Source organism: Saccharospirillum salsuginis, assembly GCF_014651855.1.
Taxonomy (GTDB): domain Bacteria; phylum Pseudomonadota; class Gammaproteobacteria; order Pseudomonadales; family Natronospirillaceae; genus Saccharospirillum; species Saccharospirillum salsuginis.
The window spans coordinates 186,813-244,483 of record NZ_BMXR01000005.1 but is presented as its reverse complement, the minus strand read 5'-3'; the positions used below and the strand labels follow the sequence as shown (position 1 = coordinate 244,483).

At 57.3% G+C, this 57,671-nt stretch carries 44 protein-coding genes (1 of these 44 only partly in view); 27 read left to right on the top strand and 17 right to left on the bottom strand.

From position 1 onward, the window contains the following. The 4 genes in view from IE111_RS11610 to IE111_RS24630 are tightly spaced (at most 18 nt apart) and all read left to right on the top strand, a layout consistent with a single transcriptional unit that may run on beyond the window. Positions 1–534, top strand: the 3' end of a protein-coding gene (locus IE111_RS11610; RefSeq protein ID WP_189609088.1) for a PilW family protein. Its footprint begins 549 nt before the window's first position; the window shows 534 of its 1,083 coding nt (coding positions 550–1,083); the start codon falls outside the window, past its left edge; it ends in the stop codon at positions 532–534. Between the two features lies 1 nt (position 535). After that, complete coding sequence (locus tag IE111_RS11605; RefSeq protein WP_189608758.1) at positions 536–1,192, top strand: pilus assembly PilX family protein; 657 nt, start codon at positions 536–538, stop codon at positions 1,190–1,192. Positions 1,193–1,210: 18 nt separating this feature from the next. Next, entirely contained in the window at positions 1,211–6,382 is a 5,172-nt protein-coding gene (locus IE111_RS11600; RefSeq protein WP_189608756.1) for a pilus assembly protein, read from the top strand. 10 nt (positions 6,383–6,392) lie between these two features. After that, a complete protein-coding gene (locus tag IE111_RS24630) occupies positions 6,393–6,923 on the top strand; it encodes a type IV pilin protein (protein WP_308427537.1) in 531 nt (176 codons plus the stop codon). Between the two features lie 9 nt (positions 6,924–6,932). Here the strand turns inward: IE111_RS24630 and IE111_RS11590 are convergent, their stop codons facing one another. Both IE111_RS11590 and IE111_RS11585 read right to left on the bottom strand, forming a co-directional pair. After that, a complete protein-coding gene (locus IE111_RS11590) occupies positions 6,933–8,306 on the bottom strand; it encodes a sigma-54-dependent transcriptional regulator (RefSeq protein WP_189608754.1) in 1,374 nt (457 codons plus the stop codon). A 20-nt stretch (positions 8,307–8,326) separates the two neighbouring features. Further along, positions 8,327–9,901 (bottom strand): sensor histidine kinase, encoded by a 1,575-nt coding sequence (locus tag IE111_RS11585; protein ID WP_189608751.1) that lies wholly within the window; start codon positions 9,899–9,901, stop codon positions 8,327–8,329. A 470-nt stretch (positions 9,902–10,371) separates the two neighbouring features. Here IE111_RS11585 and IE111_RS11580 point away from each other — a divergent pair, with 470 nt between their 5' ends. From IE111_RS11580 to IE111_RS11565, 4 genes are all read left to right on the top strand, one after another. Then, on the top strand, positions 10,372–17,271 hold the full coding sequence (locus tag IE111_RS11580) for an RHS repeat-associated core domain-containing protein (RefSeq protein ID WP_189608749.1): 6,900 nt from the start codon (positions 10,372–10,374) through the stop codon (positions 17,269–17,271). Positions 17,272–18,214: 943 nt separating this feature from the next. Then, positions 18,215–18,952, top strand: coding sequence for a hypothetical protein (locus tag IE111_RS11575; protein WP_189608747.1), 738 nt, complete (start codon positions 18,215–18,217; stop codon positions 18,950–18,952). Positions 18,953–19,213: 261 nt separating this feature from the next. Further along, positions 19,214–20,836 carry an NAD+ synthase gene (locus tag IE111_RS11570; RefSeq protein WP_189608745.1) on the top strand — a complete coding sequence of 541 codons (1,623 nt, stop codon included), beginning with the start codon at positions 19,214–19,216 and terminating at the stop codon, positions 20,834–20,836. Beyond that, a complete protein-coding gene (locus tag IE111_RS11565; protein WP_189608743.1) occupies positions 20,833–21,489 on the top strand; it encodes an HAD hydrolase-like protein in 657 nt (218 codons plus the stop codon). The genes IE111_RS11570 and IE111_RS11565 overlap by 4 nt, the downstream gene beginning before the upstream one ends. A gap of 75 nt (positions 21,490–21,564) precedes the next feature. Here the strand turns inward: IE111_RS11565 and IE111_RS11560 are convergent, their stop codons facing one another. Further along, positions 21,565–22,404: an outer membrane protein assembly factor BamD gene (locus IE111_RS11560; RefSeq protein ID WP_189608741.1), complete on the bottom strand. Its 840-nt coding sequence runs from the start codon at positions 22,402–22,404 to the stop codon at positions 21,565–21,567. A gap of 65 nt (positions 22,405–22,469) precedes the next feature. Between IE111_RS11560 and rluD the strand changes: the two genes are divergently transcribed. The 3 genes from rluD to clpB all read left to right on the top strand — a co-directional run bounded on the left by rluD (position 22,470) and on the right by clpB (position 27,054). Further along, entirely contained in the window at positions 22,470–23,450 is a 981-nt protein-coding gene (gene rluD / locus IE111_RS11555; protein ID WP_189608739.1) for a 23S rRNA pseudouridine(1911/1915/1917) synthase RluD, read from the top strand. Next, the gene (gene pgeF, locus IE111_RS11550; protein WP_189608737.1) at positions 23,447–24,175 is read left to right on the top strand and encodes a peptidoglycan editing factor PgeF; all 729 of its coding nucleotides are present in this window, start codon (positions 23,447–23,449) and stop codon (positions 24,173–24,175) included. The genes rluD and pgeF overlap by 4 nt, the downstream gene beginning before the upstream one ends. Positions 24,176–24,474: 299 nt before the next feature. Then, entirely contained in the window at positions 24,475–27,054 is a 2,580-nt protein-coding gene (gene clpB, locus IE111_RS11545; protein ID WP_189608736.1) for an ATP-dependent chaperone ClpB, read from the top strand. A 98-nt stretch (positions 27,055–27,152) separates the two neighbouring features. On the opposite strand, the gene gcvA is transcribed toward clpB, so the two are convergent. After that, positions 27,153–28,058, bottom strand: coding sequence for a transcriptional regulator GcvA (gene gcvA / locus IE111_RS11540; RefSeq protein WP_308427539.1), 906 nt, complete (start codon positions 28,056–28,058; stop codon positions 27,153–27,155). Positions 28,059–28,220: 162 nt separating this feature from the next. On the opposite strand from gcvA, the gene IE111_RS11535 reads away from it, so the two are divergent. Together IE111_RS11535 and IE111_RS11530 are read left to right on the top strand one after the other, a co-directional pair. Continuing rightward, positions 28,221–28,409 (top strand): RSP_7527 family protein, encoded by a 189-nt coding sequence (locus tag IE111_RS11535; protein WP_189608734.1) that lies wholly within the window; start codon positions 28,221–28,223, stop codon positions 28,407–28,409. Between the two features lie 206 nt (positions 28,410–28,615). Continuing rightward, positions 28,616–29,176: an Hsp20/alpha crystallin family protein gene (locus IE111_RS11530; protein WP_189608732.1), complete on the top strand. Its 561-nt coding sequence runs from the start codon at positions 28,616–28,618 to the stop codon at positions 29,174–29,176. A 40-nt stretch (positions 29,177–29,216) separates the two neighbouring features. On the opposite strand, the gene IE111_RS11525 is transcribed toward IE111_RS11530, so the two are convergent. The 4 genes from IE111_RS11525 to IE111_RS11510 form a co-directional block, all read right to left on the bottom strand. Beyond that, a complete protein-coding gene (locus tag IE111_RS11525; protein ID WP_189608730.1) occupies positions 29,217–29,693 on the bottom strand; it encodes a transcriptional repressor in 477 nt (158 codons plus the stop codon). A gap of 91 nt (positions 29,694–29,784) precedes the next feature. Then, complete coding sequence (locus IE111_RS11520; protein ID WP_189608728.1) at positions 29,785–31,065, bottom strand: NAD(P)/FAD-dependent oxidoreductase; 1,281 nt, start codon at positions 31,063–31,065, stop codon at positions 29,785–29,787. A 188-nt stretch (positions 31,066–31,253) separates the two neighbouring features. Beyond that, positions 31,254–32,807, bottom strand: coding sequence for a glycerol-3-phosphate dehydrogenase/oxidase (locus tag IE111_RS11515; RefSeq protein ID WP_189608726.1), 1,554 nt, complete (start codon positions 32,805–32,807; stop codon positions 31,254–31,256). 347 nt (positions 32,808–33,154) lie between these two features. Continuing rightward, complete coding sequence (locus IE111_RS11510; protein WP_189608724.1) at positions 33,155–33,637, bottom strand: Hsp20 family protein; 483 nt, start codon at positions 33,635–33,637, stop codon at positions 33,155–33,157. A 262-nt stretch (positions 33,638–33,899) separates the two neighbouring features. Between IE111_RS11510 and IE111_RS11505 the strand changes: the two genes are divergently transcribed. From IE111_RS11505 to IE111_RS11495, 3 genes are all read left to right on the top strand, one after another. Continuing rightward, positions 33,900–34,313: a COG4315 family predicted lipoprotein gene (locus tag IE111_RS11505; protein WP_189608723.1), complete on the top strand. Its 414-nt coding sequence runs from the start codon at positions 33,900–33,902 to the stop codon at positions 34,311–34,313. 165 nt (positions 34,314–34,478) lie between these two features. Then, on the top strand, positions 34,479–34,994 hold the full coding sequence (locus tag IE111_RS11500; RefSeq protein WP_229805331.1) for an RNA polymerase sigma factor: 516 nt from the start codon (positions 34,479–34,481) through the stop codon (positions 34,992–34,994). Continuing rightward, positions 34,979–35,728, top strand: a complete 750-nt coding sequence (locus tag IE111_RS11495) for an anti-sigma factor (RefSeq protein WP_189608718.1) — start codon at positions 34,979–34,981, stop codon at positions 35,726–35,728. The genes IE111_RS11500 and IE111_RS11495 overlap by 16 nt, the downstream gene beginning before the upstream one ends. A gap of 1 nt (position 35,729) precedes the next feature. Here IE111_RS11495 and IE111_RS11490 read toward each other — a convergent pair whose 3' ends face one another. Then, positions 35,730–36,395 carry a tRNA (adenine(22)-N(1))-methyltransferase TrmK gene (locus IE111_RS11490; RefSeq protein ID WP_189608716.1) on the bottom strand — a complete coding sequence of 222 codons (666 nt, stop codon included), beginning with the start codon at positions 36,393–36,395 and terminating at the stop codon, positions 35,730–35,732. 55 nt (positions 36,396–36,450) lie between these two features. Continuing rightward, a complete protein-coding gene (locus IE111_RS11485; protein ID WP_229805330.1) occupies positions 36,451–36,876 on the bottom strand; it encodes an MFS transporter in 426 nt (141 codons plus the stop codon). 390 nt (positions 36,877–37,266) lie between these two features. Here IE111_RS11485 and IE111_RS11480 point away from each other — a divergent pair, with 390 nt between their 5' ends. Together IE111_RS11480 and IE111_RS11475 are read left to right on the top strand one after the other, a co-directional pair. Further along, positions 37,267–38,142 (top strand): leukocidin family pore-forming toxin, encoded by an 876-nt coding sequence (locus tag IE111_RS11480; RefSeq protein ID WP_229805329.1) that lies wholly within the window; start codon positions 37,267–37,269, stop codon positions 38,140–38,142. A gap of 95 nt (positions 38,143–38,237) precedes the next feature. Further along, positions 38,238–38,891 carry a hypothetical protein gene (locus IE111_RS11475; RefSeq protein ID WP_189608710.1) on the top strand — a complete coding sequence of 218 codons (654 nt, stop codon included), beginning with the start codon at positions 38,238–38,240 and terminating at the stop codon, positions 38,889–38,891. Between the two features lie 71 nt (positions 38,892–38,962). On the opposite strand, the gene IE111_RS11470 is transcribed toward IE111_RS11475, so the two are convergent. After that, positions 38,963–39,928: a zinc-binding metallopeptidase family protein gene (locus IE111_RS11470; RefSeq protein WP_189608708.1), complete on the bottom strand. Its 966-nt coding sequence runs from the start codon at positions 39,926–39,928 to the stop codon at positions 38,963–38,965. A gap of 283 nt (positions 39,929–40,211) precedes the next feature. Beyond that, positions 40,212–40,988 carry a substrate-binding periplasmic protein gene (locus tag IE111_RS11465; protein WP_189608706.1) on the bottom strand — a complete coding sequence of 259 codons (777 nt, stop codon included), beginning with the start codon at positions 40,986–40,988 and terminating at the stop codon, positions 40,212–40,214. Positions 40,989–41,281: 293 nt separating this feature from the next. On the opposite strand from IE111_RS11465, the gene IE111_RS11460 reads away from it, so the two are divergent. The 7 genes from IE111_RS11460 (at position 41,282) to IE111_RS11430 (ending at position 48,312) form a co-directional block, all read left to right on the top strand. Then, complete coding sequence (locus IE111_RS11460; protein WP_189608704.1) at positions 41,282–42,133, top strand: ABC transporter ATP-binding protein; 852 nt, start codon at positions 41,282–41,284, stop codon at positions 42,131–42,133. Further along, a complete protein-coding gene (locus IE111_RS11455) occupies positions 42,130–43,170 on the top strand; it encodes a FecCD family ABC transporter permease (protein WP_229805328.1) in 1,041 nt (346 codons plus the stop codon). Before IE111_RS11460 ends, IE111_RS11455 begins: the two co-directional genes overlap by 4 nt. A 7-nt stretch (positions 43,171–43,177) precedes the next feature. Continuing rightward, positions 43,178–44,245, top strand: a complete 1,068-nt coding sequence (locus IE111_RS11450) for a FecCD family ABC transporter permease (protein ID WP_189608702.1) — start codon at positions 43,178–43,180, stop codon at positions 44,243–44,245. Between the two features lie 28 nt (positions 44,246–44,273). Next, positions 44,274–45,224: a ferredoxin family protein gene (locus IE111_RS11445; protein WP_189608700.1), complete on the top strand. Its 951-nt coding sequence runs from the start codon at positions 44,274–44,276 to the stop codon at positions 45,222–45,224. Positions 45,225–45,332: 108 nt separating this feature from the next. Then, positions 45,333–46,331: an iron-siderophore ABC transporter substrate-binding protein gene (locus tag IE111_RS11440; protein ID WP_189608698.1), complete on the top strand. Its 999-nt coding sequence runs from the start codon at positions 45,333–45,335 to the stop codon at positions 46,329–46,331. Between the two features lie 30 nt (positions 46,332–46,361). Next, positions 46,362–47,312, top strand: coding sequence for an ABC transporter substrate-binding protein (locus tag IE111_RS11435; protein WP_189608696.1), 951 nt, complete (start codon positions 46,362–46,364; stop codon positions 47,310–47,312). Between the two features lie 64 nt (positions 47,313–47,376). Further along, on the top strand, positions 47,377–48,312 hold the full coding sequence (locus tag IE111_RS11430) for an iron-siderophore ABC transporter substrate-binding protein (RefSeq protein ID WP_189608694.1): 936 nt from the start codon (positions 47,377–47,379) through the stop codon (positions 48,310–48,312). A 43-nt stretch (positions 48,313–48,355) separates the two neighbouring features. Here the strand turns inward: IE111_RS11430 and IE111_RS11425 are convergent, their stop codons facing one another. Together IE111_RS11425 and IE111_RS11420 are read right to left on the bottom strand one after the other, a co-directional pair. After that, positions 48,356–49,552 (bottom strand): multidrug effflux MFS transporter, encoded by a 1,197-nt coding sequence (locus tag IE111_RS11425; protein ID WP_229805327.1) that lies wholly within the window; start codon positions 49,550–49,552, stop codon positions 48,356–48,358. Positions 49,553–49,899: 347 nt separating this feature from the next. Next, positions 49,900–51,171 carry an O-acetylhomoserine aminocarboxypropyltransferase/cysteine synthase family protein gene (locus IE111_RS11420; protein WP_189608693.1) on the bottom strand — a complete coding sequence of 424 codons (1,272 nt, stop codon included), beginning with the start codon at positions 51,169–51,171 and terminating at the stop codon, positions 49,900–49,902. Between the two features lie 253 nt (positions 51,172–51,424). Between IE111_RS11420 and IE111_RS11415 the strand changes: the two genes are divergently transcribed. Both IE111_RS11415 and IE111_RS11410 read left to right on the top strand, forming a co-directional pair. Then, positions 51,425–52,825, top strand: coding sequence for a DUF4856 domain-containing protein (locus IE111_RS11415; RefSeq protein ID WP_189608692.1), 1,401 nt, complete (start codon positions 51,425–51,427; stop codon positions 52,823–52,825). 58 nt (positions 52,826–52,883) lie between these two features. Continuing rightward, positions 52,884–53,888, top strand: a complete 1,005-nt coding sequence (locus tag IE111_RS11410) for a sterol desaturase family protein (RefSeq protein ID WP_189608691.1) — start codon at positions 52,884–52,886, stop codon at positions 53,886–53,888. On the opposite strand, the gene IE111_RS11405 is transcribed toward IE111_RS11410, so the two are convergent. The 3 genes from IE111_RS11405 to IE111_RS11395 all read right to left on the bottom strand — a co-directional run bounded on the left by IE111_RS11405 (position 53,832) and on the right by IE111_RS11395 (position 57,061). Beyond that, the gene (locus IE111_RS11405) at positions 53,832–54,872 is read right to left on the bottom strand and encodes a FecCD family ABC transporter permease (protein ID WP_189608690.1); all 1,041 of its coding nucleotides are present in this window, start codon (positions 54,870–54,872) and stop codon (positions 53,832–53,834) included. The two genes, IE111_RS11410 and IE111_RS11405, sit on opposite strands and share 57 nt — an antisense overlap. Then, on the bottom strand, positions 54,869–55,873 hold the full coding sequence (locus IE111_RS11400) for a FecCD family ABC transporter permease (RefSeq protein WP_189608689.1): 1,005 nt from the start codon (positions 55,871–55,873) through the stop codon (positions 54,869–54,871). The genes IE111_RS11405 and IE111_RS11400 overlap by 4 nt, the downstream gene beginning before the upstream one ends. Before the next feature lie 267 nt (positions 55,874–56,140). Further along, positions 56,141–57,061, bottom strand: coding sequence for an ABC transporter substrate-binding protein (locus IE111_RS11395; protein ID WP_189608688.1), 921 nt, complete (start codon positions 57,059–57,061; stop codon positions 56,141–56,143). Between the last annotated feature and the right edge of the window lie 610 nt (positions 57,062–57,671).

The following is a 57,671-nucleotide window of genomic DNA, read 5'->3' as shown; positions in this document are numbered from 1 at the left end:
GATTCGGATTGTTCCAATGTTGGTATATTCGCTCAGAACAATGCCAATATTAACGACACTTTAAGCATTATTGCTCACAACCCCGGTAGCGGGCAGGATGTCACCAATTGTACCAAGGCACTTAAAGGCAATTTCGACTGTGACGATGAATCCGGCGCCTTGTACCAACCTTATTCCGTTGGTTCGCATGTTTATGCGGTCCGTTCCATTGCTTTTGTACTCAAGCCAGTGAGTTCAGGGTCATCGATCAATGCGCTTCATTTGGTTGATTTGGAAGCTACAAGTGGCACCAACACTCAACTGGTGGAAGGGGTTAAGTCTCTGTCGATTAAGTACGGTTTGGATACGGATTCTGATGGGAATGTCGACCTTTATGTATCAGATGAAAAACTCAATGCCGATTCCAATCTCGATTGGACGATGGCTATCGCAATGCAGGTGGATGTGACAACTCAGGGGTTGGAGTCTGTTGGAACCCTGACGTTTGAAGAAGACTTTTCTACGGTAATTCGCTTGCGGAATCGGGGAATTTAATATGCAGTTGGTGTTGAATGGCATAGACAGGCCAAAACCACTGGAACGTCAGAGCGGCGTTGTCTTGCTGGTGGCTATGGTATTTCTGCTGGTTCTTACGGTGGCCGGTTTATCAGCGATGAAGCTGGCCAATGTTGAAGAGCGAATGACAGGTAATGCGACGGACCGCAATGTCGCTTTCCAGGCGGCGGAAGCGGCCCTTTCCGAGGCGGAGTCGTTCTTGTTTACAGAAAATTTCTCTCAACCTAATTTTTATACAAACAATTGCAGCGAAACGCATTGTTTTGTCCAGGATGGGGAAGATGGTCTTTTCTTTAAGGGTGAATTCCTGGAGGGTGGCGACTGTACACTGGATTCAGTCGCTTCGCCTGACGATGAGATATATCAGGACTCCAGCATATGGACTACCGGTTCCGGAAAGTATCGTCAGGCAGATATTGAGTTGAATAATATGAATCTGGATGTCCAGGCCCGATACATCATTGAATTTCGATGTTTCGCCGTTAAGACGCCGGATAATATCCCGGCTGAACAGTATGATGACGAAAATAGATATGACGAGACTTATTGGGAGCCCTTCTATCGCATCACTGCGTATGCAACGGGTAGAACACCATCCGCACGTGTCATGCTGCAATCTACATACAGACGCGATTGATCAATCGAGGGTAATGCAATGAACATTTCTGTAAAAAAAGCAGTGCCTCTTCTTGCCTTGTTGCTATCCACGACGGCATTGGGCGCAGATTACACATCGGCCAGCTTCGCTGCGACACCATTGTCCTTGACCAAGCAAAATACACCCCTGGTAATGCTGGGGTTGTCGGTGGATCATCAGCTTTACTATAAAGCCTATTCAGACTACACGGATCTGAATGGCGATGGAATCATCGATACAACTTATCTCGATGATTTTGAGTATCGAGGCTATTTCAACCCCGAGCTGTGTTATAAGTACGATTCGACTGATAAAAATTTTCAAGCGACCTCTGAAAGTGATCCTCGTATGGATGAGGATCTAGGGAAAACTGTAACATACAGTTGTCACGGTGATGAATGGAGTGGAAACTTTCTGAACTGGGCGACAATGACTCGTATTGATATGCTTCGGTCGGTACTATACGGAGGTATGCGTTCAACAGATACCGACTCATCGACGGTATTGGAAAGGTCTCATTTACCGAAAGATGTTCACTCGTTTGCAAAAGTAGTCCATCAATGGGATTCGACAACCCATACGGACTCTATTCCTTGGTATCACATTTTACCCGACGGCTATTCTAGTGGAAGTATAACTATGTGTAATACTTCCGATAGCAATGATGTTCCTGAAATCCGGATTGTAAGTGGTGTATATGAAACCTGGGCATCCAAGGAAGGTACTCAGTGCCAGTACGAAAGTGACAGTGCATCTGCCCCATCGACCGATGAGCGAGTTGAGGATTTAGTCGCCCGAGTGGAAGTTTGTGAGTATTCAAGTGAGAAAAGTGATGAAACCCGGTGCCGTTTGTATAAAGACAGCAATGATGTGAGCTATTACAAACCCTATGGCCTTTTGCAGCGGTATGGTGAAGACGGCCGGATCGAGTTTGGGTTGATCACAGGAAGCTACCATCAAAACCTTGACGGTGGCGTAATTAGAAAAACGATCTCAAAGATAGGTGGGAACGAGACAGCTGCGGATGATGAAATTGATTTGTCCACTGGTCAACTAACTGCCGTAGAAGGAGTTATTTCTACACTTGATACCCTCAAGATTGCCAAGTACCCAGTCAATAATAAATATGGCGATTGTAATAGCCCGGGTATTACTCTGGATGAAATAAAAGGAAATACAGCCCAGAATCACTGTAGTAATTGGGGTAATCCGGTAGCTGAAATATATTATGAAGCACTACGCTATTTTTCCGGGCAGAGCAACGCATTGGGGGAGTTTTCGGATAATAATAGTAATGGTGAGAATTATAACGAAGATACGGACTTTATTAGTGGGTTGGTGAGTCAATTCAGTTGGGAGGATCCGTTCGATTCGTCAAATTATTGTTCTCGTTGCTCCATCATTATGTTGTCTTCGGGAACTCCATCATTTGATGGGCTTGAGGAAGAATGGAGTTCACGATTGTCATTCAATGGTTCCGACCCGGACGTCATTGGTCTCGATAGTGGTACTGCTTTGTTTGCGAAGACTAAACAAGTCGGTGATGTTGAATACGACAACTTGAATGGTCAGTTTATTTCCGCGAGTAATGGGAACTGTGTTCCAACAACTGTAGATGATTTATCGGAAGTAACCGGGTTATGCCCCGATTCCCCTCAGGTAGAGGGTGGTTATCAAATAGCTGGACTTGCATTTCATGCCAAAACCACGGATTTGAGAACCGATTTCGAAGGAATGCAAACAGTCAATACCTATGCCATCGAGCTAGGTGAGAGTGTGCCGGCGATCGAATTCAATGCTGACGGCAAACTCATCCGGCTGGTTCCAACGTGTCAGTCCAAGAATGGCGGTGATGCGGAAACAGACGAAGGTTATCTAGGATGCTCCCTATACAACATGATCGTTCGATCTGCCAGTTATGCTGAAGACGGTGACTTGTTGGAAGCAAGTTACATTATCTTCTGGGAAGACTCATTGTGGGGAAATGACTATGACTTGGATGGAGCGCAGCGTTTATACGTTTGCACCGGTGCGCTTAACAGCTGTGATGTAGATTCAGATCAATTCAAGATTACCCAGCAGTGGGTGTACACGGCGGCCGGTTTCCGGTTGAGGTCTAGCTATGCTGTTTCTGGTTCGACAGAGGACGGCTTGAACACGGAATGGACCATCAAAGACGGTACTGATGTGGATTCAGGCAATAACCCGAATGCAACAGTATACGGATTTGACGAGGATGATACGCCGATAGCTAGAAAAACACGCACCTATTCGGTAAACAAGAGTGGTACTGCGGTTACCCTGTTGAGAAAGCCACTTTATTTGGCAGCGAAGTTTGGTGGTTTCACAGACATTAATCAAACCGGGACACCTGACAAAGTAGAGGAATGGGACCGGTTGAACAACGAAACCGGAGCCGCTGGAGCAGACGGAATTCCGGATCAGTATTACCAGGTCCGGAATCCGACAAACCTGACGAGGCAATTGGGCCGAGTGTTCGCCTCCATTATTGAACGGGTAGCCTCCGGTTCCAATGCGGCGGTGGTCGCAAACCGTTCCACCGGTAACGGGGCCATTTACCAGGCTTTGTATTATCCCAGCGTCTCAAAAGGTGAAAATACGGTTACCTGGGTCGGGCAGGTGCATTCCCTGTTCGTTGATGAAGCCGGTCTGGTTCGGGAGGACACGAACGGAAATGGTATTCTGGACGATTACCCGACTACGGCACAGGGTGACAACCCTCAAGGCGACTTCATCGTAGACATCTATTACGACGAAGACTCGGATGACACTTATTTTCAACGTTACGTCCGGTTCGATGCCAGCTCGGTTACCCAACCAGATGGCTCCAGTGGCGACCTGACAGACTTCGCCTTTCCGTATGGATCACCAGAGCTGGTCAATAAACTCAAAACTGTATGGAATGTGGCTGAAGAACTGGCTGAGATCAGTGATGCGAACATAATCGACCAGAGGGATCTCAACCTGGACGGAGAGTTCAGCGAGTCGGCGGGTAGTTATCGGTATCTTTTCACAACGACGGAGCAAGCCTGCCCGAATGATGCAACCGCCACATGTACGGTTGAAACGGATCTGGTGAGTACCAATGCCTCGACTCTGAGTCGATATATGGGGTTCGATCCGTCCGATTCAGATCAGCTTGCTGAAACCGTTGGCATCATCAATTATGTCAGGGGGCTCGAGATTTCGGGCTTGCGTTCACGATCCATCGATATGGACGACGACGGATCGGCGGAAACCTGGCGGATGGGGGATGTGGTCCACAGCACACCAGTGGTCGTGGAGCGCCCCAACAGTCGTTACGATACCCGCTTGGGTGATCACACCTATGCTGTATATCGAGAACAGTACAAGGAACGGCGGCGGATGATCTATGTCGGTGCCAACGACGGCACCATTAGAGGGATCAATGGTGGTTATTGGAATGCGGTTTGCAATGGCTTTTTCAAGACATCCCTTCAACCGGATGCGACAACCGGAGAGATCACCTGCCAGGACCCAACACCGACTGGAAGTGAAGTCCAGCATCCGTTGGGCAGTGAAATGTTTGCCTATGTTCCTCAAAACCTGCTTCCCCACCTGAAATGGCAAGCGGAGGTCGATTATCCACACGTCTATTACATGGACGGTGAACCACTGGTTTTCGACGCAAGGATATTCGATGACGACGACGACCATCCCAATGGTTGGGGTACGGTTCTGGTGATGGGTATGCGTCAGGGTGGTGGCCCGATGTCTCTCGATCATGATGGCGATACGAATACACCGGATAAGACTTTCAGATCCTCCTACGTAGTTCTGGATGTGACCAATCCCGAAAAGCCACCCAAGGTTCTGGATGAGATCAGTCATGCCAATCTCGGTTATACATTCAGTAAGCCTGCATTGGTAAAACGCTATGTTCGCGATGCGGAAACTTTGGATAATGACGGTAATCTCGTTTCGGGCGGCTTCAAGGATCCCTTGTACAATCAATGGAGTCTGATCTTCGGCAATGGGCCGACTGATATGAACGCTGGCACTTCAAACCAGAATGCATCGGCCTTTGCATTTGAACTCGATGGAACCAGTGATGCCCCCAGTACCGCCAGTCGGTTGCAGAGGTTGGAACTGTCGAACGCAACCAACGGCATGGCTCTCGGTTTCACCGTGACAGATTGGGATCGGGACGGCATTGATGACGCTGCTTATTTCGGGACAACTCGAGGTACTATCGCCAATCAGACAGGGGAGGTGTACCGAATGCGTACATCCGACTCCGCCAATACTGATGTAATGGCTGATATTTCGACAGCGGATACAACATTGATGCTGGAGTCCCAGAAACCAGTTGTGGTGACACCGTCCACCAGTCGAAGTTCAACCGGCGAAAGATGGATACACTTTGGCACCGGTCGATTCTATGCCAATGACGATCGAACCACACAGGACCAGCAAAGCATGTACGGAGTCGTTGAACCGATTCTTAATGGAAGCTTTACCTGGGGTTCAGTGGCGGTCTCCGATCTGGTAGAAACTTCGGGTATCAAGGTGTATGACAACGGTTCGGTCAAGAATTCCGCTGGCGGTACTCTTCAGATCGATAGTGAGGACGTTACAGATTATGAAGCCTTGAAATCTGCGATCCTCGGCCAGGGTGGCTGGAAGCGTCAATTGACCTCGTCTAATGGAACTTCACCGTCAGGACGCGTCATTAGAGAAGCGACACAGTATCTGGACCAGTTGATATTCACCGAATATCTTCCTTCCGCCGATCAATGTGATGTCAATGGGCGTTCAAACCTGTATGTGTTGGGTTGGGAGTCCGGTACCCCGTTGCCATATGACCCACTCAATACATCGGGTACCGCCGATACCGACACAGATGGTGATGGTAATGCCGATGCAAGTGAAGTTTCAGGCGCCGTTGATGCTGGTGTGGGCGAATTCACCGGTGGCAATGTATTCGAAACCATTACCGACATCACACTGGTGAACGATCAGACCACTATCGATGGGCTGGAAGATGGCACTATATCGGTCGATGACTATTCGGATCAGCAATTGACCGGTGATAACTGTGTGTTTGTTCAGTCCAGTACCGGTGCTATGGTCTGCATTAGAGTCGGTGCTCCCGAAGTAGCGGGTACAGGGCGTCAAAGTTGGCGCGAACTAAGAATTTTATTTTGAGGTTTGAGTGATGCCTGCAATGTTGGGAAAGTATAGTACTAATACACCCGGACCTATCCGGTCCGGGTCTCAAGGGTTTACCCTGATCGAGCTAATGATGGTGGTTGCTATTGCGGGCATTATTTTTGCCGTAGCGCTGCCCAGCTATCAGAACTATGCGCGGGAGTCAAAACGCTCGGAAGCTCACGTAATGCTGACTACAGCGGCTAATTATCAAGAGCGGGTGTTAACTCGTACAGGTAACTACACGACAAACGCTTCACAGCTGGGCGGTGCCACATCAGAAAGTGGGTATTACGCGTTGTCGATAGCGACCAATTCAGCTTCGGGCGCCACTCCAACTGCCAATGGGTTCACAGCGGTCACCCTGAGTTGTAATCGGCCAAGGTGCTTTGTACTAGCCGCTACGGCGTCAGGTGGACAAGTAGGAGACACAAATTGCGCCGTGCTAACGCTGGATAATGTAGGGAGAAAACGGTCTTACCAATCCGATGGGTCTCAAAATACAGCCGGTTCGGGAGACGAGTGCTGGGAGAGCTAGTCCGATTGTTCAATCGATACCCAGTTTTTTCAGTCGATACCGCAGTGCCCTAAAAGTTATTCCCAACTTTTTCGCCGCTGCGGTTCGGTTCCACCGAGTTTCTTCCAAGGCTTGTTCTACGGCCTCTCTTTCAATTTCCATCAAGTATTCTTCAAGGTTCATATCCGCAGGGCGTTGTGGTCTGGTATCTGAAAGACTGGGCATTCCGTTCGCAATGACGTTGGTCGAATCCGAGTTTAGGTTTAAGTCACGCAACCCGATTCGATCATCCTCACACAACGTATACGCCCGCTCGAGAATGTTCTCCAACTCCCGCACATTCCCCGGAAACGGATATTCCTTAAGCGCTTCTTCAGCACCTCGATCCAGGCGTGCCGGCGGCAATTCATAGGACTCCGCAATCCGCGCCAAAATCCTCTGGCACAGCAACGGAATGTCTTCCGTTCGTTCGCGCAGCGCCGGCACTTCCAGGTTAATCACATTGATCCGATAAAACAGGTCCTGCCGGAAGTCGCCGTTGGCGACCAGGGCTTCCAGATTCTTGTGCGTGGCGCTCAGTATGCGCACATCCACGGACACTTCGTTCTGGCTGCCAATCGGCCGTACCTTCTTTTCCTGAATCGACCGCAGCAGTTTCACCTGCATGGCCAGCGGCAGGTCGGCCACTTCGTCAAGGAAAAGAGTGCCGCCGTTCGCGGCCTGGAAGAACCCAGCTTTGTCTTCATTGGCGCCGGTGAAGGACCCCTTTTTGTGACCGAAGAATTCGCTTTCCATCAATTCGCTGGGAATGGCGCCACAGTTGACGGGTACGAAGGGGGCTTCGGCCCGTGGGCCCAGTGCGTGAATCTGACGGGCGACGAGTTCCTTGCCGGTACCAGACTCGCCCTGGATGAATACCGGCGCCTGACTGCGCGCGACCTTGCGAATCTTGTTCTGCAAGGAATGCATCGCCTGGGATTCGCCGACCATGACGGGCGGCTCCGGGCCATTGCCATTACCGTTGGCTTTGGGTTGCTGGCTGATTTTAAGCGCTTGGTTGACCAGGCTGCGTAACCGGTCGATCTCGACCGGTTTGGAGACGAAATCGAAAGCGCCCGCTTTCAGGGATTCAATGGCCAGTTCCATATTGCCATAGGCCGTAATGACGGCTACTGGGGTATCCGGACGCTTATGCTGGATGTATTTGACCAGCTCAAGTCCTTTGCCATCGGGCAGGCGCATGTCGGTCAGGCAGAGGTCGTAGGCTTCCTGGTCGATCTGGCGAATGGCCGATTTCAAGTCCGGTACACTGAATGTGTCTAGACCCATGCGCATCAGCGTCAGTTCGAGCAGTTCCCGAATGTCCGGTTCGTCATCGACAATGAGTACGCGTTGATAGGCCATGGTCCTCATGCTCTCCATTGTTATTCCTGTACAGCAGCGTGAGCGAAAACGATTCTGAAACAGGCCCCTTCGGGGCGATCGATATAAAACAGTCGTGCCCGGTTGGCTTCCGACAGCTCTTTGGCAATATACAACCCCAGTCCGGTGCCGGTCGACTCGGTCGTGTAGAAGGGTTCAAACAGATGCTTGGCCTGCTCGGGGGGGATGCCCGGCCCCTTGTCCTGTACATCAAGGTAGGGTTGTTCGGTATCCGGTAGTGTACCCCATTCCAGGCGCAGAAACCGTGATCCGGTTTGGAGTTCACTGTATCGCAGGCCGTTGTCGATGAGGTTGTGCAGCACCTGTTTCATGCGATTGGCATCGATGCGAATCCGTACCTCCTCGTTGCCCTGTGCATCAATGGTGTCTGACTGGGTTCGTCCCTGGCGATATTCGGTCACACATTGATCGACGAAGTCTTTCAGAGTCCATTCGGCTGTCTCGATACCCTCGCGTCGGGACAGCCGGAGAATGTTGTTGATGATCTCGTTGATGCGATGACTGTGGTTGTTGATGATCTCCAGCAGTCGACGATCGCCGTCTTCCAACCCGGGAGCCTCATCCAATAGCTGAGCGGCATGGCTGATGGCACCCAACGGATTGCGTATTTCATGCGCAATGGACGCCGTCAGTCGTCCCAGCGAGGCCAGTTTCAAGTGTTGTGCCTGTTGCTGCATGCGCCCGGTGTCCTCAATGAACAGGATCAGGTCGCACTGGGGGGAGTCCTGCAACGGCGCGAAGTTGATCTGCACCTCGGGGTGGTCGCTGTCCATTTGCAGCGGTTCCGGCCGTAGGGATGGTTCGGCCTGCCACGTTTCCAGCCGTTGCTGGATCGGATGGGGCAGCCAGAACGCCCGTTGTTCGGTCATGCCCAGCATGTCACGGGCGGCATCGTTCATCAGCCGTATGGCGCCTTCCCAGGTCGTGACGATGATGCCGGTCCGCATGCGCTGGACGATCAATTCGTTCAGATGCCGCAAATCCAGAATGGTATCGGCCTGGGCTTTGGCCAGTTGTTCCGTGGACCGGACCCGGGATGTCAGGTATTGCAATAATAAGGTGATGGCGAAAAATGCCACACCGAGCAACGCAGCCTGGAACAAGGCGCGGTCGCCTTCGCCTCCGGCGGCCAGTATCTCGGTATAGACCGCACCGGAAGCCGCGACCGCCGCGACCAGCAGGCTTTGCTGCAACGGCAACAGCAAACTGCCGATGGCCACACTGACAATCATCAGGTTGCCGAAACCCGTTCCGACACCGCCCCAATAATGCAGAATCAACGACTGCATCATCAGGTCGGTCAGCAGCAACACCAACGTCGGCGTGCCGCTCAACTGGCCTCGCACTGTAACAACCAGGCCGATGATGCAAATAGTGACGTACGACAGTGAGGCATACAGGAAGGATTCCGGGTTCAGCCCGGGCAGGGCAGGCATGATCTGATCCGGTAACAGGGCCAGCACCGACAGGGCACTGGCCAGCATTAACCGATAAATGCCGTAGAAAAAGAGGATCTGTTGTCGCCGGTAGCTCGGGTATTGGGGCGAGAATATCATGCCTGGGCCGTGTCGGATTTTACCGACAGTATATACAGCCAGCCCCCCGGCTTGATAGAGGCGACGCCCTCACCTGTAGGAGCGCAGGCCCTGCGCAACCGGAGGCGACGGACCCATCACGGCCGCCCACCAAAACAAACATGACACCCTGTCTTTTCTTACCCAGTTACTGTGATGCATTTCACATTAATCCAGTGCCACCCTTGCTAGACCCTTCATTCACCTAATAAGGTCGCGCCGACGTAAGCAAAACGTCAATTAAAGGACAGTCAACTCCCCAGCGATATCGGGACAGTGGCACAGGGACGGACCCGGTATCCCTCCCCTCAAGACCCCCCTGAGCAAAGCAGGTTGATCGTTCAGCCATCCATCGAAGCCTACAGGGCGATGGAACGGTGTATGGCGCTCATCGCCGGTTTCCGAAAGCGTTCCGGCCCCTTCGATTGGACAGCAGTGCGAGACATCACGACATGAAAAGGATTCTAGCCCCCGCAACCCCACGTTGGATGCATGCCCTTACCCTGGCAACCGCTTTACCTATACTGGCGGCCTGTATCCCCGATCTGGACACATCGACTCCGGCCTGTGAAGACCTGACCGATTTGTCCGCCAGAGCAAAAATGGTGAAGGCCAGCCTGACCTGGACGGATATAGGTGCTTCTGAGTACGGCGTCTACCGAAGCTCAGTAGGCGGCGGCCCTTATGAACCCGTGGGCGTGACTGACAGCGATTATTCCACTTATTTGGACAAAGGGCTCGAAACCGGTACTCGCTACTACTGGGTTGTAACCGAACGGGATAAGCAAGGCCAAAACCTGTGCCAGTCCAACGAAGCCACGGCGGCCACCTACGACCGGGCCACTGGCAACCATGTACCACAGATTCTCACCACTGGCTTGCCTGATGCCACCGCCAACCAGGCCTATACCGCTGCCATCGAAGCGGAAGACAGTAACGCCGAAGACACCCTCACCTTCCGACTGATCGACGCTCCGGATGGCCTGACCATCGACGCGAACGCCGGCCTTCTGAGCTGGACCCCGGCCGAACCGGGTACTTCCGAATTCATTGTTCACGTTAGCGATGGCAGAGGCGCCTTTGATGAGCGACGCTTCCATCTAACCGTCGATAAGGCGGATGTTCCCCCGGCGGACACCACCCCACCCACGTTGACGGCCCCGGCCGACCTGGAAGTGGAGGCCACCGCCGAACTGACCCCCGTCGACCTGGGCGAGGCCACTGCCACGGACGACCGCGATGGCGCACTCACACCGACGGCCGACACGATCGGTCCCTTCGCCCTGGGCGACCACACTGTCACCTGGAGTGCGACGGACAGCGCCGGCAACACGGGTACTGATACTCAGGCTATCACCGTTCAGGACACCACGCCGCCAAGCCTGACCGTACCGGACAACATCATCACCGTCAGCGACGAACCCGTCACCGTCGACCTGGGCCAGCCCACAACTTCCGATCTGTTCGAGCCGGTGTCGCTCACCAACGACGCCCCGGACCTGTTTCCGGTTGGCGAAACCGAAGTAACCTGGATCGCCACCGACGCCAACGGTAACGCCACCATCGGTATTCAGGTGGTCATCGTCGAAAAACCCGACCCCGGTGGTGATTTACCGCCGGATCCGGCCGATGTTGCCCCGCTGCTGGACAACCCGAGCACCAGCTTGCTGGACGCCACCGCCTTCCTCTACACCAGCGCCAACCCGATCCAGACCGGCGTGGCCGAAGGCACCATCGAAGAACGCCGCGCCGCTGTCATCCGCGGCCGGGTTCTGGACCGCGACAACAACCCCTTGCCGGGCGTGACCGTCACCATAAAGGGCCACGACGAGTTCGGCCAGACACTGAGTCGGGCTGATGGTGAGTTCGACTTGGTAGTGAATGGTGGTGGATCGCTGTTTATTAACTATGACAAGCCGGGTTATCTCCCCGTACAGCGTAAAGTCGAAACTCCCTGGGACGATTATGTGATCGCTGACGACATCGTCATGATTCCGCTCGATCCAGAAGTAACTATGGTGGATCTGACCAGCGATGCGCCTCTACAAGCCGCTCAGGGCAGCGTGCAAACCGACATAGACGGTAGCCGACAGGCTACCGTCCTGTTCCCGCGAGGTACTGAAGCCACAGTGACGTTGCCGGACGGCAGTACCCAGGCATTGACCAACTTGAATGTACGCGCCACCGAATACACCGTCGGTGACAACGGTCCTCAGGCTATGCCAGGCGAATTGCCGCCAACCTCAGCCTACACCTATGCGGTTGAATTGAGCGTGGATGAAGCCCTGACCCTCGGCGCCAGTCGGGTGGATTTTAACCAAAAGCTGCCGTTTTACGTAGACAACTTCCTAGGCTTCCCTACCGGAGAGGTAGTGCCGGTTGGCTGGTTCGACCGCGAAAGTAGCGCGTGGATACCGGCTGAGAACGGAAGGGTTATTGAGATCATAGGCATTCAAAACGGCCAAGCCGTATTGGATGTATATGGAGAAGGCAATGCCGCTACTGCAAATGAACTGGCGGAATTGCATGTCAGTGAAGCTGAATTAACATACCTGGCTGAGACATACGAGGTTGGCAAATCGCTATGGCGAACCCCGATTGATCATTTTACACCATGGGATTGTAATTGGCCTTATGGCCCGCCAGCGGGTGCGGAACCTCCTCCTGGAGAGTTGCCAGGGGACTCGACCCCTGATTCAAAAGACTGTGACAAAGAATGTGGCAGTGTCATCGAAGTGCAAAGCGGAGTTCTCGGAGAAAGCATCCCCATTTCGGGTACACCTTTTACGCTCAACTACAGAACCAATAGAGCTGAAGGGTATCAGGTGAATCGTCGACTGATAGTACCTATCACTGGCAGTGAAGTACCTAATGTACTGGCACAGGCCACAGTAACAATCAGAATTGCCGGCCAGGAACATGAATGGGTATTTGAAAACTTGGCACCCAATCAGAATCATGTGTTTACATGGAACGGAGTGGATAGATATGGTCGCACCTTAGCCAATGCTATGGCAGAGGTGACTGTATCTTATAGCTATCCATTACAGTATTACGCGTCTTCAGCTTCATTTGAAACCGCCTTTGCCACAGTAGGTGATATGACCAGAATCATTGGGTCAAGGGAATCAAGCAGTATCGCTATGGCGAAGAGGTGGCAGAAAACTTTGTTCTCGACTTCGAAAGCAGATACTGAAATCGGCAATTGGTCTTTAAGCCCTCACCACAAACTGTTACCGAAAGTGGGAGCTCTGCTATATGGATCTGGCTCGGTGGATTATGGAATCGCCGATAGCAAGCTTATTGCAACTAAGATGGCTCACTCGGTATTTGATATCAGCCAATACCCTGAGGAAGGAGTATATGGCAGCATTATGAATATAGCCGCAGCTGAGAATGGGGACGTTTACGTCGGACACAACACGATGCTAAGCAAAGTGGCGCTGGACGGTTCCACTACCCATATTGCGGGCCAACCCGATGCATCTGGGAGTTCGGGAAATGGAGGCGCTGCGGTCGATGCCTTACTGTCTTCTGATCCCGCTTTCGATGTAGCTCCGGATGGGAGTATTTACTTAGCCGATTTGGAGAATGGTGTTCGGAAAATTGATGACAGTGGGATTATCACTCAGGTTGAAAGTGAGCCTGCTAAAGACATAAAGGTTGATGAAGATACTACGATTTATTATGTGACTACCGATGATAAATATAATAATACTTACAATGTTATCAAAAGGCGCTTACCCAGTGGTTTAACAGTTACCGTAGCCGGTGATGGTGCTACCCATGTGTCTGATGGCGGAATATCGGAAGGTGATCTGGCGACAGATTATACGTTCCCAACAATTATCGACATGGACCTGATGACAGATGGATCTATAGTTTTTGTCACGAAACAGAGCCTATGGGGGACATCTTGGACGGAAGCTTACCGTGTGTCCCTATCGGGGCAGCTATATAGATACTCACAGCAAGATCCGTTGTTCAGTGGCGGAGAACAATTTGAAGTACAAGCATTTGCCATTGATGGGGGCGACAATTCATATTTTAAAATTAAGAAAAAAGATAACCTTGGTAAATATGAGAGTTCGTTTATTGCTGGCCTTTTCGGAAACTTCTTGACCTATATATCTGGAGACAAAGACAAGTCCGAGGATGTAAATCAATACCAATCACGCATGATTAGCGATTTCAGCATGGCAGGTGTTTTCGATATGGCGATTTCACCCGATGGGTCCATTTATGCCGCAAATTACAAGGCTTACGGAGCTGAATCCGTATACAGGATACATCGGTCGATAGGCCGGAATTTGAGTGAAGAAGTTACCATTCCAAGCGACACGGGAGACGAGTACTATGTTTTCAATCAATCAGGTCAACATCTGAGGACTCATGATGGGTTCACGGACCAGCAGCTATATGCATTCGCGTACAATGAATTGGGTTCGATTGTATCTATTACAGATCAATTTGGTCAGGTCACACATATAGAGCGAGATACTGACGACCGACCGACAGCTATTGTTTCACCTTATGGTCAGCGCACATCTTTGGATTTGAACAGTTCGGGCTATTTAACATTTGTTAGTGATCCGGTGGGTCGAACCTATAACATGGTGTACAAGGCTAATGGTCTTCTCGAAAGCTTTTCCAAGCCTGGAGGGCAATCGAATACCTTTCGATTCGATGATGCAGGCCGACTGGTCAAAGATACTGATCCGCTATTAGGTGGGTGGCTATTGAATCGAAGTGAATGGGAGAGTGGCTATAAAATTGGCATGACCAGCGGTGAAGGCCGTGTTAAAGAGTATGCGGTGGATATGGAACTTGATGGCGCGCAAACCAGTACACTAACGTTGCCGTCCGGTTCAGTTAAAGCAAAGGAAAGACATATAAACGGCAATAGAACTATCGATTATCCTAATGGAACCGTATTGAATATTAAAAACGGATTTGACCCACGATTTGACTCGGATGTGACTTATGTCAAAGAAAGTGACACTATTACACCGGCAGGATTGGTTATGAATATCGCCGAGTCTAGAACTATTGAAAGTAGCGTGGAAAGCGACGAAGCTTTCAGTGTTTTTACTCGAGAGATAACAATTAATGACCGAACCATCGTTCAATCGTATGATAGAGCCAGTAATTCATGGAGCACTACAAAGTCAAGCGGTATCACTTCGAGCAGTCAGCTAAATGATATTGGATTGCTATCGGAATACAGCCTGTCAGGAATTGCGGCGATCAACTATCATTATGACAGTCGAGGACGTCTGGACGAACTTAATCAAGGTGGTACCTCAGGTCGAACCAGCGTTTTTGGTTACGATTCTTGGGGGTACCTTAACAAAATGACAGACAGCCGAGGCCGGACTGTTAGCTATGTCAATAACGAGGTGGGTCTGGTGCAGCAACAAACCAACCCGGACGGATCCGTGGTTGAGTATGACTATGACCTCAACGGCAATCTGAATGAGATCCGCTTGCCCAGTGGAGACTTGCACACATTCAGATACACGGCCGTCGATAAGCAGAAACAATACTTACCACCCAATCCTGACGACGATGCCACTGACGCTCCCATCGGAAACGGCCACCCGACCACCCAGTACCAGTACAACCTGGACAAGCAACTTGAAGCCGTCATTCGACCGGATGGGATGCTGATCGATTACGTTTACAACGACACCACCGGTCAGTTAACGGATATCCTAATTCCCGAAGGTTCCTATCAATACGGCTACTACGGCGAAAACGACGCCTTCAACAGTGGCCAGCTCGAAACCCTGACTGCCCCTGGCGGACAGCAAACCGGCTACCAGTACGACGGATTCCTGCTGACCGACGTCACCTGGAGCGGCTCGATCGTCGGCACGCTGGGCTACGAGTATAATAACTATTTCGAACCCGTGACACAGACCGTCAATGGCAACGGCCTGACATTGAGCTACAATCAGGACGGCCAACTGACCGGAGCGGGAGACCTGAGCATCGACTACGTCGCGGAAAACGGCCTGCTGGACGGCACCACACTGGGTGGTCTGACCACCGACCGTACCTACAACAACTTCGGTGAGTTAGCCAACTACACCGCAAGCAACAGTGCAGGAAGCCTGTACCAATACACGCTGCATCGCGACGAGGTGGGCCGCATTGTCGGTAAAACCGAGACCTTGGGCGGCAACACCACGGAGTATGAGTACAACTTCGATCAGAACGACCGGCTGGTCTCGGTAACGGAAAACGGAGCCGCCATTCAGACCTGGGACTACGATGCCAATGGCAACCGAACGCACGAAGGCGGCGCATCGGTCGCCACATATGATGCACAAAACCGGTTAATACGTTACAAAGAAAACGAATACCGGTACACCGCCAACGGTGAGCTGACGGAGAAGATCGACACCGCCACAAACAAATCTACCCAGTTTGACTACGATGCGTTTTCGAACCTGAGAAGTGTCACGCTACCCGATGGAACGAACATCGAGTATGTCATTGATGGTCAAAATAGAAGGGTAGGCAAGCTCCGCAATGGAACCATGGAACAAGGGTTCCTGTACCAGGGGCAGTTGAATCCGGTGGCTGAACTCGATCAAAACAACCAGATCAAAGCGCGGTTCGTGTATGGGCACAAGCGAAACGTCCCGGCCTACATGATCAAGGACGGCATCGACTTCCGAATTATCAGTGACCACTTAGGCAGTGTGCGCCTAGTAATAAACGCCAGCACCGGTGAGATAGCCCAGCGAATGGACTATGACGCTTGGGGTAATGTCATAACAGATACAAACCCTGGGTTCCAACCGTTTGGGTATGCGGGCGGCATATACGACCGTGATACCGGCCTAACTCGGTTCGGGGCGCGGGACTATGATCCGGAAATCGGTCGATGGACCACAAAGGATCCGATAGATTTTGAAGGGGGGCTAAATAACTATTCCTATGTGAGCAACGATCCGATCAACTATATTGACCCAGAAGGTAAGTTCCTATTTGTACCCTTGATAAGTGCTGGAGTGGGTGCGGTTATTCATGGATACACCATGTATCAAAATGGTGGCAGCCTTGGCGAGGTTGTTGGCGCGGCTGCCATGGGTGCTGCTACAAATATTGTTCCCGGTGGAGTGTTGTTAAAAGGATCTATGTCCGCATATGGAAACATGATTTCACAAGCTTATGATCCGTGTTTTGGGGGGCTGGAAGATATGGATTGGAGTCAGGCGGCAGCGGCAGGGGCGCTTGGTGCCGCAGGTTTTAGGCCTTTCCAACCAACTACAGTAGCGGGAAGTATTGCCAACGAAGCGGCGGGGCAGGTTGTTGACGGTGCCATTGCGGAGCAGTTTTAGTCATGTATAAAACAATAGTTAAACTATTGTTTGGAGTAATTCTCGTTTTTTTTATTGTTGTACCGGCAATAATGACTGGGTATGTGAAGGTCCCTGCCGGTACTGCGACTCTCAGAGAAGTGGGGTATGCGGAGCACCCTATTGAGTTTTTACTTTGGGTGGCTTTTGACTTAGGATTTGGACTGTATTGTCTGAAATCTGCTATTTGGCCGTCGTCTTCACAGGAGTAGGCCAATATGGAGAGTTTTTCTCTACTGGAGAGGGAAGCTTAATAATTTCGGAACTTGCATGGCGGCTCCAAAGCTACCATGGCTGGTGTAGTTGAAGTCCCAGCGGGCAGAGAGATAAGACCTGTATGTTAAGGTGAGTATCCAATTGAGGTTACTGTCTGGATGAGATTTTATAGTGCATCCTCTATTAATCTATTCAAACCGGTGTCGTAGCTACGAAAGTCATGGCAACGAGGGCTAACCATTGTCTGCGGACGTAAACAAGGGACCAGACGTGTTACGAAGAGCAGCATTAGATATGACTGGGTAAAATGGTAGGGAAGGGGTTAGCCAATAAAGAGTAAGGCTGGGCCATGTTCCGGGTTCATTCGGAATCTTCCTGTAATCGTTTCACTTCGTCCAGCAGGTGAGGGAAATCGAAATACCAAAGCGAGCGGTTCGTGTCCTGAGAGTACTTCCCTGGAAGACGTTGTCGAGTCATTATCGACTCTTAATGTTCAGAATTCGATCTAGTCACTGCTGCAAAAAACTGTTGATTTACCCAGTGTTTCATGAGTGAATAGACGGGTGCGTGAACCGCACTTTGCGTACGATTCGCTCAACAACGAAAGGTCGCACTATCGACGTAATTGAGTAGAAAACAAGCGCTACCAACGGGTGCTGCGAACACCCGATGGCAGCTGACCAAAAGTCGACTTGCAAGGAGTCAACCAATGGCTATCAAACATGATACGTCACAAACACGCTCGTCCCAAAATAATTCTCTTACCATCTTGTCCCATCCCGTTCGCCGACGTGGCGATTTCTATTCCCTGAACGACCTGCACCAAGCAGCCGGCGGAGACCCGGCACACCATCCCGATTGTTTTCTGGAAACCCCGCAGGCCAAGGCCTGGACGACGGATCTGGATAAGCGACGTGGAGAGCTATTTATTCCGGCCGATCCTCGCCGATCCAAACAGCCGGGCGCGTCACTCTCGATTTTCGCCCAGCGGCAGCTGGCCGAAGCCTACGCGCTGTGGGTGGGTTCCGGCTTCGCTCTGGCGGTATTACGGGCTATGGGCGCCCGACCGGATTCGGTCACTTTCGATCACAATCCCCACACCCGGTATGACCTGGGTTACGTCCGCGACCTGCGCTGGGATGAGGACCGATCGGGCGATATCGCCTGGTGGGAATTCGACGGGCAGGACGCCTTGACGGCGGAGGAAGCCGCAGGGCGCGGAAGGGATTTCTACGAGCAGACGCGATGTCTGGCGCGCTCCAACCCCGGGGATGCGGAAATGGCATTGAAACACAGCCTGCTGAGTTGGCTGGAAGGCGGCTTTCGGGGTCGGGGTTTCCACTACTGCGAAATGGTGTTCTGCGACTGGCTGAGCCGGGCGGCTGTGGTGGGTATGGTCGCAAAGGGAAACGAGGCTTTGCCGCTGGCTGAATCGGCAGGAGAGTAAGCGACGTTCGCTATTAACTGAGGCCATATAAGACCGGGCAAGAATCGCCTGGGCTTATATGGCGTCTTCCTGTCAATGATACTGGCGAGGTGGGTGCTATCGAGGCTCACTTCATGGGTCTACTGGATAATCGCCGCCAGGGTGGGCCGATACCTGAGGGAGTCCAGTTACCAGGAATACCAGAGAAATCCAGTACGCTTGTCCTACCCGCCCCTTTCCCGGACAATACCGCCCCCGCGCACGGTATGGTAGGAGAGGGTAATGACACTGCGCATCGCTTTGGCCCAGCATCGGTTCCCGGTGGGGGACATTCCCGGCAACACCCGAAAAGTGCTGGATCTCGCGCGTACGGCCATGACTCAACAGGCCGATATGGTCGTGTTCCCGGAGCTGACCCTGGCGGGCTATCCGCCGGAAGACCTGCTGTTGCGGCCCAGCCTGACCCGGCGCATTGATACGGCGATCGACGAACTGAAAGCCGCCAACCTGCCCATCGCCATGGTGGTCGGCTACCCCGAGCGTGAGAACGGCAAGCTCTACAACAAGGCGATGGTGATCGAGTCCGGTCGCATTGTGGCCGATTACCGCAAACAGCACTTACCGAATTACCAGGTCTTCGACGAAAAGCGCTATTTCCAGAAAGGCTCGGATACCTGCGTCTTCGAATACAAGGGCGCCCGCATCGCTCTGACCATCTGCGAGGACATCTGGTACGACGGCCCGGCCCGCCGGGCGTCCGAGGCCGGTGCGGACATCAACATCAACATCAACGGCAGCCCCTATCACATCGACCGGGTGGCCGAGCGCCATGCCCAGGTCGCGCGGGTCTCCAAGGCCTACAACATGACCACCGTCTATGTGAATCACATTGGCGGTCAGGATGAGTTGCTGTTCGACGGCGGCTCCTTCATCGCCCAGAACGACGGCCAAATACCGGTGACCCTGCCGGTCTTTGAAGAATCCCTGCAGTGCTTCGAGCTCGCCCCGAAGGCGGGTGGTTGGCAAGTGGTTACACCCAGTCAGGCGCCTGAATTGAGTGTCGAAGCGGAGCTGTACGGCGCGCTGAAACTGGGCCTGGCGGATTACGTCAACCGCAACGGCTTTCCGGGTGTGGTACTGGGGCTGTCCGGCGGTATCGATTCCGGTCTGAGTGCGGCCATTGCGGTCGATGCCCTGGGAGCGGACCGGGTCATGGCGGTGATGATGCCCTACGAATACACGGCCAAAATCAGCCTGGAAGACGCCGAAGAGGAAGCCCAGTTGCTGGGCATTCGATATGAGGTATTGCCTATCGGTGATGCCTACGAAGCCGCGCACAAAACCGTCTCACCCCTGTTCGGGGACCGCGCGGTCGACACCACCGAACAAAACATGCAATCTCGAATGCGCGGTCTCTTTTTAATGGCGCTGTCCAACAAACTCGGCCACATGGTGCTGACCACGGGCAACAAGAGTGAGATGGCCGTCGGTTACGCCACTCTGTACGGCGATATGTGTGGCGGTTTCAACGCCTTGAAGGATGTGCCCAAGACCTGGGTCTATAGTCTGGCGAAATGGCGCAACGAGCAGGGACTGGTGATACCGGAACGAGTCATCACCCGGCCGCCGTCGGCCGAACTGGCGCCGGATCAGAAAGACGAGGACAGCCTGCCGGACTACGACACCCTCGACGCCATTATCGAACGCTACGTCGAGCGCGATGAAAGCCTCGATACCATCGTGAGCGCCGGGTTCGACCGGGACACCGTCTACAAGGTCATCCGACTCATCGACATCAACGAATACAAACGCCGCCAGGCTCCGGAAGGCGTGCGGGTGACTCCGCGCGGCTTCGGACGGGACCGGCGCTACCCCATCACTCAAGGTTGGAAACCCGGCGTATGAATGTATTGTGGGATCTCGACGGCACCCTGGTGGACTCCATGCCGGTCATTACCCGCTCCATGAACCGAACCCGCGAAGCCTTTGGTCTGGCTGTCCTGCCCGAAGCCGATTTACGACCCTTTATCGGGCCGTCCATTCACAGCACCTTCGCCCAATTCCTGGCGACCGACGACTCCGATCGTGTCGAAGCGGCGGTGGAACACTACCGGGCCTGTTACGATGAATTAATCGGCGAAAGCCCGGTGTTTCCGGGCATTGTCGAGACACTGGAAGCCCTGAGCCAGGCCGGTTGCCAACAGTTCGTGGCAACGGCCAAATACCGCAAGGTAGCCCATAGACTGTTGGACGTGACCGGTCTGTCGCGCTGGTTCACCGAAGTGTACGGGTCCGAAGCCGATGGTTCGCTCGGCCACAAACCGGAACTGCTGGCTCATCTGCTGCAGGAAGAAAGCCTGCGCCGGGCGGAAACCGTGATGATCGGCGATACCCGGTATGATATGGAAGCGGCCCGCCACCATGATCTGACGGCCATCGGTGTGGCCTGGGGCTATGGGCAAAACGAGGAGTTGCTGGCCGGCGGCGCGCACAGTCTGGTGGAGACGCCTGAGGCGTTGGTAGCTACTATTCGGGCTAATCTGGCGTGTGCGTGTTAGGTTTGTGGGTTATTTAGGTCGCGCACGGAGTGAGCTCCCACAGTAATGTAGGAGCGCACGCCGTGCGCGACATGATTAACTGAACCACCCCAACGTCAAAATCTTCAACCACCACCGGTCCTGCTGAAGATAGGGCGACTTGTAGCTCCCGCTCGCCAGTGTCGGATGTTCCGGGTAGTCCGCCTTCAACTGCTCCAGCGCCACCTGCCGTTCTTCCTCCAATCCCATCGCTTTATAGGATTCGATCAGCACGACCAGGGCATCCCCCTGGGCGCTGACACCCGGATAATGCTGCCGAACTACCTGGGCGCGTTCGGCGGCGGCAATCCAGGCATCGCGACGCATGTAGTAGTCGGCGACGATCAGTTCGTGCCGTGCCAGGGCGTCTTTCAGCAGGATCATGGTGTCCAGCGCCTCGGCCCGGTACGTGCTTTGCGGGAACCGCGTGACAAAGGTGCGCAGGGCGTTGAAGGCGTTCTCGCCTTCCTCCTGGGAGCGCTGGGCCAGGTCGCCGGTGCCGGTCAGGCCGCTGTTGCGTTCATAGAGCTTGTAGTAGCTCATGCCTTTCAGGTACCAGGCGTAATCGACCGTCGGATGGTCCGGGTTAAGGCGGGTGAAGCGGTCGGCGTCGAGCAGCGCCTGGGCGTAGTCGCCGCTCATGTAGCGGGCGTACATCAGGTCCAACTGCAGTTGCTGGGCGTAACGACCGAACGGGAAGCGGCCTTCGAGCCGCTCCAGGGTGTCGATCGCCAGCGTGTATTTACGGCTCTCCAGCTGCCGGTTGGCGGCGTCATAGAGCGCCTGCTCGGACTCCTGAGTGTTCGGTCGAAACAGGCTGCAGCCACCCAGCATCAGGGTGGTGACGAAGGCCGCGACAATGATGCGGGCGGCACGAAGGGAAAAGCGATGAGGCATGGGTTGAATCCGGCCCTTGCAGTACAATGGGCGGCTATTGTAACCACAGGCAACGAAGGGCACCAATGACCGATTCTCACCAACGGCTGGAAGACCGCGTTCAGGTCCCTCTGGACATGGGCCAAAAACGCTTTGATCAGATCGCTGCCGCTTTGTTCAGCGATCACTCGCGCTCGCGCATCCAGCAGTGGATCAAGGACGGCCACCTCACGGTCGACGGCCAGACCCGCAAGCCGCGCGACAAACTGATCGGCGGCGAAACCCTCGAACTGGACGTCGAACTGGTGCCCGAGGAGCGCTGGGAGGCCGAGCCGGTCGAACTGGCGGTCGTTCACGAGGACGACGACATCATCGTCATCGACAAACCGGTCGGCCTGGTGGTCCACCCCGGCGCCGGCACTCCAGGCGGTACCGTGTTGAACGGCCTGCTGTATCGGTATCCGGAGCTCAAAGCCGTACCCCGTGCCGGTATCGTACACCGTCTGGACAAGGACACTTCCGGGCTGATGGTGGTCGCCCGGACCCTGAGTGCCCACACCTCACTGGTCAGCCAGCTGCAGGACCGGACCATGGGCCGGGAATACGAGGCCGTGGTCACCGGTGTCATGACCGGTGGCGGGGTTGTCGACGAACCCATCGGTCGCCACCCGACGCACCGCATCAAGATGGCGGTCACGCCGGTGGGTAAGGAAGCGATCACTCACTACCGCGTGCTGGAGCGCTACCGCAACCACACCCTGATCCGCTGCAAGCTGGAAACCGGCCGCACCCACCAGATCCGGGTGCACATGGCGCACATCGGCTACCCGCTGGTTGGCGATCAACTCTACGCCGGCCGCAACCGCCTGCCCAAAGACGTTAACCGACCGGTGGCCGAGGCGCTACGCGAATTCAAGCGCCAGGCGCTGCACGCGGCCTATCTGGAACTGGTGCATCCCGCCACCGGCGAACCCATGGGCTGGCAGTCCGATATGCCGGACGACATGATCGACTTGCTGGCCATGCTGGAAGCCGATGCCGAAGGCGATCTGGAGCACGACCTGTGAGTTTGATCACACCGGAGTGGCCGCTCCCCGCCGGAGTCCGGCTGGGCTGGACCGACCGGTGGGGCGGTGTCAGTGAACCGCCGTTCGATACATTCAATCTGGCGCATCATGTCGGTGACCTTCCCGAGGCCGTGACGGAGAATCGCGCCCGCCTGTTGGGGCGGATGACCGGTGCCAATGAGATCCGTTGGTTGAGCCAGGTTCACAGTACCCGAGCGGTCAACGCCGGGACCACGGATAACGGCACCGAAGCCGATGCCGCCTGGACCCGCGAGCCCGGGTTGGCCTGCAGTGTGATGACCGCGGACTGCCTGCCGGTGTTTTTCTGGCAGCGCGACGGTCGGCAGTTGGCGGTGGCTCACGCCGGTTGGCGGGGGCTGGCCAACGGGATATTGGCCGAGACCTTGGCGAGTTTTGGGTCTCCAGCCGAGGTTAGCTGTGGATTGGGGCCAGCGATCGGGTCTCAGGTGTTCGAGGTCGGGGCGGACGTGGTCGAGGCTTTTCGGGGTTGGCCTGGGGCCGGGGAGTGTTTTGTGGCCCGTGAGCAGGCGGGGAAGTGGTTGGCAGATTTGCCGGGTTTGGCGAAACACTGGTTGCGCAAGGCTGGCGTCGGGGAAGTATTTGAAAGTGGGGAGTGCACGTTCGGTCAGTCCGAGCGATATTTTTCCTTTCGTAGGGATGTGCAGACTGGGCGGATGGCGAATGTGATTTGGTTGGAGGGTTAGCAGGATGTTGGATTACGGCCCTTCGGACCTAATCCATCTACGGAACTGGTACGTTAGCAAGCCCCAGAGGCGGGGGTAGCCTCGAAACCGCCCAGCCTGCGGTAAGCAACCACAGCACACAACGTTCAGCCAAGAGGCGAGCCGGAGCCATCGTATCCTTCCATGGTGGGCAGTGCCCACCCTACGAATGCTGCTTCGAAATACTTGACTTGGGTCAAACCCGGAATTCTCAAGAGCTTGTTATTGGGGTTCCAGCCCCTATTTTTGACCTCAAGAGTCACGCTCAATGAGGATTTTCCATGCGTATCGACCGTTTGACCAGCAAACTGCAGGTCGCGCTGTCCGACGCCCAGTCCGTAGCCCTGGGCCGGGATCACAATTTCATCGAACCCGCCCACCTGTTGCAGGCGTTGATGGACCAGAAAGGGTCCTCCATCAACCCCTTGCTGCAGCGGGCCGGCGCCAACATCAGCCAATTGAAACAGGCACTGGCGACCTATCTCGACACCCTGCCGCAAATCCAGGATCACGACGGCGAAGTCCACATGTCCAACGACCTTGGGCGCGTCATGAACCTGGCCGACAAGCTCGCCCAGAAACGGCAGGACCAATACATCGCCAGTGAGATGGTGCTGCTCGCCATGACGCAGGACCGGTCGCGCATCGCCTCCATCCTGCAGGAAGCGGGCATCACCGGGGAGAAACTGGAAAAGGCCATCGAGGACATTCGCGGCGGCGAAGCCGTCAACACCCAGGAAGCCGAGGAAAGCCGCCAAGCGCTTGAACGCTACACGGTGGACCTGACCGAACGTGCCGAAGCGGGCAAGCTCGACCCGGTCATCGGCCGGGACGACGAGATTCGTCGCACCATCCAGGTCCTGCAGCGCCGGCGCAAGAACAACCCGGTTTTGATAGGCGAGGCCGGCGTCGGTAAAACCGCCATCGTCGAAGGCCTGGCGCAGCGCATCGTCAACGGCGAAGTGCCGGAGAACCTGAAGGACAAGCGAGTGCTCTCGCTCGACCTGGGGGCCTTGCTGGCCGGTGCCAAGTACCGGGGCGAATTCGAGGAACGCCTGAAAGCCGTACTCAACGAGCTGTCCAAGCAGGAAGGTCAGATCATCCTGTTCATCGACGAACTGCACACCATGGTCGGCGCCGGCAAGGCCGAGGGCGCCATGGACGCCGGCAACATGTTGAAGCCCGCCCTGGCACGCGGCGAATTGCACTGCGTCGGGGCCACCACGCTGAACGAGTACCGTCAGAACATCGAGAAAGACGGGGCTCTCGAGCGCCGCTTCCAGAAGGTGTTGGTGAACGAGCCGACCGAAGAGGACAGCATCGCCATCCTGCGCGGCCTGAAAGAGCGGTACGAAGTGCACCACGGGGTCACCATCACCGACCCGGCGATCATCGCCGCCGTGCGCCTGTCCCAGCGCTACATCACCGACCGGCAATTGCCGGACAAGGCGATTGACCTGGTCGACGAAGCCGCCAGTCGCATCCGGATGGAGATCGATTCCAAACCGGAGAGCATGGACAAACTGGAACGGCGCCTGATCCAGTTGAAGATCGAAGCCGAGGCGCTGAAGAAAGACGACGACAAACTGACCCGCAAGACGCTGGACCAGCTCAACCAGACCATCGAACAGCTGGAGCGCGAATACGCCGACCTGGAAGAGATCTGGAACACCGAGAAAGCGGCGGTCCAGGGGTCGCAACACGTCAAGGAACAGCTGGAGCAGGTGCGCATCGAGCTGGAAACCGCCCGTCGGGCCGGCGACCTGGCGAAGATGTCCGAACTGCAATACGGCCGCATCCCCGAGTTGGAGAAACAGCTCGACATGGCCAGTCAGGCCGAGATGATGGACATGCAGTTGCTGCACAACAAGGTGACCGACGAGACCATCGCCAATGTCGTCGCCCGCTGGACCGGCATTCCGGTCGACAAGATGCTCGAAGGCGAGCGCGAGAAGCTGCTGCGCATGGAAAGCGAACTGCACGATCGGGTGGTCGGGCAGGACGAGGCCGTCAAGGCGGTATCCGATGCCATCCGCCGGTCCCGCTCCGGCCTGTCGGATCCGAACCGGCCCAACGGCTCCTTCCTGTTCCTGGGCCCGACCGGTGTCGGCAAGACCGAATTGTGCAAGTCACTGGCCGATTTCCTGTTCGACACCGAGGACGCCATGGTGCGCATCGACATGTCCGAGTTCATGGAGAAACACTCCGTGGCCCGCTTGATCGGTGCGCCTCCGGGCTACGTCGGTTACGAGGAGGGCGGTTATCTGACCGAGGCCGTGCGCCGTCGGCCCTACTCCGTGATCCTGCTGGACGAGGTCGAAAAAGCGCATCAGGACGTGTTCAACATTCTGCTGCAAGTGCTCGACGACGGTCGTCTGACCGATGGTCAGGGGCGCACGGTCGACTTCCGCAACACCGTCATCGTGATGACCTCGAACCTCGGCAGCGACATCATTCAGACGCTCGCCGGCGAGGAAAACTACGACGCCATGAAATCCGCGGTCATGGACGTGGTCGGCCAGCATTTCCGGCCGGAGTTCATCAACCGGGTCGACGAAGTGGTGGTCTTCCATCCGCTGCTGCAGAGCCAGATCCGCGGCATCGCCGACATCCAGCTCAATGCCTTGCGCGCCCGTCTGGCCGACCAGGGCATGAAGCTGCACCTGACCGAAGAGGCCATGGAGAAGCTGTGCAACATCGGGTTCGATCCGGTCTATGGTGCGCGGCCGCTGAAGCGGGTGATCCAGCGGGAGCTTGAAAACAACCTGGCCCAGGCCCTGTTGCGCGGCGACTTCGGCCACGGTGACGCCATCGAGGCGGATGTCCGGGACGGCGAAATCGTCTTTAAAATCGGCCACTGAACCGGAAGTAGGGTGCGCACCGCGCACCGGTTCCCTAGGAACGCTGGCCCCTAAGTGACCATTGGTGATTGACCGCGGTCGCGCAGGGGCCTGCGCTCCTACGATGTCGTCTCGCCCCGCGCCGACAAGGCGTCCACCGCCATCTCCTCCATGATCCAGTCCTTGAACTGACGCATGGCCGAGGTCATCGGCCGATTCTTGCGATAAACGAGATAAAACGATTTGGGCAGTTCGAGTGGAATGTCCAGTGGCGCCACCAACTGCCCACTCTGAATCTCCTCGCTGACCAGGCTGACATCGGTCAAAGCCACACCCAGCCCGCGCGCCGCCGCCTGGGATGTCAACAGACCGCTGGAGAGATACAGCCCCTTGCGTCGCTCAACCATTTCGGTACCGGCGGCCTCGAACCAGTCTCGCCATTCTTCCGGTCGCTTGTTGACGTGCAACAGGGTGTGATGGGTAATGTCTTCCGGTGTGTGAATCTCGTGCCTGGCCAACAGGTCCGGCGTGCAGACCGGAATCAGCGCCGAACGTTTCAGGAAGTGGCATTCCACATCCTCCCAGTTGCCGTCACCGAAATAGACCGCCATGTCGGTGTCGCTGTGGGCGAAGTCAATCAGGCCGGTGGAGGCGGAGATTTCCAACTCGACGTTGGGGTACTGTTCATAGAACCGGCTCATGCGCGGCAGCAGCCAGCGATGCAGGAAGGCCGGCGCCACAGCCAGATTCAACTCACCACTGCCATGGGCCGCGATGAGTTTCTGGGTCGCCCGCTCGATGTCGTTCAGCGCTTTCTGAACCGTCTTCAGGTACGCCTTGCCGGCCGAGGTCAGTTCAATGCGACGGGTCTGGCGGATGAACAGCTCCACCTCGAGAAATTCTTCCAGTGATTTGACCTGATGGCTGATCGCCGACGGCGTGACGAACAGCTCACGGGCGGCTTTCTGGAAGCTGCCCAGGCGGGCGGCGGCTTCAAAACTTCGAAGGCTGTTCAGCGGCGGCAGACGTTTGATGAGGCAGGCTCCATAGGTGAAATGTATTCAACCATAGCATGAAAAAGCATCGTTTGTGACCACCCGGTCAGGACCCTATTATTCATGCCGTAGCAGGGAATAAGACTATTCACTGTTCATATTCATAAAGCAACATTCACCGGAGGTTGACCCATGAAAACCCAAACTAGTGACTCTGTCGTTCTTGATCGGTTTGGCCGGGTCGACGTGGCCTATTACGAGGCCAAAGCCGCCAAGATGCGCTCGGAAGCCGTAGCCCGTTTTACGCGCAACCTGAGCCATTCCATCGGCCAGACGGTCCGTGACCTGTTCACCCCGTCCCGTCCGACCCGCAGCGCCTGAGGCGTTGCCATCCCGATGAAAAAAACAGTCGGCGCAGCCACCTGAACCCAAGGGCTGCGCCCAGGCCTTTTCCAGTCTTTTCCCGCTTTCCACCCCGTCTTTGTTGACCTGCATCAACACTCCGTATTGCCTCTCTTGAAGCCGTTTCGACCGTCCTTATATTGATGGGTGCAGTAAACATACTGTCATCACAGGAGGTGATAATCATGGCTAAGAATACACTGTCTCCCAGCAAACTTTCTCCCTGGAACTGGTTCAAGCACGAGGACGAAAAATCCACGGATCTGACACCACGCAGTGATTTTGAATGGCCCATGCTGCGCATGCATGAAGAGATGGACCGGATCTTCGACGAAACCTTCCGGTCCTTTGGTTTTCCTTCTGTGTTTCGTCGTGGCGGTGATGTCTGGAAGGACATGCCGAACTTCTGGCGTCCCAGCGTCGACATCAGCGAGCAGGAGAACGAGTATAAAATCTCGGTCGAAATTCCCGGTGTCAACGAGGATGACGTCAAGCTGAAGATCGATGGTGACCAACTGGTCATCAGCGGTGAAAAGCAACAGGAGGAAAAAACCGAGGACAAAGGCAAAATCCATCGGGTCGAACGCCGCTACGGCAGCTTCTACCGGTCGCTGACACTGCCGCAGGACGCCAATCCGCAGGACATCCACGCGTCCTTTAAAGATGGCGTACTGGACATCAGCGTCCCTCGTGACAAGTCCAAAGAGCCCGAAGCGGGACGCAGTATCCCAATCAACAAGGGTTAAACCATGAGTCACGAATAAGCCCGCGCAAGCGGGCTTTTTTTTAATTCAAACCCGGTCTTTTTCGGTCGTTACACCGCCGGCAACGCCCATGCACTTCCAGCTGCTGATTCCCCATGTCGAAACCGACTTCCCGCGCACTGGCCTGCAGCTGTTCCAGCAGGCGGCGCGGCATGCCGACTTCCTCGACGGCGTGGCATTCGTCGCAAATCAGAAACTGGGGGACCTGGTGGGCGTGTTCGCAGGCGATGTGGGAGCAGGCCATAAACTGGTTGGTTGTGGCCAACTTGTGCACCAAACCAGCGTCCACCAGAAAATTCAACATGCGGTAGACGGACATGGCCGGGGGCGCTTCCCCGTACCGGGATTCATGGTCCGCGATCAGATCGTAGGCGGACTTGGGCTCGTTCGCCTCCAACAAGAGCGCGAGCAGGCGCTCCCGCTTGGGCGTGAGGCGTTCGCCCATCGACTGACAGTGTTCGTAGGCTTTGGCGAGGATGGCGTCGTCGGCCTTGGTCATCGGATATCCACAGTGCGCTCGTTACCGACAATGGTAGCGTGACGAAGCGGAATTGGACACCTCCCGGGCGGAGGTGTCCGACGTCTTTCGGCTAGTCCGCAGGCTCCTTGAGTTTACGAATGCCCAGCGAATGCATGATCAAGTGCTCATAAGCCGGCTCGCTGGTGCCTTTGCGCACTTTGCGCAGGAAATACTTCTCGAAACCGATCTTGGCCAGATGCACCCATTTGCCGCTCTTCGCCCAGTTCAGATTGCGCGGCGGGATCTGGGGGATGGCGACGAAGGCGATACCCTTGTTGCCCATATCGGCCAGACAGACGGCGTTCCAGGTCGCTTCGGCTTTTTCGGGCTTGCCGTCCAGGCGGGCGCGAATGTTTTCAGCCGTAGCCGTCACCATGCTTTCAATCATAAATCCCGTCTTCGGTACACCCGTCGGCACCGGGGTCGGTGTTTTCGGCGCAATGGCCACCGCGACGCCGATGCCCCAGATGTTGCGATGGGTCGGGTTGCACTGGTGGTCGTCGATCAGGATGAACCCTCGCGGATTGACCAGACCGTCGACATCGCGCACCGCGTCGATGCCGGTAAAGGCGGGCAGCATCATGGAATAGCCGAACGGCAGTTCGTGACGTCGTTTTTCCTGGCCGTCTTCATCGCATTCGATGACATGCATGACGCCGTCTTCGACACGGTCGACCTTGGCGTTGCAAATCCACTTGATGTCGTGATCGCGAAATTCGGATTCGAGCATCGTTTTGCTGTCACCCACACCGTCGAGCCCAAGGTGGCCGATGTAGGGTTCGGACGTGACAAACGTCATTGGTACCTTGTCGCGAATTTTACGCTTGCGCAGGTCCCGGTCCATGATAAAGGCGAACTCATAGGCCGGTCCGAAACAGGATGCGCCCTGAACCGCACCGACCATGATGGGCCCGGGCGCCCCGATGAATTGTTTCCAGGCGGTATGCGCCTTTTCGGCGTGGTCCACATGGCAGATGGACTGGGTATAACCGTCGGGACCGAGCCCGGAAATCTCATCGAACGCCAGTCGCGGACCCGTGGCAATGATCAGGTGGTCGTAATGCAGTCTGTGGCCGTCGGCCAGTTCAAGCTGATTCTCCTCCGGGCGCACCCGCTTGACGGGATTGACGACCAGTTCAATGTTGCGATGGGACAGGGACTTATCCAGCGACACCAGAATGTCTTCGCGTTCCCGCCAGCCCACGGCCACCCAGGGGTTGGATGGCACGAAATGAAAATAATCCTTATCGCTGACCACGATGACCCGGTCTTCTTCTCGCGCCAGTTCCTTCATTTCGAAGGCCATGGGCATGCCGCCGAGGCCGGCGCCCATAATGACTATATCGGCCATGGTTCGAACCCTCCGTTGAGGTGTGCAATGGCATGGGCAACGAGCATTCCGTGACCGGAATGAGGGTTGTCGAAACCATGCTATGCCTCGGAAGGGGCTGAAGCGTTGACCTGGGTCATCGGGCGGGACGGATGGGCAACAAAAAAAGCACCCCGGAGGGTGCTCAAAGGTTTCGCCAGAGAAAAACGTCAGGCGGCTTGCAGGAGGGGGATCAATCGGTCGCGAATACGGCTCGCGGCCTGTTCGTCGAGCATGCCCACGCGCAGGCGACGCTTGAGCACATCGTCCGGCTTGCAGGCGCCTTCGAAATTCAGGGCCCAGTTCAATTCGGCCTGGATGTAGGGCGCACCCTCGACCAGGCGTTCGCTCGAACCCTGACGCAGCACCAGATGAGCGCGATCGCCGTACGCCTGCCAGAGGTAGTCGGCGATATCTTCGGGTAATTCGGCCAGGGCCTGGCGAGCGACGGTTTCATCGCCGTTCGCACCGGGCAAGCGAGCATTGTGTGTGCGGCAGGGGCCGGCTTTGAGACCGGCGTCCTTTACAACCTTGTCCATACAATCTTCCGCCATTCGGCGCCAGGTGGTCCATTTGCCACCGGTCAGGCTGATCATGCCCTTGTCGCTCAGAATGACATGGTCGCGGGACAGGCCCGAGGTGGATTGTTCGTCCGGATCGCTGACCAGCGGCCGCAGACCCGAGAAGGTCGCGCTGATGTCGTCACGGCTGATCGGTTTATCCAGCCACTCGTTCATGTGCTTGATGATGTAGTCGATCTCTTTGTCGCTGGCCGTCGGGTCATCCTGCAGTTCGGCCGCGTCGTCTGTGGTACCGACCAGCGTTTTGCCGAGCCAGGGCAACATGAACAGCACGCGGCCGTCGTCGGTTTCCGGAATCAGAATGCCGCGCCCTTCGGGCAGCAGGTTCTGGTCGATCAGCAAGTGGATGCCGCTGCTGACCGTCATCACCGGTTTGGCGCCCGGGTTGGCCATAAAACGGAGATGATCGGTCCAGGGGCCGGTGCAGTTGACCACCGCCTTGGCCTTGATGGTCAGCGATTGGCCGCCGATCAAATCCTTGCAATGGGCACCGGCGATGCGGCCATCGGTCTCGATCAGGGATTCCACCGAGGTGTGGTTCAGCGCATACCCGCCTTGCTCGATGGCTGAGCGCACCATGGCGATACCGAAGCGCGCATCGTCGAACTGGCCATCCATATAACTGACGCCGCCCTTGAGCGGCCGGATGTTCAGGCTGGGGCAGGCGCGTTTCAGTTCGCTTTTGCTCTCGATGCGCGATTTACCCAGGCGTTCGGAACCCGACAGGAAGTCGTACAGGCCCAGACCCATGCGGTAATAGGGCAGGCCGATCAGGCTTTTGACCGGCGTGACCAGCGTCAGCGGCCAGGCCAGGTGCGGGGCCATCTGCAACATGCGCTTGCGTTCGGCCAGCGCCTCGCGGACCAGGTTGTATTTGCCGTAGTCCAGCGTCTTGAACGCTTGCTCCAGATAGCGCACGCCACCGTGGATCAGCTTGGTCGAACGACTCGATGTGCCGGCCATAAAATCCTGCCGGTCGACCAGCGCGGCACTCAGGCCGCGACTGAGCGCATCCAGCAACACGCCGGCTCCGCTGGCGCCGCCGCCAATGACCAGAACATCGACGTCGGCCTCTTTCAGGGCCTCGACCTGGGCACTGCGGTCCCAGGGTTGGTCGGGTTGAAGGGCGGCGGCTTGAGGCATCGAATCATCTCCCACAAAAAGTTTGTCTGATGATGCTCATACTAAGGTTATTTTCGGTTTTGTCAAAAATACTTTCGTAAATGTTCGTTTTTGTGTGGGGTGAAGCCGGGCGGAAGTAGGGCAGAAGTAGGGCAGAAGAGCCCCAGGCGTTATCTGCCATTGCTTCGGTGGCACTGGGTCGACTATCGCCTTGGATACTTCCCGCGGCAGATAACGCCTTCGCCCGAGGTGTCGGACCACTTCTGCCCTACAAAACCAGCCGTCTACAAACAAAAAGGGCCGACCCTCTCGGGCCAGCCCCTCTGCTTGGTGTTTAACGTCCGGAACGACGAATCAGGTTACCGAAGTCAGGCGACTTTGGAGGCCTTTTCGGACTCTTTCTGATGCTCGATCGCCGTGTTCTTGCCGTTGATCGGGATGGACTTCGGTTTCATCGCCTCGGGTACTTCTTTCACCAGGCTGACGTTCAGCAGGCCGTTCTTCAGTTCGGCGCCTTTCACCTCGACATGGTCGGCGAGATTGAACTTGCGCTCGAAGGAACGGTAGGCGATGCCCTGGTGCAGGAAGTGGCGATTCTTCTCGTCGTCGCTGGCCGCTTTCTTGCCGCGCACGGTCAGCACACCGTTTTCGACCTGGATGTCCAGCTCGTCTTCTTCGAAGCCGGCGACGGCCAGAGTGATGCCGTAACGGTTTTCACCGGTCACTTCGATGTTGTACGGCGGATAGCCGGTGCCGGCCTGGTCGGTGCGCAAAGCGGCGTCCAACAGGTTCGCCATACGGTCGAATCCAATGGTGCTGCGATACAGAGGGCTGAGATCGATGTTGGTCATATTCATATCCTCCTAAGGAAGCAATACAAATGATCAGTCCCGGATTTGGGCACTGTTCGTTCAGCGGGGGTGGACTCTCATCGAGACGTCCTTCCGCATTGTCGTATATAGGGATACTCGATGGCCTTTCAAGCGGTGAGGTTTTGTAAAGAAATCGTAGGGACGCTCTTTTTTTCGCAGGGTCCGCATCCAAGTGGGTGTCGGGCGTCGTCATCTGATATGAAGTCGATCAACATCAAACAACACACAAAGGAGAAGACGTATGAAAGCCATGATCGCAACCGCCGCCGCCCTGACACTGGTCGCCTGTGCCAGCACCGCGACGACCATTCCCGACAATGTTCCGGTGGAAACCCGCGACACCAGCCTGGGCACCATCCTGACCGATGAAGACGGCATGACGCTGTACCTCTATACCCGTGACGACAAAGGTGTATCCAACTGCTACGACCGCTGCGCCCAGAACTGGCCACCGCTGGAGGCATCCAGCAACGCCCAGGGCGCCGGCAAGTTCAGTGTGATCGAGCGTCGCGACGGCACCCATCAGTGGGCCTACGAGGGTGATCCGCTGTATTTGTGGGTGAATGACCAGGAACCAGGTGATGTGACCGGCCAGGGTGTGGGCGATGTCTGGTTCGTTATTGAAGCGGACAGCTCCGGCGGTATGTCCTACTAAGGGTTTATGCACGTCCCACCGGCCCCGTCGCGGATGGACGGGGCCGATATCCCATCCGTTGTTGTTCGGATGACGGCTCTCTATACTGAAACGACACACTGACCCGACATCATGACTGTGGCTCTGGCATCTTCGAGGGATTCGAACCCTCATTCCAAGGACGAGGTGACGCAACTGGCTGTCCTGCTCGAGCGCGTGCGCGAGCATGACCGGTCGGCACTGCGGGCCCTGTACGATGTCACGTCGGCCCGATTGATGGGCGTGGCCGTGCGTGTTCTGAACGATGAGTCCGAAGCCGCCGAAGTGCTGCAGGAGGTCTACCTCAAAGTTTGGCAGCAGGCGTCGGATTTCTCGGGCACGGGGTCCGTACTCGGCTGGCTGGTCGTGGTGACCCGCAATGCCGCTCTGGACCGGCTTAAAAGCCGACGTCGCAAACGCGAGGATTTGACGGCCGACCCGGATGAGTGGCAGGAAGCGGTCGCCACGGACGGGCCCCTGGAGCTCGGTATCCAACAGTGCCTGGGGCGACTCAACGACCATGCCCGTCAGGCCATTGTGCTCTCCTACATTCACGGTTACAGCCATCAGGAATTGCAAGAGCGTCTGTCCCGGCCATTGGGCACGGTCAAGGCCTGGATCCGTCGCGGGCTGCTGGAGTTGAAACGATGTCTCGAAGCCTGAGGTACGACGACCCCGAATTGTGCGAGTTGTTGGCGGCGCAATACGTGGCCGGCGATATGACACCCCGGGTACGCCGCCGGATGGAGGCCTTGCTGAGCGATCACGCGGAATTGCGGGCGGCCGTCGGCCGTTGGTCCGACCGGCTGATGCCGTTGCAGCACCGCTATCCGGAGCGAACGCCCCCGGCCCGGTTGTGGTCGCGCATTGAACAGGGGCTGGACCGGATGAACCCGGCCCAGGCCGCCACGGAACCGAAGTCGAACTCGGCGTGGTCCAGACTGGGCCGCATGCTCGATGCCTGGCGCCTGACCGCTCTCGGAGGCGTGGCCGCTACCGTCGCTCTGGCGGTTTCCCTGATGCTGGTATTGTCCCAACCGTCCGGCCCTGTGGGCGCCGACTATATGGCTCCGCTCAGCTGGAACGGGGAAGTGGCGATGGTGGTCAGCGGCTACCGGGGTTCCGAGGACCGTCCCGCCTGGTTGTCGGCGCAATGGTCGGATCGGCTGGCATCGAGGCCCGAGGGGGACCTGCACCTGTGGGCCGAAACCGGTGAGGACCGGGAATGGGTGTATCTGGGGCCGGTGACGGCCGAAAACCGGCGCTGGTCATTGGACAAAGAGGCCTGGCGCGCCGTCAAATACAGTCATCGTCTGGTGGTGAACACCGACTCCGCGACGATTACGCCGCAGTTGGCCCTGCTCGAAGGCCCCTGCATCCGCCTGACCCAGTGGTGATTCAGTCCGAAGCCAAGAGTGGTTCGTAGGCCGCCAGCACCGCGTCCGAGTCGGTATCCGCCGGGTTGCGGCGTTGCTTGCGGGCGTGGCGCACCAGCTTGGTCAGGTGCGCCCGGTGCTGCGGATCGCGTGCATCCCAGAACGGTGCCGGGTTGCCGATGGGAGCCGGCGCCCGGTGTCTGTCCTGCGTGACCCTCAGCCACTCATAGCCTCGTCCGTTCTCGAACACCAGACCTTCCTCCAGCAATCCATATCCCTGTTCGCGCAACCAGCGCCGCACCTGAAACAGGTTATTGGCCGGCGAAATCAGCCAATCGAACCGACTCTCGGAGCCCGGTTGCGACAACGCCTCCAGAATCCGGATCGTCATCTCGTCGCCAACCCCGGCCAGCACCAACAGATGCCACCCGTCGCCGGGTAACTGCAATCGTTCCGCTTCGACAGTGTGCAGCGTATAGCCTGTGGCACCGTACCGGACCAGCCGCGTCTCCAGGTCCGTCATGATGGAGGCGATACAGTCGTTGAAGTGCACCCGGGGCGCCCGGCCGGTCTCGATCAGGGCCATGCCCAGCCGGCCGTGATCGCAACACAGGTCCCAGACCGAGTCGTAACCGGAGGGGATGGCATGGAAGAGGGCGGTCAGTCGTTTTCCCAGGCGGGTTTTCATCGGACAGCGATTCGTCGAAAGCGGGCGCGCATTCTAACCGATCCGCCGGATTCGGTCAGGTGGCGCTCATCTCGGCACCGGCTTCTTCTTCAAGCGACGCCACCCAATGGGCCCGGGCCGGCAGCAACCGAACCGCACCCATGTACAACAACAAGGCCACGACGGAAAATCCGGCGGTGGCGTACCAAACCGTGGCGCCCATCGTTTGCAACAGGAGGCCACCCACGGCCGGTCCCAGCGCGAAGCCGTAACCGTAGAGCGCATTGGCACCGAAATAACTGCCGCGAAGATGGCGCGGGGCCATGGTGTCGATCTGTACGTTCAGTGTCGGAAACAGAATCGCCTCGCTCAGGCTCATCACGAAGGTGGCGGCGATCCAGCTCCAGTAACCGTCGACCGGCAACCAGGCGCAGGCGGAAAACGATGATTCCGGAGTGAGCGAGAAAGTATTAAGTGAGATAACGAAGCTGTCATGAAGCATTTCGATGTTGACTGATTCAGTGGTGCAGCCCCTCTTACGAGCACTTGTCTTCATGGAAGAGCGACTGCGTCATCGCGTTGCCGTTGGAATACGGGGTAGGTCCGGTTTTCTGATCGTGTGTTGGTTTTTCAGTTGTTCCGTTATGGTCAACGTGACAATGCGCGCCAGGAAACACCTGGTTCGGTTTATTCTAATATGTGCCTCAACACGACAGCACTGACCTCGCGGCGACGTTCACTGCTTCCAAGCATTTCCGCTGATGTAGTCTGGCCACGAACGGATTCAATACCAGACGCAGGATGCATCCCCATCGGCTGTTGCCAGAACATACGAGGATTCACAATGATAAAAACAACCTTGCGAACGGGTATTGTCACCGGTGCCGTCCTGGTGACCGGTTTCGCTCAGGCTGACGACATCATCAAAGCCTATTCATCGACGCTCTATGAACTCAATGACTCCAGTGCGAATCAAAACCGAATCAGTGCAATCTACACCGTTAAAAACATTTGGAACACCACACACTGGCCAGAGGCGATCAAGGAGGTCAAACTGATTCTGGACGGTGGTTCCGGGTTCAATACGCGAGGTGTTCCGTCCAAACAGACGTTGTATCACTATACGTTTGGTGGAGATTATCGCTACACCGTCCCGACAGGATTCCAGCTGAAAGTACGACCGACGGGTGGCGCGGGAGTGACCTATTTCAATCACGTACCGCATAACGATATCCAAACGGCCTGGGTCAGCGAGTCCATCTCCTTCAATGCCGGAATAGGCGGGACAGCCAGTGAAACCCCGGGCGGGACGGTTGACCTGGGGGTGACATGGACCGACACCATTCGATACCAGCAGCCCGAATTCACCACCCTGACCTATGCGGACGGTATCAATACCGGGGCGGTCAGATGGGATATCGAAAACAGGACGATAAAACACGGCACTCCGGCCAAAAATTACCTGATACACAGTTGGACGAGCTGCAGCGCCAGCAACCTGATCGACATCGACGAACTGCCAGCGATCATGCGTTCGAACTTTCGCCCGCAAGCTTCTGTTTTGTATCGCAAGCAGACAACCACCGACTGGAACAACAGTACCCGGTTCACGCTGGAAGCCAACTGGAAGAAAACCCACTACCACTTCGCACGAGACTGGTGTAGCTGGTATACCAACTTCAGTTGGAAGAACTATAACGACTATGACGAATGGACGAGAGAGAGTCGCGACGTCGTCGTAAAATGGCATGATTATTTGTATCGATAAGTTGGTGTTCACAGAACAGGGAGGGCCGCCTCCCTGTCGCCTTGTATCCAATCCATGCCAGAAGACCACATTTTCGGCGACCGGAGATCATTGCCATGCCATTTAAAAAGTCGTTTTTATGGGTGCTCGCCCTATGTGTCGGAGCAGCCGTCGTTTGGCTCAGAGTATCCACAGTATCCGATATCAATCCAACCGATGAGGCGACGACAGCAGTCGGTGAGAACGATAGAAAGGATAATTCCAAGGTCACACAGGCGCGTGTGCAGGCCGTCGAACCCGAAAATGATACCGGCCCGGAACAAGGAGGTGAACCGGACCAGGCCACGTCCGAAGCGACTGAAAGCAGTTGGATAACCCTCGGTACCACTTCGCTGAGTGCGCAACTGTATGACTTTATTGAAACCGAGAAGCTGAAGTATGTCGACATCGGTGGTTATCCATTCGATGATTATACCGACAACACATTGAGACAGCTTGCACAGTCTGGCGACGTATTACTGTTCGACAATACCGACGCTTATCGGCTTGAAGGGTTGGAAGAAGAACCGGCCGACATCGTGGCCGACTACTTCGGCACGGCCGCTGAAGCCGACGCTGTCATTGCGACCAGCAGAACCAATGCTGAAGGCGGCATTCACTATATGGTGTTGCCGGTTAATAAAAGCGGAGATGACAAAGCGTTTTATGCGGATATTAAACGGGCCGTTACTCTGTTAAAGGACGAAAGGGACAACAAGGCTCAGCGATGAATCATTGTTCACATCGGCGCATTCACTTGCCGTGAGCCACCGGAAGTGGCCGTTCTCCGATGCGCTTGTTCTCAAAGCCCCAGCGCACCCCGGCGCAACCAATTGTGCACGAACGCCAGTTTCTGTCGGGCGTGATTCGACAACACGAACGGATAGAGATCCGAAAACCCCATGGTGCGATTAATGTGATTGACGCCGATGGTGAGCGTGGCGGCGATGTGGATCAATCGCTCGGCATCGGGCTCGGAATACGGGTCCCAGCCGGAGTGGGGGATTTGTGGCGATGACAGACCGGCGGCCACGAAACTGTCGGCGATGTCCGTCAGATGTAATAGATGCGCGGCGGTTTCCGCCCAGTCCTCATGCGGGTGGGCCGAAGCGTAACTGGTCAGATAATACTGTCTCCATTCCTCTGGCGGACCGTTTTCGTAGTGATAGCGAAGCGCCGCCGGGTAATCAATGCGTTCGTCACCGAACATGGCGCGAAACGCATCGATAAAGTCCTCGCGGAGGCTTAACCGCCACCAGAGCATGTGTGCGATCTCGTGGCGCATATGGCCGATCATGGTGCGATAGGGCTCCTGCAACGCCTCGCGGCGGGTGGTGAGCAGAATAGGGTCCACTTCCGCCACACTGATGGTGACCACGCCTTCGGCATGACCCATGGGAACCGGGGTCGGTCCTTCGGCGAGCAAATGAAACACCGGAGGCGCCCCCGGATCTTCCGGTCGAAACCAATGCCAGCGTCCCAGATTGTCCAGCACCCACCGTTTGGCGGCTTCGGTCTGCGCCCAGTTGGGGATGGCGTTCGCAATGGTCGGATCGGGCGCCAGGGCCGTCATGGCGCAGGAACGACAAAAAGCGCCTTCTTTCGGAGCTATCCAGTTACAACCGATTCTATCCCGGTTGGCACAGAACGGTGGTGTAGGCAGGAATGCCCGCGCCTGCGGGTCATAGGCGACGGGCGTGCCGTCGGCCGTGGAGAGATTGTCGAACCAGAGTGAACCGGAACCGACCGGGTTGGCGAATACACGCATTGGGAGCGCTCCTGATGAAACGATTGGCTGCCATAGTTCGGGGTGGACTCACGGTATCCCAAGGCGGGCAGTGTACGCCATGACTGCGGTCCTGATCGGTATTTTCAGTCCTGGACCGCAGGATCGTAATCCACCGCGTCCGCGATGGTATGGCCGTGCCATGATGATGGATTGCTTCGATATCGGGGGTTTTTCGGGCTACCCGAGGCACAGGTGTAGTCGGTCTATCGGCCGGGTGCAAGTAGGCGGCTTCCGATCGCCCGGTTATCCATGCCCGACGAGTCTACCGATTGGGCTCGGGAGGAAGATACACGCCATTGGCTACATTATTGATGTAGACCGGAATCAATCCCCGCTCTTTGATGATCGCCAAGCCTTCGTTGAACCTTTTCATCAATGCTTCACCTCTCGGGCTCCTGGTGAAAATCAACCGGTAGGGCCAGGACTCGATCGGGCTCGGATCATAGCCGATCCTGTCCGCCTGATCCGGGAATCGTTGCTGCAGCATGTGCAGGCCGACCAATTTATCGAGTGAAAACGCATCTATGCGTTTGGACAACAGCTTGGAGAAGTTCCGGTGTTCAACCGTGACCAGCTCCATTTCCACGTCCACACCCCGGGCCTTGGCGGCCTCAAACCACGGGTAGCTGGCGCTCAGCAAGCCGCCGAAGCGCTTGCCGTCCAGATCTTCGTAATCCTGCCAGATCAGCGGGTCGTTCTTGTTGTAGAAGAACACAGCCTCACCTTCCAGCAGTACATCCGAAAACAACAGGGATTGCGCTCGTTCCTCGGTCCTGACCCAGAGTATGGAGGCATCCTGGGTGCCGTTTTCGACATAGACCCGCACCCGCTGCCAGGGATAGTACTCGAAAGCTACATCCACGCCACCCGCTTCGAACGCCTCTTTCACAAGATGGGCGGCGACGCCGTTGTGGGGGAGTTCCTGCGACAGATAGGGAGGCCATTCGCCAATGGCGATACGGACGGTTTCCTGGGCGGACAATGGAATACAGTTAGAGATCAGGAATATGGCAAGGCCGGTTCTGAGAAGAGAGTACATCGGAGGTGTGCTTCCAAATACTTGCGACTGTGGCTCAGTGTAGGTCAAAGTCGGTGCGTCGGTTTCGCTCTTTGGTGTTTTTCTGTCAACTGCGCGGCATCGGCCCGATGAACAATGCCCTGCCTCTGGTTGCCACCTTCGAGTGTCTTGTCACCAGAACGGCAGTGAAGCGAGTTGAGTGTTTGAGAGGGTACCGAGGGGCTTTCAGCCGTCGTTGAGGTGTCTGGTTTGCAAATGAAAGTAATTCGCAATACTATTCATGACTGTACATTCAATGCATCGGGCGCAGTATCATGAGTGATTCGGTCAAGACCCCATTTCAGCGAAAACGACTGAGAGGCGAGCAACTCACGGTCGGCTACGATGAGGCCGCCATCCTGAACCAGGTCAACTTCCAGGTGCCGGACAGTCAGGTCACGGTCCTGGTGGGACCGAACGGCAGCGGCAAGTCGACCCTGTTGAAAACCCTGGCCCGCATCCTGAGCCCGCGCGAAGGGCAGGTGATGCTCGACGGCAAGGACATCCACAAGACGCGTACCCGCGAAGTGGCGCAGAAACTCGGCCTTCTGCCGCAGGGGCCGATCGCACCGGAAGGGCTCACCGTTCGGGAACTGGTGGCCCAGGGGCGTTTCCCGCACCAGAACCTGTTGCGTCAGTGGTCCTCCGAGGACGAACGCGCCGTGGGCGAAGCCATGGAGATCGCTCAGGTTACCGAATTCGCCGACCGACCCATCGACGGTCTGTCCGGCGGGCAGCGCCAGCGCTGCTGGATCGCCATGGTCCTCGCCCAGGAAACCGACCTGATCCTGCTCGACGAGCCGACCACCTTTCTGGACCTGAAAGTACAGGTCGACCTGATGAACCTGCTCGTACGCCTGGCGCACGATACGGACCGCACTCTGGTGGTCGTGCTGCACGAACTGAACCTGGCCGCCGCCTACGCGGACTATTTGGTCATGATGCGCGACGGCGCTATCCATCACCATGGCGCACCGGACACCATCTTCACCAGCGACAACCTGAAATCGGTGTTCGACCTGGATGCCCATGTCATCCGGGATCCGCACTCGCACCGTCTGATCTGTGTGCCGGCGCCGGTGCCTGCCGAAACCCGGGACATCGAGGTCGGCATCCGCATCGCATGAGCCTGTCCGATACGATGGATGCCCGGTCGGAGACTGCGGCGACCAGCGCCTGGGTACGCTACAGCGCCGCCCTGCCTGTCGCCGTCGGTGTGTTGGCACTGATGTTCGGCTGGCACATTGCCGTGGGGGCCAAATCCCTGCCGCTGGGTACCGTTCTGGATGCCCTGGTGAACTACGACAACGCCGAATTCGACCACATGATCGTGCGCGAGCTGCGCATGCCCCGCGCGCTGATCGCGGCCCTGGTCGGCGCCAGCCTGAGCGTGGCCGGGGCCTTGATGCAGGGTGTTACTCGCAATCCTCTGGCCGAGCCGGGGATTTTGGGCCTGATGGCCGGGGCGTCGTTCGCCGTGGTCATGGCCATCGGCGTATTCGACGTCGTGCATCCGGCCTGGCTGCCCTGGGTGGCCGCGCTTGGTGCGCTGGTGACAGCCCTGGCTGTCTGGCTGATTGCCCAATGGGCGCCCGGCGGTGCCACACCGCTGACATTGACGCTTGCCGGGGCAGCCATTACTGCGTTTCTGGGGGCGCTGATATCAGTGGCACACCTGCTCAACCAGGATTCCTTTGAGCAGCTGCGAGTCTGGCTGGCCGGTTCTTTGGCCGGTCGCCGGGTCGATGAATTGAGAGTCGTGACCCCCTGGATCATCGCCTCACTGTTTCTCGCGCTGGCGCTGTCCAGCAAGGTGACGGTGCTGGCCATGGGCGACGATGTCGCCCGGGGGCTGGGTGTCCGCACCGGCTGGCTCAAGGTCCAGGTACTGGTCTGCGTGGTCGTGCTGACGGCCTGTTCCGTGGCCCTGGCCGGGCCGTTGGGCTTTGTCGGGCTGGTGATTCCGCATGTCGTCCGACTGTTCGTCGGCGCGGATTATCGGTGGATCGTCCCCTATTCGGCGGTGATTGGGGCCGCCTATCTTCTGGGGGTGGACATCATCGCCCGTCTGGCCCTGAGGCCGGAGGAAGTCGCCACCGGCATCGTCACCGCCATGGTCGGTGCGCCGCTGTTCATTCATCTGGTCAGGCAGAGGGCGCGCTGAGATGTGGATGATCGACAATGCCCGTCCGGTCGCCCTGGTGGTGCGCGGGTTCAGGGAACGACTGGCGCTGCGCCTGCCGGTGAACGCCCTGGGTGTTTTCGCCGGTCTGTTGGTCGTCATTCTGGGCCTGGTGGCCATCAGCCTGACGTTGGGCAGCTATGACATGAATCTGGTCCAGGTCTGGAATACTCTGATCACCCAGTCGGAATCGGAACAGATGTCCACGGTGGTCTGGGAATTCCGCTTCCCGCGCACACTGGTCGCGGCTCTGGTGGGGGCCATGCTGGCCCTATCCGGTGCGTCGCTGCAGAACGTAACGCGTAACGGCCTGGCCGATCCGTCCCTGGTCGGCATTTCCCAGGGGGCGGGTCTGGCTGTAGTGGCGGTCACCGTGCTGTGGCCGGATCAGGCCGGTCCCTGGCGTCCTTGGGTAGCCTTCGGCGGGTCACTGATCGTGGCCGCCGTCATTCAGGGGCTGAGTTGGAATCGTCGCGGCGGCAGCTCCATTCGGTTTATCTTGATGGGCATCGGCGTCGCCGCCTTTATCAGCTCCATCACGTCGGCGTTGATGACCTACGGTCAGATCGACCGCGCCATGTCGGCACTGGCCTGGCTCAGCGGCAGCATCAACTCGGCGGGGTGGGGCGAGGTCAAGATGCTGTTCGCCTGGTTCGTTGTCCTGTTGCCGTTAATGCTGATGCTGAGTCGGTCCATGGCCGCTCTGCAAATGGGGGAAGTCACCGCTATTGGCCTGGGTGTGCCGGCACGCTGGATTCGCGTCGCCCTGATCAGCGTCGCCGTCGGGTTCGCCGCCATCGCCACCGCGGCCGTTGGCCCGCTCGGGTTTGTTGGCCTGATCGCGCCGCACGCCGCCCGGCGCATTTCGCGCAGCGGGGTCGGTCTGCATTTGCTCATCAGCGCGGTGGTCGGTGCTTTCGTAGTCACGCTGGCCGATTTGCTGGGTCGGGTCCTGTTCGCACCGGTGCAGATTCCGGCCGGGCTGGTCACCGCCATCATCGGCGTACCGATTTTCATCGTTCTACTGCATCGGGCTCAAGCCAGGAGTTCGTTGTGATTCGCTTCATCGAAAGGGGGTTGAGGTCATGACACAGTTCTGTGCGCAATACAGCCGGAAAGTCGACGAGCCCCTGGCGGGTACCGGCGCACACCCGAGAACCAATCTCTTGCTGAGCTGGCCCATCGGGTCCTGGACCCGGACCTTCCATCAGGCCAAGAACATGAGCGAAGACGTGTCGAACCGGGTGAAAGACCTGATCGACAGCGGGCGACGCATCAACCTGATCCATCGTGCCGACCAACCCGGGGATCGGCATCGGGCCTACCTGATGCCGGAAAAACAGGCCTTCGACATCCCGCATGCGGACATCGAAGCCTTCCTCACGGCCCTGTACCGGGGCGATTCGCTGGACGCCTGGTCCATCGGTGAGGTCCGTCACAAGGTCGTGTTGTGCTGCACCCACGGGGTCAAGGACAAATGCTGCGCCAAGTTCGGTAACGCCAGTTTCAAGGCGCTCGACGCGGCGGCAACCGGCTACGACGGCGCCTTTGAAATCTGGCAGTCGACCCATCTGGGGGGCTGCCGACTGGCCTCGGCCGCTCTGGTGTTTCCGGACATGCACAAGTACGGCCGCATCGACGCCGAGCATGTCGAAGGCTTGCTGGCCAGCGAATACGACAACCACCCTTATCTGCCGTGCTATCGCGGTGACGGTGCCTTGCCGCCCGCCCAGCAGATTGCCGACATCGAAGCCCGCCGGCAATTGCACGCACTCGGCGTGCGTCCCCGTCGGGTGAATATTCTCTCGGAAGAGCGCGAGAACGAAGAGGTGTCCCGAGTCGACCTCCAGTGGCACTCGGAGACGGACCAGGGACGGCTGACCATCGATCTCGAAGCGCTGACGTCCGTCCGCTATGCCACCTGCGCCGATATCGACGACGGTGAGGAACCGGTTGCCCACCCAACCTGGCAGCCCGTCTCCACTGACGCCGTACAACACTGTGATCCGACCGACGCCGACAGCCTGATTTCATAACCCGGACCGTCCAGACCGAATCGCGGAGCGCTTCGGCCGGACAGTTTTGATTCAAAAAACATGAATAGTTATTAATAAGATTATTATTTACAAAAACGAGGAAGCATTATGAGAAAACCGTATTCGCTGGCCTGGCGCACGGCTCAGGCCATCACGGCCGCCATACTGTTCACGGTCGCCACGGCTCAGGCCGACACCGTCTACCCGCTGACCCTCGAGCATAAATTCGGTACATCGGTTATTCCGGAACAACCGGAACGGGTGGCCACCGTGGATTATGCCGGTGGCGACAACCTGCTGGCCTTCGGCTACCAACCTCTGACCGTTCGCTATTGGTTCGGCGAATACGACAACGCCGTCTGGCCCTGGGCGCGGCCGCTGCTGGAATCCGAACCGGAAGTGATTCGCGGTGAACTGAACTACGAGCAGATCGCCAAGACCAATCCGGATGTGATCCTTGCCATTCGCTCCGGCATCACCCGGGAAGACTACGAACAACTCAGCAAGATTGCGCCGGTGGTGGCTGTGCCCGAAGGCGTCGGCGACTACTCGCTGACCTGGCAGGAGCGTGCACGCATGGTCGGTCGTATGTTGAACCAGCAAGACGAGGCCGAAACCCGGATCGCGGCGATCGAGGATCAACTGGCCGCTGTCGAGGCCGCCCATCCGGAATGGGCTGGAAAAACCTTCGCCATGGCCACCTACTGGAACGGTGTCGGCGTCTACTCCGCCGAAGACACCGGCGTGATCCTGATCGAGAACATGGGTTTGACCGTCCAACCGGCCGTCGAGGACATGACCGAGGAAGGCGAGTTCTACATCTCCCTGTCCGAGGAAAAACTGCCGCTGATCGATGCCGATGTCCTGTTCTGGTACACCACCGGCGAGGCGCGTCAGCAGATCGAATCGCTGGCGTTGCGTCCCCGGATGCGTGCTTACCAGGAAGGCCGTGAAATCTTCCTGCCCGGAAATTCCATACGTAACGGTGCCTTGTCCTACAGCACTCTGCTGAGCCTGCCCAAAGCCATCGAGACAATGACCCCGCTGATCGAGCGTGCGGTCGATGGCGACCCGGGCACCGAGGTAAGTGGACCGATCGACTCCTGATTCGAATCCAATAAACGAGGAATGCGTTCGATGAAATCTCTACTGACTTTTCTGCTGGTGGCTTCGGTGTCCCTGTCCATACAGGCGGCGGACATGAGGACCTTTAACGACCACACGGGCAGCGTTGACATACCGGCCGACCCGCAACGCATCGTGGCCCTGAACGACCACGTTCTGGCCATGCCGCTGATTGAACTGGGTGCACCGCTGGTGGGCAGTTCCGGCCGGGTCCGGGACGACGGCAGCATTTATCTGCGGGGCGTGAAAGATCTGCTGGGTGTGGATTTCGACAACAGTCCGATCGAGTTTATCGGTACCTACGGCGAAACCGATATGGAAAAAATCGTCTCGCTGAGCCCGGACCTGATCGTCGCCTTCGCCTATCACGATGACGCGACACTGGAGCGGATGCGCAAGATAGCGCCGACGGTGGTGATCGATACCGACCAGCCGGTTCTGGATGTCATTCGCGATATCGCCGACGCCGGCGGCGTGTTGGATGAATACAACAAACGACTGGCGCTGTACCAGGCGCGTCTGGATGAGGCGAAATCGATAATTCCCAATGCTTCCGACATTCAGGTATCCGTCCTGCAAGCCTACGACGGAAAATTATCCGTCTATGAATCTTACGGCGCTTTGGGCCAGGTGATTCAGAACATGGGATTCAAACAGCCGGAGGCCGTTTCCGGGATCGAGGGCCATGCGGATTTCAGCGCTGAATCCCTGACCGAATTCGACGGTGACTTTATTTTCGACACCTATCGCATTTCCGCCGGCGACTTGCCGCAGGACGCACGCGAACGCATGGCCGAAGTACTGCCCGGCTGGTGCGACGTTCTGCACGCGTGCCGCACCAATCAGTATGTCGTCTTGCCGAGGACCTTTGTCTATTCGTCGTCCTTCGCCTCGCTGGAGCTGAATGTTCAGTTGCTGGTGACGCACATCGGCGGGCGAAACCATATCCCCTACCAACCGTAAACAGTCTCCGTTTCCGGGCAGGTCGCTGGAAGGCCTGTCCTATACCGAACAGTGGTGAACACATATGAAACAACTCTGGATCAGATTACTGACCGCGGTCCTGGTCGTCGGTGCCACCCAGGCCGCCGACTTCCCGGTCACCATCGAACATAAATTCGGCGCAACCACGATACCCGTCGAGCCGGATCGTATTGTCTCCGTCGGTTACACGGAACAGGATGACCTGTTCGCTCTGGGCAAGGCGCCAGTCGCCATTCGCCCCTGGGGCACACCAATGCCGCACGGTGTCTGGCCCTGGGCCGAGGAAGCGGCCAAGGGCGCCGAACCGACGGTACTGGGTCGCGGTCCGCTCGATTTCGAAGCCATCGCGGCACTGGATCCGGATCTGATTATCGGTATTTACGCGGGCGTCACCGAGGAAGACTACAAGCGTTTGTCGCTGATCGCGCCGACCGTATTGCAACCGGGCGACTATGTCGATTACGCCACGCCCTGGGAAGAACAGACGCGCATCATCGGCCGCGCCGTCGGAAAGGCGGAAGAGGCGGATGCGCTGGTCGAAGGCATCAAGGCACGCTTCGCGCAGACCCGCTCCGAGCATCCGGAATTTGAGGGCAAGACCGTAGCCGCCGCTTTCTTTTGGGATGGCCAGGTCGGCGCCTACACCAGCGGTGAACCGCGCAGCCGTTTTTTCACCGAACTGGGTATGGTGATTCCAGAGGTCTACGATGAGGAATCCGGCGACGCCTTCTACGCCACCTTCAGCCTGGAACGCATCCATCTGCTCGACGTCGATTTTCTGGCCTGGTATTGGGATTCACCCGAGGGTGCCCTGGCCTCCAACGAGGTGCAGCGCCTGCGGCAAACACTGGGCGCCTACCAGGACGATCGCGAAATGATTCTACCGGCTCGACTGCGCTGGGCGCTGTCCTTCTCCAGCCCGCTGAGTCTCGACTATGCGCTGGACGAGTTGGTGCCGGTGCTGTCCGACCGGCTGTAGATAAAATCGGGCGTATGGTACGCCCGAACATCATCGACCTGAATCAGGCCGCCGCTTCCTGCGGCGCGCCGCGCAATGTCATCACCGACAGCCCCACCGCCAGCAGCGAACACAAGGCAATGGCCCCGGCCAGCATCACAGGCGTGCCGTCGAAGACCACGCTCACCACGGCGATGGACACCGCACCCAACATCATTTGCAAGGTGCCACCCAGAGCAGCCGCCGTCCCGGCGATTGGCCCGTGCTCTTCCAGTGACAGCACCATGGAGGTCGGCACCACCAGCCCCAGAAACGCATAGGTGACCAGCAACAGGCTCACCAGCAACGGGAAACTGTCGTAACCCAGGTTGACGGTCATGAACAGCACGCACGCCGAAGTGGCGTAACCCGCCACCGCCCATTTCACCACAGCGATGGAACCAAAGCGGGCGCCCAGATTGGCCGCAATCTGACTGGTGCTGAAAAAGCCCAGAGCGTTCAAGGCGAAGGCCAGACTGAACTGGAACGAGGTCAGGCCGTAGTAACCGGTGTACAGAAACGACGCCGTCGCCAGAAAGGCGAAAAAGCTCGCCATGCCCATACCACCGATCAGAGTCAGACCCATATAGCCCGGGTCCCGAAACAGGACACCGAACGCCTTCATCATGGAGTTAAACCGGAACGGCGCTCGATCGGCCTGGTTCAACGTTTCCTTCAGCGCGAAGCCAGTCAGGAACAGGCCGAGTACCGTCACCACCGCCACGCTCAAAAACACCGCGCGCCAACCGAAGGGCACAATCACCGCACTGCCGAGTAGCGGCGCCAGCATCGGCGACACCGCGACCACCAACATGATGGTGGACATCAGACGGGTCGCTTCGGTGCCGGTGTAGCGGTCGCGAATCACCGCGCGCGGAATCGACATCACCGACGCCGCGCCGACGCCTTGCAAAAAGCGCAGAGCGATCAGCCATTCAATATTGGGTGCGAACGCACAACCGAGCGATGCCAGACCGAAAATCCCCAGCCCGAAATACAACGGCGGCTTGCGACCGAACACATCCGACGCAGGTCCGTACAACAACTGGCACAAACCAAAGGCGATGAAGAACGACATCAGCGTCCACTGCGATGCGGAAACCGAAGCGGACAGATCCTCGGTAATGGCCGGCATCGCCGGCAGATACATGTCGATGGCGAACGGACCGATCCAGCTGAGCAGGCCGAGGATCAGGGCCATTTTAATCATGTCGGTTTTCACGGAGTGTCCTTTGTATAAAAGCGTATCGAAAGATGGATGAAGCCGCGGAGGGCCAATGGTAACGTTTTCTGCTGGCATTGCCAGATGACGCCTAAAGCGTTGTTTACATAATCAGTCGAACGGTTTTATCGGAAATCGACAGGAGGGGTAAAAAATTTAAACAAGCCTGGAAGGGAATAGCCAGTGTGGATGCACATTGGGCTAGCGCCGGCGGCTGGGTGACCCTATTCGGGGATGTCGACAGCCTGGACGGCTGTCGCCAAGCCCCCATGGATGGGTCTACGGCGACCCCGAATAGGGTCACCCAGTCGCCGGTGCGGGTTCTGACACCCAATTGAACTTGAGAGTTACACCTGAGCCAATGCCTGCTCGATATCCGCCAGGATGTCATCGATGTGTTCGATACCGATCGACAACCGAACCAGATCGCGACTGACGCCAGCCTTGGCCAGTTCCTCGTCGTTCAACTGACGGTGCGTGGTCGACGCCGGATGGCAGGCCAGCGACTTGGCATCGCCTATGTTTACCAGTCGCAGGATCATCTGCAACGCATCGATGAAGCGGCCACCGGCTTCGATGCCGCCGTCGACGCCGAAACTGAGAATACCGGACGCCCGACCGCCGCAGATGGATTGGCAGAGTTCATGGTAAGGGCTGTCGCTCAAGCCCGCATACTTCACCCAGGTCACTTTCGGGTGCTGTTGCAGGTACTCGGCCACTTTCACCGCGTTCTCACAGTGACGATCCATGCGCAGACCCAGGGTTTCCAGCCCCTGCATGATGTAGAACGCATTGGTCGGCGACAGAGCGGCGCCGGTATTGCGCAGCGGCACCACACGGCAACGGCCGATGTAGGCGGCCTCGCCCAACGCCTCGGTGTAGACCACACCGTGATAGGACGGATCGGGCTCGTTCAGCATCGGGTAGCGCTCGGGTTGCGCGGCCCAGTCGAACTTGCCCGAATCCACAATGGCGCCGCCGACGGCAATGCCATGGCCACCGATGTACTTGGTCAGCGAGTGCACCACAATGTCGGCACCGTGTTCGAACGGCCGGCACAGGTAGGGCGTGGCGACTGTATTGTCGACGATCAGCGGTACGCCATTGCGGTGGGCGATATCGGCCAGACGCTTCAAGTCGACGATGTTGCCGGCCGGGTTACCAATGGACTCGCAGAAAACCGCCTTGGTCTTGGCATCGATGTTGGCTTCGAACGCATCGTAATCCGCTGCGTCGACCATCCGCACCTCGATGCCCTGGTTCGGGAAGGTGTGCGCGAACAGGTTGTAGGTGCCGCCGTACAGCTGGCTGGTGCTGACGATGTTGTCGCCAACCCGGGCGATGCACTGGATGGCGTAGGTGATGGCCGCCATACCCGAGGCCAGCGCCAGGGCGCCGATGCCGCCTTCCATGGCCGCCACACGCTGTTCCAGCACAGCATTGGTCGGGTTCATGATGCGGCTGTAGATATTGCCCTCGACTTTCAGATCGAACAGGTCGGCCCCGTGCTGGGTGTTGTCGAAGGTGTAGGACGTGGTCTGGTAGATCGGCACCGCGGCCGACTTGGTGGTCGCTTCGGATTCGTAACCGTGGTGCAGGGCGAGGGAATCGAGTTTCATGGTGTCCTTCCTGTAAGTGACGGTGTATGAGTCTGGAGCAAAGCTTGTCTGGATCGGAGGTCGATGGCAAGCCGTAATGCGCAACGGGGCGGGTGGCACAGGGTTTCATAGCGCAATAAAAATATAATTGATAATAGTTAGCGTTCAAATTAGCGTGAGGGTATGGTATTTTCCCCATCCAGAATTCGTAGCGGGACAGCCGGCGGGCTGGCCTGGTCATCAATAAAAACACTCAAACTGGATGGGAAACACCATGAAACTCAAGCATTTGATTGTGGCGACCGCGGTCGCTTCCCTGGGATCCGTATCGGCCGCGTCCGGCGATCACTATGCGGATTTTCCGGTTACTCTGAACGGCTATGACGGCGACGCCACCACCTCTGTGGCCTATACCGGTCAAATGGCCCGCCACGTATTGCACAACTCCCTGAAAAAGCTCGCCGGTTCCGGCACCGGCGACAATGCCGACGAACTGCTCGAACAAATGCTGGCCTACTTCGAAGGCGGTGACTCGCTGGACATCATCGATCCGGCGTCCAAGTCCGGTTTCGCGATCAAACAATCCGAAGTCGATGCCATCTCCACCGGCAAAAACCTGTCCGGCAAGGCCTATGGCGGTTATGTGACCGGTTGGCCGGGCCAGATGACTGGCGCCGAGGTGCTGCGTTTCATGATCGAAAAAGCGGCCGAAACCGAAGGCGGTTACGATCCGGTCAACGGCTATAACTACGCACAGTTGATTTCCAAGTTCGCCATGGGCGCGGTGTTTTATAACCAAGCCGTCGACAACTATCTGGACGAGCGCATCGAAGGCGATGTGAAGCCCAACGACAAACCCTACGGTGAAGGCGACCACTACACCGGTAAGGAACACGTCTGGGACGAAGGCTTCGGTTACTTCGGCGCTCCGGCCCATGCTCTGTCGCTGGATGCCGCCACCGCCTACAGCATCGCCAAGCAGGACCCGGACGTATTCGACGAAGCCGACTACAACGGTGACGGCGTGGTCGACCTGGTCACCGAGATGACCTATGCCCATGCCTACTACGCGGCCAATGCCGACAAGGGCGGCCAGTCCAACTACCTGAACACCATCATGCAGGCCTTCATCGACGGTCGTCAGCTGATCGCCGACGCCGACGGCGAAAAACTGTCCGACGATGAACTGGATCAACTGCAGGGCTACGCGGACACCATCAAGTCCAACTGGGAGCGCGTCATCGCCGAGGCCGCCTTCAAATACGCCGGTTCGGTCTACAGCGATGCCATGGCTCTGCATGAAGCCGTCGAGGAAGGCGACAGCGTCGTCGACCTGATGCCGACCTACGTCAAACACTGGGGTGAGCTGAAAGGCTTCGCACTGTCCCTGCAGACCGGTGGCAAGGATCTGGGCAGCGTCGGCGTCCAGCTCGACCGCCTGATTGGCTTCGGTCCGGTTCTGCTCGGCAGCACCCAGGTCACCGGCATCGATGGCGACGGCGACTACATCCAGTCCGAGTCCATCACGCTGAAGGAATACGCGTTGAACATGCTGGAAGTGCAAAAACTGCTGTCGCAGAACTTTCACCTGGTCGCGCGGTCCAACGATCGTCTGGGCAACCTGGAATCCCTGTCCGAGCAGCTGGAATCCGGCGCCAACGTCGAAAACGATTGATCCGTGATATGCCCCGGCCCTTGATCGAGGGTCGGGTCAGCATCGGATAAAAGGCAACATGATGCCGGGTTTCAATGACGTCCTGTCATCGCTGACGACCACTTTTCTGGACCCGTCCAAGCGGGTGTTCGTCGGCTACCTCTTTCTCGCCGCCGTGATCGGTGCCCTGGTCTGGATGGCCCAGGGACGGTCCTGGCGGCACTACCCCCGTGCGGTCCTCTCCCGCCGAATCTGGTGGTCTCCCTCGGCACGCGCCGACTACCAAATCCTGGTGATCAACCAGATACTGTTCCTGTTTCTCGCCCCCTGGCTGTTAAGCCATCTCACGCTGGCGACCTGGCTGTTCGAGCAATTGCATCGCTGGATCGATACCCGGCCGTCCGTCGGTCTTGGTTGGCCGGACTGGAGCATTCCGATCCTGTTCACGCTGAGCCTGTTCCTGCTCGACGATTTCGCCCGATTCTGGATCCATAGACTGATGCATCGCGTTCCCTGGCTGTGGGCTTTTCATCAGGTGCATCACAGCGCCCGCGTGCTGACACCACTGACCGTGCTGCGCACCCACCCGATCGAAGGCGTGTTGTTCTCGTTGCGCTCGGCTGTGGTCAACGGCGTCTGCATCGGCGGGTTCGTGTTCTTCTTCGACAGCCGGGTCGATCTGGTGCTGGTGGTGGGCAGCAACGTCTTCGTGTTTCTATTTAATCTCGCCGGTTCGAACCTGCGTCACACCCACTGCTACCTGCGCTATCCCGCCTGGCTGGAACGCTGGCTGATCTCGCCGGCCCAGCATCAGGTGCATCATTCGGCCGAGCCGCGTCATTTCGATCGCAATTTCGGGGCGGTGTTGGCGATTTGGGATCGGCTGTACGGCTCTCTGTTGGTGTCGGAGCCGACGGCACCAAAACGGTTTGGCGTTACCCGCCGGCGCCGACCGGGCGAGCAGAAACTGGTCACCCTGTACGGGTCGCCGTTTCTGCAGGCCGCTCGTGTTATCCGAAGATGGGTGTCAGTGCGTACGACGACGATAAAGCAGGTAAATAAAGAAGGGCGCGCCCACGGCTGAAACGAAAATGCCCGCCGGCAGATCCTGGGGCAAGAAGGCGGAACGACCAATCAGATCGGCCAACAGTAACAACAGAGCACCGGTCATACAGGAGCCGAGGATCAGCCCCGGCATGGTCCGACCGGTGAAGCCCCGTGCCAGGTGCGGCGCGATCAAACCGACGAAGGCGATGCCGCCGGCGAACGCCACGGCCGAGCCGGCCAGAGCGACACTGCACAGCAACAACAACAAACGATAGCGGCCGACGGCCAGCCCGAGACCCAGGGCATGGCTGTCATTCATGCCCATCAGGCCCAACGGCCGGGCCGCCAGCAGGGTCAGCGGCACAAAGCCCGCCACCCAGGGCAGCATCCCGTACACATCCTGCCAACCGGCCCCGTACAGCGACCCGGTCAGCCAGACATAGGCCTGAATGGTCGTGCTCATCGGTCCCATGACCAGGATCAGAGTCACCACGGCCTTCAATGCCATGGCCAGGGCGATACCGACCAGCACCAGACGGATGGGGAGTACGCCGCTGTTTTTCCAGGCCAGGGCATAGATGGCCATGGAGGCGATGCCGGCGCCCACCATGGCGACGGGCGGCAGGAAGGCAATGCTGCCGCCGGCCATCAGAGACAGATACAGCATCGCCGCCGCGGCCGCACCGTCGCTGATGCCGATGATATCCGGTGAAGCCAGCGGGTTGCGCACCACCTGTTGCAAGATGGCGCCGGAAACGCCCAGCCCGGCGCCGACCAGCACAGCCAGCAGTCCGCGCGGCAAACGCAGTGTCTGGATCACGAATTGATGGTCGCTGCGCTCGGGCTGGAACACGCCGACCGCCACATCCAACGGCGTCAGCATCGTACTGCCAATGCACAGGTAGGCCACAAACCCGGCCAGCAGAATCACAAGCAATAACAGGCAGCGCAGTATTGTCTGGCGATGAAACGCCAGGGCCAGGTGTTCGGAGCGGCTGCGGAGCAGGTAATGAGTCGTCATAGGCTGGGGCTGCGTTTGCGGGCGACGTAAATGAAAAACGGCGTACCGACCAGGGCGGTCAGTGCGCCGACGGGAATTTCCTGCGGCGGCACGATAAAACGGGACAGGGTGTCGGCGGCCAGCAACAGGGTCGCACCGAGCAGGGCGGCGCCCGGAAGAACCCAACGATGATCCCGGCCGAACAGGCCGCGTGCCAGATGCGGGATGATCAGGCCGATGAAGCCGATCACGCCGGCCAGGGCCACCGAACCGCCGGCGAGAATCACGATCACCACGCCCAGCAGAAGGCGGGCGACCATCACCCGCTGCCCCAGACTGCGCGCCACGTCCTCGTCGAGCATCATCAGGTTAATCTGCCGGACCATCAACGCCATCAGTACCAGGGCCGCGACGAAGAACGGCAGGAAGGGGGTCAGGGTATCCAGCGACTTGCCGGCCACGGAACCGCCCAGCCAGTACAGGATGCCTTCCAGACTTTCCCGGTTCAGAATCAGAATCCCCTGAGTGAACGCGACGAACAGGGCGGTCATGGCGGCGCCAGCCAGCACAATGCGCACCGGCGAAGCGCCGCCCGGCCCTTGCATGCCGAGCAGGTAGACCATCACCCCGGCCACGGCCGCGCCCAGAAAGGCGAACCAGATGAACTGGGAAATGCTGGTCAACGACAGGAAGGTGAACGCCACCGCCACGAAAAACAGTGCCCCGGCATTGATGCCGAACAGGGTCGGGGAGGCCATGGCGTTGCGGGTCATCGCCTGCATCAAAGTGCCGGACAAGGCCAGGCTGGAGCCGACCAGCATGGCCAGAACGGCTCGGTTCAACCGGTTGGAGCGCACGATGATGTGCTCGGTCACAGCGGGGTCGTAGAAAAACAGGGCGTCGAAGACGGTGCCGAAGGTCATCGGCGTCTGTCCAAAGGCGATGCTGGCGAAGGTGGCCAACAGGGTGATCAGCAAGGCGATCAGCAAGCCCAGGGTTTTCAGGGAGGGCGTATTGAGCACGTCGAGGTTCCCAAAAAAGCAAGAAATAAAAAGACTTTTGAGGTTGGGTTCGCCACTGAGGCGGGGGTAGCCCTCCCTGGGGCCGCCATGAACCCGTCCATGGGGGCTTGGGTTCGGTCCGGGCTGGCGCTCCAGTCCATGCCTCAGACATCCCCTGAGAGGGCTACCCCCGCCTCAGGGGCTGGCTGCCCTGCCATCGATCCCGTAGGGTGGGACGGTACGTCTGGTCCGGCACCCCGGTTTCGGCCGCCCACCAAGACACTTGAGTTACTCCAGCCCGTAGTGCTCGAAGATGCTGTCCACCATGCGTTCGGCCGCCAGCGGTCCGCCGGCCATGTTCCAGTCGACTTCATCGACGCGGTAGACCTGATCGTTCTTGACGGCGTCCAGCGTGTTCCACAGCGGGTGGCTGGTCCAGTCTTCGAAGTTTTCCACAACGGTCGGGTCGGTCTCGGTAATGAAAATGAAGAACGCATCGGCGTTCATGCTCGGGATGCTTTCCTTGCTGGTCAGCTTCACGCCCCAGACGTCCTCTTTGTGCGCTTCGGGGCGTTCGAACCCGAGCTCGTTCAGAATGTTGCCGGCGAAGCTTGAGTAATAAATTCGGGCGTGGTCGTTGCGGAAATTCAGCAGGGCGACCTTTTGCGGCCAGTCGATGCTGTCGAGCCCGGAGACTTCGTTCTGGAATTCCGCGATTCGCGCGTCCCATTGCTCGTGCCAGGCGTCGGCTTCGTCCTGGTGGTCGGTCGCCTTGGCGATCAGGTCCAGGGTTTCCTTGAACATGAAGACCGTCTCGTGCGTCACGGTCGGTGCGATCTGCGCCAATTGATCGTAGACCTTTTCGTGACGCATCTTGGCCGCGACGATCAGATCCGGGTTCAGCTTGGCGATTTCTTCGAGGTTGGGCTGGGTTTCCAGGCCGACCTGGGGCACACCGTCCAACTCGTCCCGCAGGTAATGGTACATGGGCTTCTCGACCCAGGATTCGACGACGCCGACCGGTGTGATTCCCAGCGCGACAGCCGCATCGGTCGCACCCTGATACAGGGTGACAATGCGTTTCGGAGTGTCCTCGAGCGTTGTCGTGCCCATGGCATGCTCAATGGTGACAGAGTCGGCGTGGGCCAGACCGCCCAGAACCGCCGCGACAGAGAGCGCGGCCTTTTTCATGATCGATGTGCGTCGCATAGGTGTGGGTCCTTACTGCAGCGTCAGTGATTCGGCAGGTTGCGCCCACGCTTTACAGAAAGAGGGAGAGGGGAAAAGCGAGGACGAACCTGGCTGAGTATAATATTGATAGGTGTTCTCATTTTCAATACTGTTTGAGAGGTATGCTCACTTGTAAATGGCTGCCATGCCATTGCGACGTGCGAGCGAAGTCTGGAAAAATTATTTGCAAATGCTAATTATTATCATTAGCATGGTTCGTGAAGGTCGATTCAGCACCGAACCCCGGGTTGGAGCACGGTCCACATAAAACCCGGGGAACAGGGACGCCTTCGAGCTTTGCATGATTTGGGACGAAGCTCTCCAGACGCCTTTACTCTCCCTCTGTCGTTCAGGGGTCTGGTTGAAACGGTAAGCGGGCAGGGAAGCCTCGGTGCTGGATAGTTTCCGGCCGGGATGCATCGGTGAGCTCCGACATCCCGGCTGGTTTTTTTGCCACTTGAGCGTTGAAAGGAAATCGTCATGGAACTGTCCGATAAAATTCTCGCCCTGGTCGGTGTCAGTGTGGTGTTCGTTCTGGCGGTACTGGTCGTCAACATGGGCGTGTTGCCCATCTGAAATTCACCCCGGC

What these genes read in the sequence shown, in the direction of transcription:
- IE111_RS11605 (WP_189608758.1), top strand. Translation starts at nt 536, where the DNA reads ATGCAGTTGGTGTTGAATGGCATAGACAGGCCAAAACCACTGGAACGT.
- IE111_RS11600 (WP_189608756.1), top strand. Translation starts at nt 1,211, where the DNA reads ATGAACATTTCTGTAAAAAAAGCAGTGCCTCTTCTTGCCTTGTTGCTA.
- IE111_RS24630 (WP_308427537.1), top strand. Translation starts at nt 6,393, where the DNA reads ATGCCTGCAATGTTGGGAAAGTATAGTACTAATACACCCGGACCTATC.
- IE111_RS11590 (WP_189608754.1), bottom strand. Translation starts at nt 8,306, where the DNA reads ATGGCCTATCAACGCGTACTCATTGTCGATGACGAACCGGACATTCGG.
- IE111_RS11585 (WP_189608751.1), bottom strand. Translation starts at nt 9,901, where the DNA reads ATGATATTCTCGCCCCAATACCCGAGCTACCGGCGACAACAGATCCTC.
- IE111_RS11580 (WP_189608749.1), top strand. Translation starts at nt 10,372, where the DNA reads ATGAAAAGGATTCTAGCCCCCGCAACCCCACGTTGGATGCATGCCCTT.
- IE111_RS11575 (WP_189608747.1), top strand. Translation starts at nt 18,215, where the DNA reads ATGGCTATCAAACATGATACGTCACAAACACGCTCGTCCCAAAATAAT.
- IE111_RS11570 (WP_189608745.1), top strand. Translation starts at nt 19,214, where the DNA reads ATGACACTGCGCATCGCTTTGGCCCAGCATCGGTTCCCGGTGGGGGAC.
- IE111_RS11565 (WP_189608743.1), top strand. Translation starts at nt 20,833, where the DNA reads ATGAATGTATTGTGGGATCTCGACGGCACCCTGGTGGACTCCATGCCG.
- IE111_RS11560 (WP_189608741.1), bottom strand. Translation starts at nt 22,404, where the DNA reads ATGCCTCATCGCTTTTCCCTTCGTGCCGCCCGCATCATTGTCGCGGCC.
- rluD (WP_189608739.1), top strand. Translation starts at nt 22,470, where the DNA reads ATGACCGATTCTCACCAACGGCTGGAAGACCGCGTTCAGGTCCCTCTG.
- clpB (WP_189608736.1), top strand. Translation starts at nt 24,475, where the DNA reads ATGCGTATCGACCGTTTGACCAGCAAACTGCAGGTCGCGCTGTCCGAC.
- IE111_RS11535 (WP_189608734.1), top strand. Translation starts at nt 28,221, where the DNA reads ATGAAAACCCAAACTAGTGACTCTGTCGTTCTTGATCGGTTTGGCCGG.
- IE111_RS11530 (WP_189608732.1), top strand. Translation starts at nt 28,616, where the DNA reads ATGGCTAAGAATACACTGTCTCCCAGCAAACTTTCTCCCTGGAACTGG.
- IE111_RS11525 (WP_189608730.1), bottom strand. Translation starts at nt 29,693, where the DNA reads ATGACCAAGGCCGACGACGCCATCCTCGCCAAAGCCTACGAACACTGT.
- IE111_RS11520 (WP_189608728.1), bottom strand. Translation starts at nt 31,065, where the DNA reads ATGGCCGATATAGTCATTATGGGCGCCGGCCTCGGCGGCATGCCCATG.
- IE111_RS11515 (WP_189608726.1), bottom strand. Translation starts at nt 32,807, where the DNA reads ATGCCTCAAGCCGCCGCCCTTCAACCCGACCAACCCTGGGACCGCAGT.
- IE111_RS11510 (WP_189608724.1), bottom strand. Translation starts at nt 33,637, where the DNA reads ATGACCAACATCGATCTCAGCCCTCTGTATCGCAGCACCATTGGATTC.
- IE111_RS11505 (WP_189608723.1), top strand. Translation starts at nt 33,900, where the DNA reads ATGAAAGCCATGATCGCAACCGCCGCCGCCCTGACACTGGTCGCCTGT.
- IE111_RS11495 (WP_189608718.1), top strand. Translation starts at nt 34,979, where the DNA reads ATGTCTCGAAGCCTGAGGTACGACGACCCCGAATTGTGCGAGTTGTTG.
- IE111_RS11490 (WP_189608716.1), bottom strand. Translation starts at nt 36,395, where the DNA reads ATGAAAACCCGCCTGGGAAAACGACTGACCGCCCTCTTCCATGCCATC.
- IE111_RS11485 (WP_229805330.1), bottom strand. Translation starts at nt 36,876, where the DNA reads ATGCTTCATGACAGCTTCGTTATCTCACTTAATACTTTCTCGCTCACT.
- IE111_RS11475 (WP_189608710.1), top strand. Translation starts at nt 38,238, where the DNA reads ATGCCATTTAAAAAGTCGTTTTTATGGGTGCTCGCCCTATGTGTCGGA.
- IE111_RS11470 (WP_189608708.1), bottom strand. Translation starts at nt 39,928, where the DNA reads ATGCGTGTATTCGCCAACCCGGTCGGTTCCGGTTCACTCTGGTTCGAC.
- IE111_RS11465 (WP_189608706.1), bottom strand. Translation starts at nt 40,988, where the DNA reads ATGTACTCTCTTCTCAGAACCGGCCTTGCCATATTCCTGATCTCTAAC.
- IE111_RS11460 (WP_189608704.1), top strand. Translation starts at nt 41,282, where the DNA reads ATGAGTGATTCGGTCAAGACCCCATTTCAGCGAAAACGACTGAGAGGC.
- IE111_RS11455 (WP_229805328.1), top strand. Translation starts at nt 42,130, where the DNA reads ATGAGCCTGTCCGATACGATGGATGCCCGGTCGGAGACTGCGGCGACC.
- IE111_RS11450 (WP_189608702.1), top strand. Translation starts at nt 43,178, where the DNA reads ATGATCGACAATGCCCGTCCGGTCGCCCTGGTGGTGCGCGGGTTCAGG.
- IE111_RS11445 (WP_189608700.1), top strand. Translation starts at nt 44,274, where the DNA reads ATGACACAGTTCTGTGCGCAATACAGCCGGAAAGTCGACGAGCCCCTG.
- IE111_RS11440 (WP_189608698.1), top strand. Translation starts at nt 45,333, where the DNA reads ATGAGAAAACCGTATTCGCTGGCCTGGCGCACGGCTCAGGCCATCACG.
- IE111_RS11435 (WP_189608696.1), top strand. Translation starts at nt 46,362, where the DNA reads ATGAAATCTCTACTGACTTTTCTGCTGGTGGCTTCGGTGTCCCTGTCC.
- IE111_RS11430 (WP_189608694.1), top strand. Translation starts at nt 47,377, where the DNA reads ATGAAACAACTCTGGATCAGATTACTGACCGCGGTCCTGGTCGTCGGT.
- IE111_RS11420 (WP_189608693.1), bottom strand. Translation starts at nt 51,171, where the DNA reads ATGAAACTCGATTCCCTCGCCCTGCACCACGGTTACGAATCCGAAGCG.
- IE111_RS11415 (WP_189608692.1), top strand. Translation starts at nt 51,425, where the DNA reads ATGAAACTCAAGCATTTGATTGTGGCGACCGCGGTCGCTTCCCTGGGA.
- IE111_RS11410 (WP_189608691.1), top strand. Translation starts at nt 52,884, where the DNA reads ATGATGCCGGGTTTCAATGACGTCCTGTCATCGCTGACGACCACTTTT.
- IE111_RS11405 (WP_189608690.1), bottom strand. Translation starts at nt 54,872, where the DNA reads ATGACGACTCATTACCTGCTCCGCAGCCGCTCCGAACACCTGGCCCTG.
- IE111_RS11395 (WP_189608688.1), bottom strand. Translation starts at nt 57,061, where the DNA reads ATGCGACGCACATCGATCATGAAAAAGGCCGCGCTCTCTGTCGCGGCG.